Consider the following 57,265-nt stretch of genomic DNA (forward strand, 5'->3'; position numbering starts at 1 on the left):
GTGGTGGCCCCGCTGGTGAGGGCGGGGGCCGAGACGGAACAGCGGTTACCCTGACCTCCCCCTCCGTCTGGCAAGAGCCAGCCACCTCCCCCTGGCGGGGGAGGATCGTCAGGCTAGGGCCGCCCGCTTGGCGAAATTCCACTGCCACAGCATCAGCAACGGCACGACCACCGTTTCCATCACCAGCCCGAGCACATGCCCCTGCGACGGCACCCCCACCGCCAGCAGAGAAATCCCGCGTGATACGCCGCCGACGAAGATCAGCCCGCCCAGCAGCCGAAACCGCGGCCCCTTCCGCTCGATAGCCGGAATGCAGCTCAGAAACCCGAGGCCGGTCGCGAAGAATATCCCCGAGATATACCGGAAATGGCTATCCAGATCGCGCGGCACCTCGGCGAGATGCCCGAACGGCGCGGGCCCGTGCAGCACGCCTTGGCCGCCGACGATCAGCGGCAACAGGCACGCGACGGCGATGACGGCTTGCAGCAGGCGCTTCTCGATCATGGCAGGTCCCGCAGCAATTCCGGCCGGATCCGGAAGGCCCGCAACGACATCCTGACTTCGAAGATAAACGAGACAAGCGCTGCGATCAGCAGGATCATCGCGAGGATGAAGCACAGCGCCACCGCCGTGCCGAAATGCAGCTTGGCAAGCTCGGCGATGAAGAGGAGCGCGATCAGCACGCAGGTCATGATCGCGCTCGACACCGCCAGGAACAGCGCGGCGTTGATGATCGTCATCCGCCGGTCGAGCAACCGCAGCTCCCAGCCATAGCGGGTCCGCTCGGCCGCAGAGAAATTGGGGTGCAACTGCTCCAGCTTCCGCGCCCGGTCGATCACCCGCGACAGGCGTCCCGCGAGCACGTTCAGCAACTGGCCGATCCCGGCAAGCATGAACACCGGCGCGAGCGAGAGCTGGATCGTCTGGGCGATGGTCGAGATGGCGGGAATGGTCGGCATGCCGCCACCATGATGGGGAATGCCGGATTGCAAAAGGGGGCGATTGCAAAACAGCATGCAATCGTAACCTTCTGCGCGGTATCTAGCGGGCAATGTCCAAGCCGATGCTCCTGGCCGACTTCGTCCGGCTGCCGCCCAACGTCCGCGGCGACGTGGTCGAGGGGCTTGCCGCCGCGATCGACATCGTCGCGGAACGGGGCGCGCACAGCCACCGCTTCCTGCGCTTCGGCTGGTACGCCGCCGCGCTCGCCGCCTATGGCGGACAGGCGCGGACGCTGGTGGTCGAGCAGGACGACGCGCCGGTCCTGACGCTGCCGTTCGTGCCGCTGGGTCCGCGTATGCTCGGGATGGCGGCGATCCCCGGCTGCTACTGGCCGTTCCGCAGCTTCGGCCTCGCGCTCGAAGCCGGCGAGCCCGCGCTGAAGACCGCCTTGTCGACGCTTGCCGCTCACGTGAACGGTCTCAGGATCGGCCCGGTCTACGACAGCGATCCCGCCGCGACCGCGCTGGTTGCCGCCGCTCGCGCGCAAGGCTGGACCGCGATCGACCGCACCATCGGCGACAACTGGTCGCTCGACCTGCCACCGGCGAGAGAAGGCCAGCCCTGGCCGCGCACCTCGACGCTGCGCAAGAACCGCTTCCACGAAAAGCACCTTGCCGAACACGGCGTACCCTATTGGCGCTTCCTGTCGGGTGCGGACTGGCCCGCCGCGTTCGCCGATCTCGGCGCGATCGAGCAGACGAGCTGGATCGCGCACGACACCGATCGCACCGGCATGAAGTTCACCGCCGACGGTCATCTTGCCTTCTGGCAGGCTGCGGTCGCCGATCCGGTGCTTGCCGCGATGTTCCGCGCCGCGCTGCTGACGGTCGACGATAGGCCCGCCGCCTTCTCGTTCGATATCGACACTGGCGAACTGCTGTACGCGGTCGCCAACAGCTACGACCCACGCTTCGCCAAGCATTCGCCGGGCAAACTGCTCTACTGGCGCAACCTGGTCGCGGCGCGCGATCGCGGTATCGGCCGGGTCGACTGGGGCGCGGGCGACAGCGGCTATAAGCAGGTCATAGGCGCCACGATCGACGCGCCGATCCGCGACTGGCTGCTGCTACGCCCCGGCCTGCCAGCGCTCGCCGGTCGCCTGTTCGGCTGGGTCTGGCGGCGCAGCGCTACATCCTGAGCGCGCGGTCGTAGCCGGTAAGCTCCAGATAGCCGCGCCCGCCGCGCGTTCGTACCGCGCCCTCCCAATAGACCGGCATCCCGCTACGTCGCGTATCGAGTTCCTGCGCGGCGAACATCGGCACCAGTCGCCAGCGCTGGAGGCGACCCTCGGCGCGGACGCTCAGTTCCTGCGATACCGGGTACACCGCGCCGGTCGCCTTGCTCCGCCACGTCGCCAGCGTGCGGAACGCGACGTCGCCGGGCGCGAACACCGTCATCCTGCCGTCGGGACGGCGCAGCGATCCGCCTGCCCACACCGTCCCGCCGCCCTTGCGCCGGATCCGGAACGCCATCAGCGCGGAGCCGTCGTCGAAGTTGAGCCCGGTCCAGTCCCACCCTTGCGCAGCCGGTGCGAGATAATCCGACGACCATTCGCGATCGAGCCATGCCTCGCCGGTTACCGGGACCGTCTTGCCGGCCCGCGTCACCTGGCCGCGCACTCGCAGATGCGGCATCGAGTAATAATAACTCGCCTCGTCGGGACGCGCGCCCTTGCGACTATAGCCGCCGCGGCCCTGTGGCAGCGGCGGCTGGGTCGGCTGGAACGACAGGTCGAGCCCGAAATCCTGCGCGGTCACGCGGGTCGCCCAGCGCCCGTCGCCCGCGCGCCGCAACCGCCAGTCGCGGATCGACACATCGGCATCCCCCGTCCGCGCCTCGGCCAGTCCGAAGCCGGCGCGTGCCGCCCGCTCGCTATGCGACAATTTGCCTGTCCTAGGGTCGGACAACGCCGCATGCGCGAACAGCACCTGCCTGGCCGCGAACCTGCTGGGATTGCGCGTATCGATCGGCGGGCGGGTCCGGAAGAACGTCACCTGGAAGCCCAGATCCTTGCCGTCCGTGGTGCGCAACCACCCGGTAAAATACCACCATTCGGTGCGAAACGCCGGATGCGCCCCGTGATCGGCAGGAAAGCGCAGCGTGATGCCGGGCGCCACGACTGGATAGGAAACGGCCGGGGTGGCGGCAGGCGCGATCGCCGCGATCGCTGCGATCCAGCCAAGCGGGATCCAGGAACGTGCCATCACCAATCCTCCCGCACCGATTGCACCGCGCTCTTGGCGTTTGCACGCCGCCCGGCAAGGACTGCGGTCGCCGCCGCCGCACCGGTCAGCGCGGCCGCTACGCCGATCAGCGTGCCGACCGGCACCCGCGTGGTCATCGTCCAGTTGAACGACTGCGGGTTGATCACGTGGATCAGCACCTGCGACAGCAGCAATCCGAGTCCGATCCCGGCCAGCGCCCCGGTCAGTCCGACGATCGCGCCCTCGGTCGCCAGCATCGTCGTCAATTGCCGCCGGGTCAGCCCGAAATGCCGCAACATCCCGAACTCGCGTTCGCGCGCGATCGTCTGCGCCGATATCGTCGCCGCGACGCCGGCAAGCCCGACCAGGATCGCGACCGCCTCCAGCAGATAGGTCACCGCGAAACTGCGATCGAAGATCGTCAGCGCGAGCCGTCGTAGCGTCGCCGGCTGGCTCACTTCGACCTGATCGCGCAACGCTGGCGGCAGCTTGGCGGTCATCGCGCGCGCAACCTGTGCCAAATCCCGGCCGGGTGCGATCGTCGCGGAAATCTCGTCGCGCGCCTCATCGCCGGTCAGTCGCTGGTAATCGCCCTCGTCGATCAGCACCGCCCCCGCTTGGCGCCCGTAATCGCGCCACACGCCGGCGACCACGAACTGCGTCCGTCCGGCGATCGGCAGCGTGATGCGCTCGCCGGGATCCCAACCGTACAGCCGTTGCGCCGGTTCGGAGACCCACACCGGCAGCGCAGTCCTGGGGAGCGGCGGCGCGGTCTCGATCAGCACGAGCAACGGATCCTGGCCATCCCGTTCGGGTCGCGCGATCAGGCTTACCGGCGGTCGGTCGGCGGCGATGGTCAGAGGAATCTGCCGACTGAAAGCGAGCCGCTCGATTCCCGACGTCGTCGCTAGTCGGGTGCGCGTCGCCGGATCGAACGTGGCACCCGCCGTCGTGCGGAAATACAGGTCCGCGCCGAGCACCTGGTTCAGCCACTCGTCGACCGCGCCGCGAAAGCTGGTCACCATCGTCGCCATCGCGATCATCAGCGCAGTCGAGGCGACGATCCCGCACAGCGCGGTCGCAGCCTCGCCGGGCGCGCCGTGCAGATGGCGGATCGCCAGCAGCCCCGGCACGCTCCCGCGCATCCGCTTTGCCAGCGGGGTCAGCAGCGTGCGCGCGAACCACGGTACACCCGCGACGCCGCCCGCGAGCATCAACGCCATCCCCGCAAAGCCGAACAGCGGCAGGCCACCGACCGCAGGCAGCAACGCCGCCGCGCCGCCCGCGATGAGCAACGCGACCGCGGGGCACCACGCCACGCGCCGCCGCGGATCGAGCACGTCGCCGGCATTCTTCAGCGCGGCGGCAGGGGCCGCGCGTGCCGCCACGCGTGCCGGCAGCGCACTTCCCAATATCGACGCAAGCAGGCCGAGCGAGAAGAAGCCGAGCGCCGCGACCGGCTGGATCACGACGTGCGCGGTGGCGCCACCGAAATACCCCGCGCCGAGATCGCCGCCGAACCAGTGCAGCGCGCCCCATGCCAGCGCATAGCCGATGACCAAGCCCGCCGACGCGCCGACCAGCCCGATCGCGAGCCCCTCGACGACGACCGCCGCGATGATTCCGCCGCGCGGCATGCCGAGCGTCCGCAGCAAGGCGAAGGCGCGCTGGCGTCGCACCACCGACAGCGACTGCGCCGAATAGACGAGGAACCCGCCGGTCAGCAGCGCGACCAGCGCCAGCATGTCGAGATTGACCCGGTAGGCGCGCGACAGCGAGTCGCCCTGTGCGTTCTGAGTCTCGGCGGTTGACAGGATCGCGTCCGCCGGCAGCGTGGCCCGCAACGCGGTTTCGGCTGCGCGTCGGTCCGACAGCGCCAGGTCGAGCCGATCGATTCGGTCGAGCCGACCGAAGCGCCACTGTGCCGCGGCGATGTCCATGACGCCGACTGCGACCGCGGCATCGGTCGCCGGCAGGGTACCCGCGACGCGAAGCGGTACCGCCCGCCCGTTGGCGACGACCGTGACCCGGCTGCCGACCTTCGCGCCGACCTGCGTGAGCGCGGCGCGCGACAGGAACAGCGTGTCTTCGTCGAACACGGCGTCTTTGCCGGTGTCCGCCCCCTGCGGTCGCGCGCCGATCAACGAGGGCGTCACGACGGCTGCGCGAACGACATCGACGCCGAGCAACGTCAGGCGCTTCGTGCCGATCCGCGCGTCGAGGCGGACGACCGGGCTCGTATCGGCGACACCGTCGGTTCGTGCGACGCGGGGATAAAGACGTTCGTCGAAGCCGAGCGGACTGGTCGCGCGGACCGACAGTTCGGCCGCACCGCTGACGCCGCGCATCGCACCGTCGAACGACGCGAGCGCGGATCCGTTGACGAGATGGACGGCGAACCCCAGCGCGACTCCGACCGCGATCGCCACGGCGGTCATGACGAAGCGGGCAGGGTGGAACCCCCATTCGCCAGCGATCAGCCAGCCCAGCGCGACGCGCGCCGACCAGAGCCGGGGCTCCGGAGGGCGAGGAGCAGCGGGGCGCGGCTCAGCGATCACGGCGCTCCACCAATCCGTCGCGACCGAGCGTCAGAACGCGATCGGCGATCGCCGCGCTGGCGTCCGAATGCGTCACCATCACGCCCGCCGCCCTGTTATCGCGCACCGCTCCGGCGAACAGCGACAGCACGCGCGCGGCGGTTTCGGGATCGAGATTGCCGGTCGGCTCGTCCGCCAGGATCAGCGCAGGCCGGTGGACCAGCGCGCGGGCGATCGCGACGCGCTGCAACTCGCCGCCTGACAGGTCGCGCGCATACCCATCGCCGCGCCCACCCAGCCCGACCGCCTCGAGCATGGCCTCCGCCCGTGTGCCGGCCGCGGCGGCGTCGGGCGAGACCAGCGTCAACGGCAGCGCGACATTCTGTTGCAGCGTCAGATAGGGCAGGATGTGGAAGGCCTGGAACACGAAGCCGATCCGCTCGCGCCGCAGCCGCGTACGCGCGGTCTCGTCGAGCGCCCCCAGCACCGTCCCGTCGATCGCGACGCTGCCCTCGTCCGCCTCGTCCAGCCCGGCGAGGATGTTGAGCAGCGTCGATTTCCCAACGCCCGATTCGCCGATGATCGCGACGAGTTCGCCCGCGCCGACGTCGAGTTCGAGGTGTTGGAACAGCAGCCGGGGCCCCGGCACCGACTTGCCCAGCGCGCGTACCGCCAGAAGGGTTCGATCGTCCTGCATTCTCGAATCCCCCGCGGTCATCCCTGGTTCGAACGCGTCCGCAACCGGCTCGATCGACGTCCCTCATGTGTGTCGCGAGGAGCTCGACATCAATGCGTGTACGCGAACAGTCAGGTGTCGGCTTCGCAAACGATTGCTGACGAACTTTGTAAGGAACAAGTTTCCTTAACACCTTCATGCGACGAGATAAAAAACTGTCGAAGCGAACGTCGTGCCTATTCTCTTCAATCTGCATTTTCAGCATTCCGGGTCCCTGGTGGCGGTTGCGGTCGGCATCTGCCTGACCGCGGGGTGGTCGGTGGCGCTGCTCACCACCGATCTCGCCGATCCGACGGCGCGCGAGGCCATGGGCTGGCGGCACGTCGCCCTCGCGCTGGCCGCGGGGCTTGGCGTCTGGACCACGCATTTCATCGCGATCCTCGCCTATCGTCCCGACCTGCTGCTTCGCTACGACGCGTTCATGACAATGCTGTCGGCGTTCGTGGGAATCGCCGCGGTCGGGCTGCCGATGGTGGCGATCACCCAAGCACGGACGCGGAGCCAGCGCAGCCTGGCGGGCGCCGTCGCGGGTGGCGGAATCTGGTGCATGCATGCGGTCGGCATCACCGGCATGATGGACTGCGCGCATTTCTTCTCCTGGCCGACCAACATGATCGGCCTGCTGCTCGGGGCGGCGATCGTGGCGGCGTGGCAGTTCAACGCACGCTGGTCGCGCTCGCGCCCGACCGGGTGCCTGTTGTTCGCGCTCGCGGTGTGCGTGACGCATTTCGTCTCGCTGTCCGGCGACATCGTCATCGGCAGCATCGACGAACGGCAGGGTGGCCTGTTGTCGCCCGGGCTGGTCGCCGCCTGCATGGCGTTCGCCGTCTCGGTGACCTGCCTCGGCAGCCTGTTGACGTTCACCCGGATAAAGGTCGCGCGTGAGCAGGAGTCGCGGACGCTCAAGGCGGTGCTGGAGAGCATGACCGACGGGCTCGTGTTCATCGACAGGGACGGGCGGCTACGTCACTTCAACCACCGCTTCCTCGACCTGTTCGATACGCCGGCGGAGGCGATCGCGCCGGGTCTGACGATCGACGCCTTTCTCGATGCGATCGCGCGGTATCGCGACTGGCCTGCCGAAAAGCGCGCGCTGGTCGGCGGCGCGATGAAGCAATGGGTCGAGGCGGACACCGGCTTCGACCGCGAATGCGAGATGGAGGACGGCCGGACCTATCAGATGCAGTGCCGTCCGGTGCCGCGCCAGGGCATCGTCCTGACCTTCACCGACGTCAGCGCGGAGCGGACCGCGCTCGGCGACCTCAAGCATCTCGCCTATCACGATCCGCTGACGGGGCTGGGCAATCGTCGGTCGTTGCGCGAGACGAAGGAGGCGCTCATCGCGCAGGGCGCGCCGTTCTCGCTGCTGTTGATCGATCTCGACGAGTTCAAGCGGATCAACGACGCGTTCGGGCACGGCGTCGGCGACAAGCTGCTGGTGCATGTCGCGACGCAGCTCACCGGGCTGGTCCCGCGCGACAGCTTCATCGCGCGGATGGGCGGGGACGAGATCGCGATCATCGTGCGCGAGATGGGCGAGGCGGCGACCGCGCTGGCGGAGGCGATCGTCGTGCGGTTGAGCGCCCCGGTAGTGGTCGAGGGACGCCGGCTGCTGCCGAGCTGCAGCATCGGCATCTCGGGTTTCGCCGGCGATCTCTCTCCCGAGGACCTGATGAAGCGCGCGGACATGGCGCTGTACGAGGCCAAGCGGCTCGGTCGCCGGCGCGCCCAGGCCTATGTCCCGGGTCTCGCCGAACGCCTCGCCGAGCGCCAGCACATCGTCGACGACCTGCACGAAGCCCTCCAGACCGCCGGCTTCACCCTCGCATTCCAGCCCGTCGTGCAACTGTCGACCGGGATCACCACCGGCTACGAGGCACTGATCCGCTGGAACCACCCGACGCGCGGCTGGGTGCCGCCAGCGCTGTTCATTCCGATCGCCGAGGAATGCGGCCTGATCGAGGATATCGGTCGCTGGGTGATCATGGACGCCTGTCGCCAGCTATCCGGCTGGTCTTCGCACCTGCACGTCGCGATCAACGTATCCGCCGCGCAGCTCAAGTCCGAGGCGCTGGTGCATCATCTGACCCAGGCGATCCTGGTGCACGGGATCGCCGCCGAGCGGGTCGAGATCGAAATCACCGAGACCGCGCTGATCGACGATGCGGACCGGACGGCGGCGACGATCGACCGGATCCGCAGGATCGGCGTGAAGGTGGCGCTCGACGATTTCGGTACCGGCCAGTCGTCGCTCTCGCATCTGCGCGATTTCAAGTTCGACCGGATCAAGATCGACCGGAGCTTCGTGGTTCGTGCGGGCTTCGATCCGCGATCGATGGCGGTGCTGCGCGGGATCGTCGGGGTCGGCAAGGAACTCGGCGTCCTCACTCACGCCGAGGGCGTCGAAACCAGGGACCAGCTCGACCTGCTGCGGATGATCGGTTGCGATGCCGTACAGGGCTATCTCGTCGGTCGACCGGTGACGCCCGGCAACGAGCAGATCGAGCGGTTCGAGCGCGTCCTTCAGAAGGCCACAGCGCACCGCGAACGTCGGGGGCCGCCCGAACTACCGGAGCAGCCCCAGCGGTTTGCCGCCTGACCCGGGGTCAGCGTTCGATCAGCCGACGTCGACGGGATGCGTCACGATGATCGTCGGACGGGCCGCGGCGAGATCGCGCGCGGCGAGGCCGAACGCCTTGAAGTGATCCGACGCCATGTGCTGCTGTACGGCTGCGTCATCGACATAGAGTTCGTTGAACACGAAGCGGCGCTCGCCTTCGGCTTCCTGCCATAGCTCGTAGTGCAGCACGCCCGGCTCGGCCCGCGATGCCGCGACGCAGATCTTCGCCGCGGCAACGAACGCCTCGTCCTGGCCGGGCTTGACGGTAACCAACGCAACTACCTTGACGGCCATGACTTCGAATCCTCGAAAATTAGATGGTGCGGCCAACCTATCCCAAACATCAGCCCGTGGCGATCAATCCGGTTGCGGCCTGGAGATCGACCGACACCAGCCGGCTGACGCCGCGTTCGATCATCGTGACACCGAACAGGCGGTGCATGCGGCTCATCGTGACGGCGTTGTGCGTGACGACGAGGTAGCGCGTGTCGGTGTCGCGCGACATACGGTCGAGCAGATCGCAGAAGCGCTCGATATTGGCGTCGTCGAGCGGCGCGTCGACCTCGTCGAGGACGCAGATCGGCGCGGGGTTGGTCAGGAACAGGCCGAAGATCAGCGCGACCGCGGTGAGCGCTTGCTCACCGCCGGATAGGAGAGTGAGCGACTGGAGGCGTTTGCCGGGCGGTTGCGCCATGATCTCGAGTCCGGCTTCGAGCGGGTCGTCGGAGTCGATCAGTTCGAGATGCGCGGCGCCGCCGTCGAAGAGGGTGGTGAAGAGGCGCTGGAAATGGCCGTTCACCGCCTCGAACGCGGCGAGCAGGCGCTGGCGGCCTTCGCGGTTGAGCGTGCCGATCGAGCCGCGCAGGCGGTTGACGGCTTGCCCTAGTTCTTCGCGTTCGACCGCGTTGCCGCGCGCGGAATCTTCGAGTTCGGCGAGTTCGGTCTCGGCGACGAGGTTGACCGGGCCGATCCGCTCCCGATCGGTGGCGAGGCGGTCGTGCGTGGCGGACTCTTCGGTTGGCGCGCGGACGTCGGCGACCGCGAAGCCGAGGCGTTCGGGGAGGACGGGGGCGGGGCATTGGAAGCGTTCGCCCGAGAGGCGGCCGAGATCGAGGCGGCGCGCTTCGTGGTTTTCGACGCGGGCGATCGCCCCGGCGCGCGCTTCGCGGGCGACGGCGAGCGCTTCGGTGGCGGCGCGGTGAGCGTCGTCGACGGTGCGGGCAGCGGTTTCAGCGGTGCGTTCGGTGGCGAGGAGCGCGTCGGCGGTTGTGCGCGCGTCTTGGTGTTCGGCGTCGAGCGTCTCGATTTCAGCGTCGAGGGCGGCGGGGCGAGCGGCGATCGCGGCGAGGTCGGTGCCGAGCGTGGTTTCGCGCGCGTCCATGGCGGCGATGCGTTTGGCGGCTTCACCGGCGCGCGCGCGCCAGCTTCGGGTGTCGGCTTGCGCTGCGGACAGGCGTTCGCGGTTGGTGGCAATGCTGCGGTTGAGCGTGGTGCGATCGGCGCGGGTCTGCGCGACGGCGGCGCGGGCACGTTCGGCGTCGTATTGGAGCGTGGTGACCTGGCGCGCGTTGGCGGTGCCGTCGGGGACGGCGGCCATCGCGGCTTCAGCGCGGGTGTGGTCGGCGTGCGCGTCGGCGACGTCGTCGGCGATGCGGTGCGCGCGGATGTCGAGGTCTGCGCGTTGGGTGGCGAGGCGTTCGAGCGCGGCGGCGGCGCGGTCCTCCTGGCGGATGGCGTCGCGCGCGGCGGTTTCGGCGCGTTGTAGGGCGGCGCGGGCGGTTTGCGACTGGCCTCTAGCCTGGGCGATGCGCTCGTCGATCGCGGCGCGGGTTCGTTCGGCGTCGTCCAGCGCTTTGGCCGCAGCGGGGCGGGCGGCCTGGAGCGCGGCGAGGCGGTTGCGGCGGACGAGGCGTTCGGCGGCGGCCGCGCCGGTGCCGGTTGCGGTGAAGCCGTCCCAGCGGCGGAATTTGCCGTCCCGGGTGACGATTCGCTGGCCGACGGCGAGGTGTTGCTGGCGGTCGGTGTCGACGACGAAGATTTGCGCGAGCCTGCGGGCGAGGGCGGGGGGCGCGTCGACATGCTTTGCCAGCGGTTCGGTGTCGGCGGGCGCGGCGGGGTCGTCTTCGCGGGGCTTGGCGCCGGCCCATGCGTCTAGGTTGGTGTCTAGATCGTCGCCGAGCGCGGCGGCGAGCGCGCGTTCGTAGCCCGTGCTGGCCGAGACATGGTCGAGCAGCCGGTCGCGGCCGCTGCGCTGCGTTGCCTTGGTGAGCGCCGTCACTTCGCTGTCGATCGCGGCGAGGTCTGCGCGAGCGGTGGCGCGGGCGGTTTCGGCGGCGTCGCGCGCGCTGGTCGCGGCGGCTTCGTCGGTGTCTGCGCGGGTTAAGGCCTGGCGGGCGGACTCTGCGGCTGCGGTTGCAGTGCGTCGAGCTTCGGCAGCGGTTTCGCGCTCTGCCGCTAGCGGGACGGGGTCGCCGAGCGCGCGGAGGGCGGCGGCGATCTGCGCGGCGTCGCGATCGGCGCGGTCGGCGCGGGTGCGAGCGGCGGCGAGGGCGGCGCTGGCGACGCGGACTTCGGCGGCGTCGCGGGCTTGGGTGGCGAGCGCCTGGGCGAGCGCGACTTCGGCGTCGCGGGCGCGACGTTCGGATTCGGCGAGTGCGGCGTCGAGATCGGGGATCGCGGCGGTGGCATCGGCGATCGCGGTGTCGAGCGTCTTGGCCTCGTCGGCGAGGCGGGCGAGCGCGGCGGCGGCGTCGCTGGCGAGCGATCCTTCGCGGGCGCGGTCGTCGGCGATCCGGGCGCGGGCGTCGGTGAGGTCGGTGATCCTGCGCTCGACGCTGGCCTTTTCGGTTTTCAGCGCGGCGAGGCGGTGGGCGAGATCGCCGACGCGGTCGCGGGCGGCGAGGGCGGCGGCGCGGGCGGTGGAGACGGCTTCGACGGCGCGGTGCTGATCTGCGGCGGCTGCGCGTTCGGCGTCGGTGCCGGCGCGGACGTGGGCTTCGGCGGCGGTGGCTTCGGCCTTGGCGGCGTCGGATGCGGCGGCGGCTTCGCGCCAGCGGGCGAAGAGCGTGCGGGCTTCGGCGACGCGGATCTGGGCGGAGATCAGGCGATAGCGTTCGGCGGCGCGGGCCTGGCGTTTCAGCGTGGCGGCGCGCGCGTCCTGGTCGGAGATGATCTCGTCGAGCTTGGCGAGATTGGCTTCGGTGGCGCGGAGTTTCCCCTCGGCGTCTTTCCGCCGGACGTGGAGTCCGGCGATCCCGGCGGCTTCCTCCAGCATCGCGCGGCGGTCGGCGGGCTTGGCGGCGATGACCGCGCCGATCTTGCCTTGGCTGACGAGCGCGGGCGAGTGCGCGCCGGTGGCGGCGTCGGCAAAGAGGAGGCCGACGTCCTTCGCGCGGACGTCGCGGCCGTCGATCCGGTAGGCGGAGCCGGCGCCGCGTTCGATCCGGCGGACGATTTCGCGCTCGTTGCCCGCGATTTCGGCAAGGATCGAGACTTCGGCGAAGTCGCGCGGCGGGCGGGTCGCGGTGCCGGCGAAGATGACGTCTTCCATGCCGGCGCCGCGCAGGGATTTGGCGCTGGCCTCGCCCATCGTCCAGCGGAGCGCTTCGAGGAGGTTGGACTTGCCGCAGCCATTGGGGCCGACGACGCCGGTCAGGCCGGGTTCGATGCGGAGGTCGGCGGGGTCGACGAAGCTCTTGAAGCCGGTGATGCGGAGGCGCTTGATCTGCATTCTTGCGCCCCCCGACGACTGGTGTTGATCTTACCCCGGACCGTTGCGCTGTTGTTTCCCCGCGAAGGCGGGACCCAGACTGGGCTCCCGCCTTCGCGGGAGAACAAGGAAGAGTCGGCTACCCTGGCACGTGCTTGCCGCGGTCGGCCTCCCCCCGGCGAAGGCCGGGGCCCAATTGGGGGACGTCGCTAACGAAGGTTGCGCTCCGTTATTGCAACCTTTCCAATTGGGCCCCGGCCTTCGCCGGGGTGGTACGTGTGGGTGGAGACGACGTGCGTCTTACGCCCCAGCCGCCTTCAGCGCCTTCTCCATCTGGTCCCAGCTCACGACCTGGTCGAGCTTCTTGTCGTTGATCAGGAACGTCGGCGTGCCCGTCACCGTCCCCGCCTGCATCGCATTCTCGGTCGGCTTGGCCATCACTTCGAGCTGCTTCTGATCGGCGAGGCACGCGCGCGCCTTCGCTTCCGGGATCCCGCGCTGCTTCACGAAATCGATCGCGCCCATCTGTTCGGCGAGCTTGGTCGCGACGACCGTCGGCGGCTGATTGGCCAGCCCCTGCTGCTGCGCAGGCGTCATCGCCTGGAGCTTGTCGAGGAACGCGATCTGGTTGCCGTACATCTGCTCGAGGATCGGGAAGAACGGCGCGACGCCACCGCACTGGCCGAGCAGCGTCAGCGCCACGTCGGGCGCACCGTGGACGAGGAAGTCGCGGAATTCGAAGCTGACTTTGCCTGTCGAGACGTACTTTTCCGTCAGCGGCTTGTACGCCTCGCGGGCGAATGCGCCGCAGGTCGGGCACGAGCGCGCGCCATATTCGACGAGCTTGATCGGCGCGTTCGGGTTGCCCATCAGGTAACCCTCGGGGGTCTTCACGACGGTCTCGGTCCAGTTCTGGCCGGCGGGGGCTGCGGCGGCTGCTACCGGCGCGGCGGCGGGCTGGTCGACGTTACCGGTCGAATCGTTCTTCGAGCAGGCGGCGAGCGCGAGCGGCAGGACGGCGAGCGTGGTCAGGAACTTCATCGGGTTACTCCAGTGGATCACGAGAATTAATGGGCGCCGGCCTTGCGGAGCGCGGGTTCGAGCTGTTCCCAGCCGACATGCGGGACGAGTCTGCCGTTGAGGTAGAAGGTCGGCGTCGAGTCGATCTCCTTCGGCGCGTCGGCGGTCAGTTTGACGATGCGGTCGATCTCGGGCTGGTTGGCGAAGCACGCGTTGATCGCGGCGTCCGAGAGCCCGCGTGCCTTGATCATCGCGGTCAGGCCGGAGCCGTCGGCGTTGGCGCGAATCTGGGCCGCCGCCGGGTACATGTTCAGGCGCGCGGCGTTGCCTTGCTGGTATTCGATCCCGCGCTCGAGCCATTGCGGCTGTGCGGCGAAGATCGCGGACGAGGTGGCGGAGAAGCCCTTCGGGCCGGTGCAGCGGGCGAGGATCGCGGCCGACAGATCGAGCCGGTCGCGGATGAAGTGGCGGAATTCGAGGCTGGTCGAGCCCGATGCGATCATCTGGCGCTTGAGCACGGGTTCGGATTTCACCGAGAAATCGGCGCAGTGCGAGCAGGTGTAGCTGGCATATTCGACCAGCTTTACGCGGGCCGCGGGGTTGCCGATCAGGTAGGCGCCCGAGGGGAGGATGCGCGCGGTCTGTGACCAGTCGCGCTTGGGCGCAGCGCCGGTCAGCAGGAAGAGGGCGAAGACGGCAAAGAGGACGCGCATCAGGTGATCCTGGGAAGGCCGTGCGTCGAGGCGACGCCGGCGGCGAGGGATTCGAGGACGGCGCGCAGTTCCGGATCGGCGATGCCCTTCAGGCTCATACCGAGATCGACGGGGACCGGGCGGATCGATGGCGGTGCTTTGCGCGGGACGGGGGCGGCGACCTCACCCTGGCGGATCGCGACCTTCACGATCGCGGCGTAGCCGAAGAAGCGGTTCACGCGCTCGATGATCTCGGGCGCGATGTGCTGCATCATCGGTGCATGCGCGCCGCGGACGGTAAGCGTGAGGACGCCGTCCTGTTTCTTGCCGACCGGGAAGCGGATCGATTCGGGAATGCTCGCGCCCGCCAGTTTCGCGCCGACGATCTCGGGCCAGCGGCTGACGATCGACGACTGGACGAAGCCGAATCGGCGGAACGCCGCGCCGCCGATCGCGGGCAACAGTTCGGCGACCGCGCGCGAACGGTTCTCACGCGGGGCGTCGGGATCGGTCCTGCCTTTGATGCGCTTCGTCGCCGGCTTGGGCGTCGCAGATTTAGGCACAGAAACGGGCGGCTTGCTCATCTGCGAACCCATGCCATAGGCGACGCGTGAACGCCAAGCGCTCTTCGGTCTCCGGGGCCCTGCTCGACTGGTATGACGCGCATCGTCGCGACCTGCCGTGGCGCGCGAAGCCGGGCGAGGCGGTCGATCCGTACCGGGTGTGGCTGTCCGAGGTGATGTTGCAGCAGACGACGGTGGCCGCGGTGACGCCGCGGTTCCTCGCGTGGACCGCGCGGTGGCCGGATTTCGCGAGTCTGGCGGCGGCGGATGACGCCGATGTGATGGCCGCGTGGGCGGGGCTTGGGTACTACGCACGGGCGCGGAACCTGGTGAAGGCGGCGAAGGCTGTGGTTTCGGATCACGGCGGCGTGTTTCCGCGGACCGAGGCCGAGTTGCGTGCGCTGCCAGGGCTGGGAGCGTACACCGCGGCGGCGGTGGCGGCGATCGCGTTCGGCGAGCGCGCAGTGGTGGTCGATGCGAATGTCGAGCGGGTGGTCGCGCGGCTGTTTGCGATCGATACGCCTTTGCCGGCGGCGCGGCCTGCGATTCGGGTGGCGGCGGACTCGATCACGCCCGACCTCCGCGCGGGAGACTTTGCGCAGGCGATGATGGATCTGGGGTCGGGGACCTGCACTTCGCGCGCGCCGAAGTGCCTGCTGTGTCCGATCCGCGAGCTTTGCGAGGGGTTTGCGCAAGGCGCGCCCGAGCGGTTGCCGGTGAAGGCGAAGAAGGCAGCTAAGCCTCAGCGCTACGGGACGATCTTCTGGCTGGAACGCGACGGACAGGTGTTGCTCGTGCGGCGGCCGGATACGGGTTTGCTGGGCGGAATGCGGGCGTTTCCGACCGGGCCTTGGGGCGAGACGGCGCCCGGTTTCGAAGACGCGCCGGCGCAGGCGGAGTGGCGGATGCTGGACGAGACCGTCGCGCACGGATTTACGCATTTCGATCTGCAGCTGACGCTTGCGGTGGCGACGGTCGAGGCGCATCAACCGCGCGTTCCGACGGCAAGCGAATGGTGGCCGATCGACGACCTGGATACCGCCGGGCTGCCGACCGTTTTCGCCAAGGCCGGGAAAGCCATTCGGAACTGGGCCATACGGAGATCTGCATGAAACTGGTGCACTGGATTTCGACGGGGGGCCTCGTCGCGCTGGCCGCCGCTACGGCCTATGCCCAGCAGGCGCAGCTCCGACCTCAGATACGCCCGCAGGCTCGGCCGGCGCCGCGGATGACGATCCCGGTCAAGGCGCTGCTGCCTGCGACGACCGCGCTGTTCGACGGCTATGTCGCGCAGGACAAGATGCCGGGGATCGTCGGGGCGTTCGGTGTCGGCGACGGCCCGACGCTGTTCCCGGCGGCAGGCAAGATCAGCGACGATCCGAATGCACCGGCGGCGGGCCCCGACTCGCTGTGGCGCGTCTATTCCATGAGCAAGCCGATCACGGGTATGTCGGCGATGATGCTGGTCGAGGACGGCAAGCTCAACCTCGACGATCCGGTCAGCAAATATATCCCGGCGTTCAAGGACATGAAGGTCGCGACCAGCCCCGACACGTCGCTCGCCACGCGGCCGGCGACGCGGCCGATCACGATCCGCAACCTGCTGACGCATACCGCCGGGCTCGGCTACACGATCGTCACCAAGGGGCCGCTGCTTAAGGAATATGAGCGGCTCGGCATCCTGCCGCTGTCGGTCAGCGCGGCGATGGAAGAGAAGATGCGGCCCGTTCGGCCGAAGTCGCTCGAAGAGTTCGCGAACCGCGTCGCGACGCTGCCGCTGATCGCCGATCCGGGGACAAAGTGGAGTTATTCGATCGGGCTCGACGTGATGGGGCGGGTGATCGAGGTCGCCAGCGGCATGAGCTTCGAACGGTTCGTGCAGACGCGGCTGTTCGATCCGCTCAAGATGAAGTCGAGCTTCTGGCAGGTGCCGCAGAGCGAGGTCGGGCGGCTGGCGACCAACTACGCGTTCGTCGGCGATACGCGGACACCGCTCGATCCGGCGGCGAACTCGGTGTTCCTGCAGAAGCCTAGCTTTCCGTATGGCGGCGCGGGCCTCGTGATGTCGGCGCGCGATTACGACCGGTTCCTGCACATGATCCAGGACGGCGGGACGCTCGACGGCGTCCGCGTGATGAAGCCCGAGACGATCGCGCTCGCGACGTCGAACCTGCTGCCGCCGGGCGTGACCTATGGTGGCGTGAGCGGTGGGACCGGCGGCACGAAGGGGAGCAACATGGGCTTCGGCGCGGGCGGTTCCGTTGTGCTCGCGACGACGCCGAACGGGCCGGGCAAGGGGACCTATGCCTGGGGCGGTGCGGCGGGGACGATTGCGTGGGTCGATCCGCTGAAGCATTCGCGCGGCAGCGTGATGGTCAATTACTTCCCGGCGGATCGCATTCCGCTGCGCGAGCAGGTGGTCGCGGCGCTGATGCAGGACGCGGCGAGGTTGCGCCGATGAGCGTGATGGAAGCACCTGGGTTTACGGGTGGGACGCTCGACCGGTCCGATGCGCTGCGCCACGATCCGGAAGGGCTGGCGGCGGCGCAGCGTGATTGGCGCGCGCGGTTGCTAGTGCTCGACGGGCTGCTGCCGGGCACGACCGACGACGGGCGTCTCGCCTGGACGTCGATGGCGGACATGTCCGACGATGCCGAGCCGATCCTGCTGGGGCTCGACGAGAGCAGCCGGCCGCATTTCGCGGCGCTGCTCGCGGGGATGCAGGTCGACAATGCGCCGGCGATGCGGTCGCCTGCGCTGATGGCAGTGCTGGCCGCGCTCGAACCGGGTGAGGCGGCGACGTACGCTGGTGCGCGCAGCGTCATCGATTGGCATGTCCGACATGGCTTCTGCGCGAAATGTGGATCTCCGACCGAGGTTTTCAGAGCCGGTTGGGCGCGCAAATGTCCGAACTGCGGGACCGAGCATTTCCCGCGCGTCGACCCGGTGGTGATCATGATCGCCGAGCATGACGGGCGCGCGTTGCTCGGACGCGGCAAGGGGTGGCCGCCGGGGCGGTATTCGGCGCTGGCGGGGTTCCTGGAGCCGGGCGAGTCGATCGAGGAGGCGGTCGCGCGCGAGATTCTCGAGGAGTCTGGGGTTCGCGTCGGCAAGGTGCGCTATGTCGCGAGCCAGCCCTGGCCGTTTCCGTCTTCGCTGATGGTCGCGTGCGTGGCGGAGGCCGAGGACGACGCGATCACGCTCGATGTGAACGAGCTGGAGGATGCGATGTGGGTGCCGCGCGAGATGGTGCGGGCTGTGTTGCGCGGGGAAGAGGGGCCGTTCGTGGCGCCGCCGTCCTATGCGATTGCGTATACGTTGTTGAAGGAATGGGCGGGGGAATAGGCGCGTCGCTAGCCAAGAGGGTAAGCAGGCTCCCCTCCCTGAAAGGGAGGGGTTGGGGGTGGGTTGGTCAGCTTTGGCCGCAACCGCCCGGATATGCGGAAACCGACCCACCCCCGTCCCCTCCCTTGCAGGGAGGGGGGAAGATGACGTTCCTTACGCCGCGATCTTCAAATCCTGCATCACGTCCGCCGTGATCGACAAACTCCGCTTGCGCGCGTCATGGTCGTAGATCGCGCTCGTCACCATGACCTCGTCGACCCCGGTCCGCTCGATGAACGCGGCGATCCCGCGGGCGACCTTGGCCGGGCTGCCGACCGCCGAGCATTGCAGCACATGGTCGAGGATCTGGTTGCCCTGCGCGCCAAGCGACTCGCGGTAGCCGGCGAGGGGCGGCTTCATCTTGCCGGGGTTGCCGGTGCGAAGCGCCACGAACGACTGCTGCTGCGAACTGGCGAGCAGTTCGGCCTCGGCGTCCGTGTCCGCCGCGAACACGTTGAAGCCGGCCATCGCGTGCGGCTTGGCAAGGCGCGCCGACGGACGGAAATCGCGGCGGTAGATCGCCAGCGCGGCATCGAGCGCGTCGGGCGCGAAATGCGAGGCGAAGGCGTAGGGCAGGCCAAGCGCGGCGGCGAGTTGCGCACCGAACGTGCTGGAGCCGAGAATCCACATATCGACATCCGCACCCGCACCCGGCGTGGCGACGATCCCGGTCTGGCCGTCGTTCGCGAAATAGCTCTGCAGCTCCATCACGTCCTGCGGGAAGGCGTTGGCGTCGGTCTCCAGCGTGCGGCGCATCGCGCGCGCGACGCGCTGGTCCGAGCCGGGCGCGCGGCCGAGACCCAGGTCGATGCGGCCGGGGAACAGCGCATCGAGCGTGCCGAACTGCTCGGCGATCACCAGCGGCGCATGGTTGGGGAGCATGATGCCGCCCGACCCGACGCGGATGGTGGAGGTCGCGGCGGCGACGTGCGCGATCACGACCGCGGTCGCGGCGGAGGCGATCCCGGTCATGCCGTGATGTTCGGCGACCCAATAGCGCTGGAATCCGACGCTCTCGGCATGGCGCGCGAGATCGGCCGCGTTGGCGAGCGATTGGGAGATGGTGCCGCCTTCGACGACGGGGACCAGATCGAGCAGGGAATAGCGTGTCATGCACCAGAGATAGGTACCGAACGGTAGCTTATCCACCCTTGATGTGGATTGCGGTACTTTCGTCTGCTTGGGCAAGCGTCAGCCGGCTTGTCGCCACGCCTCGCGCTCCCTAGAGGTTCCGGCCGATGCTTGCCCGCCTAAATCACGTCCGCAACTGGATCTTCGATCTCGACAACACGCTGTACCCGGCGAGCGCGGACCTGTTCGCGCAGGTCGATCAGCGGATGACCGGGTTCATCCAGGATCTGCTCGGCCTCGACCATGACGAGGCGCGGCGCGTGCAGAAGGGGTATTTCCACAACCACGGCACGACGCTGTCGGGGTTGATGACCGAGCATCATGTCGACCCGCACGCGTTCCTGGAGCATGTCCACGATATCGAGATGGACGTGCTGGAGCATGACGCGCCGCTGGTCGCGGCGATCGCCAAGCTGCCGGGGCGCAAGCTGGTCTTTACCAACGGCGACAAGCCCTATGCGCTGAAGATCCTCGATCGGCTCGGGCTGGGCGAGAGTTTCGAGGCGATCCACGACATCCACGCGATGGACCTGATGCCGAAGCCGCATGCGTCGGCCTATGCAGGCTTCTGCGCGGCGTTCGATATCGATCCGCGGGAGTCGCTGTTCGTCGACGACATGACGCGCAATCTCGCGCCGGCCAAGGCGATCGGGATGACGACCGTGTGGGTCGACAACGGCTCCGAGCAGTCCCCCGGCGGCGCGCGCGACCACATCGATTTTACCGTGCCGGTGCTTGCGCCGTGGCTCGAAACCATCCTGGAGACATCATGACCTTGCAGACCATCATCGACGCCGCCTGGGATGACCGCGCGAACCTCGGCCTCGATACCAGGGGTGAGATCCGCGATGCCGTCGAGTCCGCGCTGGCGATGCTGGACGCGGGAACGGCCCGCGTTGCCGAGCCGACGGATGGCGGCTGGCAGGTCAATCAGTGGCTGAAGAAAGCCGTGCTGCTTTCGTTCCGGCTCAACGACAATGTCGTGATCGACGGCGGTTCGGCCGGTGCGCCGGCGTTCGACAAGGTGCCGTCGAAGTTCGCGGGCTGGGGCGATGCGGAGTTCCGTGCGGCGGGTATCCGCGTCGTGCCGGGTGCGGTCGCGCGGCGCGGGAGCTTCATCGCCAAGGGCGCGATCCTGATGCCGAGCTTTGTCAACATCGGCGCCTATGTCGGCGAGGGCACGATGGTCGACGCGTGGGCGACCGTCGGCAGTTGCGCGCAGATCGGCAAGAACGTCCATCTGTCGGGCGGAGCCGGCATCGGCGGCGTGCTCGAGCCGTTGCAGGCCGATCCTGTCATCATCGGCGACGGCGCGTTCATCGGCGCGCGCGCGGAAGTGGCCGAGGGCGTTCGCGTCGGCGAGGGCGCGGTGCTGTCGATGGGCGTGTACCTCGGCGCCTCGACCAAGATCATCGACCGCAAGACTGGCGAGGTGTTCAAAGGCGAAGTGCCGCCATACGCCGTCGTTGTGCCAGGCACGATAGGTGGGGTCGGTAACGTGACGCCCGCTTTGTATTGCGCCGTGATTGTCAAACGGGTCGACGCGCAAACCCGCTCGAAGACCAGCATCAACGACCTGCTAAGGGACTGATCGGGTCGACAATGCTGCGACTGCTGCCTATCCCCGACGAAACAGTCCGAGGAGAAATATTTTGACCGCTGCCGCCAGCCAGGTTCTCGACCGCGTCCTCGTCCTCGAAATGGTCCGCGTGACCGAGGCCGCAGCGATCGCCGCGTCCACGCTCGTCGGGCGTGGTGACGAGAAGGCCGCGGATGCGGCTGCGGTCGAGGCGATGCGCGAGGCGCTCAACTCGCTGTACATGGACGGCACCGTCGTGATCGGCGAGGGCGAGCGCGACGAGGCGCCGATGCTGTTCATCGGCGAGAAGGTCGGCTCCGCGATCGGCAAGGGCCCGAAGATCGACATCGCGCTCGACCCGCTCGAAGGCACGACGATCTGCGCCACCGCAGGGCCGAACAGCCTCGCCGTGCTGGCGATCGCCGAAGAGGGCGGGCTGCTCAACGCGCCCGACGTCTACATGGACAAGATCGCGGTCGGGCCAGGCTATCCCGAGGGCATCATCGATCTCGACAAGACGCCGACCGAGAACATCAACGCCGTCGCCGCCGCCAAGGGCGTGCCGGCGCGCGACCTGATCGTGTGCGTGCTCGATCGTCCGCGTCACGAAAAGCTGATCGCCGAGCTGCGGAAAGTCGGCTGCGGGATCATGCTGATCGGTGACGGCGACGTCGCCGGCGTGATCGCGACGTCCGATCCCGAGACCACGGTCGACGTGTATATGGGTTCGGGCGGCGCGCCCGAGGGTGTGCTGGCGTGCGCTGCGCTGCGCTGCGTCGGCGGTCAGTTCAAGGGTCGGCTGCTGTTCCGCAACGACGACGAGCGCGGCCGTGCGGCGAAGTGGGGGATCACCGATCTCGACAAGCAGTACGACCTGTCCGAGCTGGCGAAGGGCGACTGCATCTTTGCGGCGACCGGCGTGACGGACGGCTCGCTGCTGGCCGGCGTGAAGCGGAAGAAGGGCAAGATGACCACCGAGAGCGTCGTGATGCGCGCGTCTTCGGGGACGGTGCGCTGGGTCAAGGGCGAGCATCGGACGGATTGAACGAGCGACCCGAGTGGGGAGCACCACCCCGGCGAAGGCCGGGGCCCAAGTGGAACGTCCAGAGTAATGAAGCGGATCGCGCCGTTAGCGACGTTTCCCAATTGGGCCCCGGCCTCCGCCGGGGTGGAGCGCTTGGCTAAGGCAAGGGACTGACCAGGTATTGTTTCCCCGCGAAGGCGGGGACCCAGGCTGGGCTCCCGCCTTCGCGGGAGAACAAGGACGAGCGGTGGAACGCATGAGGGGCGAAGTGACCGCATGATCCTTCCCAACGGCCTCCTCCTCGCGACCCTCATGAGCCTCGTCTGGTTCCTCAAGGGCGACCTCCTCGGTTATCGCCGCATCAAGCGCCTCCCCGACACCGCCTCGCGCCAGAAAACCTACCGCCTGTGGATCGCCAAGGCCGCGATCGCCTTCGTCCTGCCGGCCATCATCGGCCTCGCGCTACTGGATCGCCTCGACGCCATCGTCACCGTCCCCCCTGAGTTCGACGTCCTCCGCAGCCTTCTGCCAAGCCTCGCCGGCGACAGCCGCGCGGAACTGCTCGGCATGATCGGTGGAAGCGCGCTCGGCGGCCTGGTCATCGGCGCGGTCCTCGCGACGCGGCGCAACTGGCGCATCCTCAAGACGATCGGCAATGTCGGGTCGCTCCTGCCGCGCAACCGGCCCGAGATCATGCACGCCGCCGCCATGTCGATCGCGGCGGGTATATCCGAAGAACTCGCCTTCCGCCTGTTCCTGCCGCTGCTGGGCGCGCTCGTGACCGGCAACGCGTTCGTCGCGTTCGCCGTCGCGATCGCGGCGTTCGGTGCGATGCACCTCTATCAGGGGCGAGCCGGCGTGATCGCGACCACGCTCGTCGGCGCGCTGATGGCAGCGATCTATCTGATGACCGGCGAGTTGTGGCTGGCGATGCTCCTGCATGCGCTGATCGATCTCAATTCGCTGGCATTGCGACCGGCGCTGACCGGAGCGTGGCGCGCGGCTTGACTTCGCCTTCGCGGGTTCGTCCAATCGCGGCACGGTTCACGAAGGGAAATTCCATGTCGCGCCACGCTCTCCTGCTCGCGCTCGCAGTCACCGCCGCGGTGCCCGGCGCAACCATCGCGCAGACGGGTATGCAGGCGACGACCCAATCCCCCTTCACCTTCGAGGAGGTGATGGTGCCGATGCGCGACGGGGCGAAGCTGCAGACCGTCATCATGCGACCGCGCGGGATGACCGGGCCGCTCCCGATCCTGCTCCAGCGGACCCCCTACGGCGTGCCGGACGCGCCGTTCTCCAGCGCCAGCCGGTTCGGTCCGCTGATGAAGGACGGCTACATCTTCGTGTTCCAGTCGATGCGCGGGCGGTTCAAGTCGGACGGCGTTTTCACATTGTCGACTGCGGTGCATGCCAAGGGCAACGGGGCCGGCGATCCGAAAGCGGTCGACGAGGCCACGGACGCCTACGACACCGTCGGATGGCTGGTGAAGAACGTCCCCGCGAACATCGGCAAGGTCGGCATGTGGGGCGTGTCCTATCCCGGTTTCGCCGCGGCCGTCGCGCTGGCGAACCCGCATCCGGCGCTGAAGGCGGTCTCCCCGCAGGCGGCCTGGATCGATTACTGGCAGTCGGACGACCTGCACCGCAACGGCGCGCTGCGGTTGAGCTATGCGACCGACTGGGTGTCGTCGCTGCAACTCGACAAGACGAAGAATTCCGACTTTGCGTATCCGAGCGATACCTACGACTATTTCCTTAAGGCCGGCTCGGCGGAGGCGATCGACCGGACCGTGTTCAAGGGGCATGTGCCGATGTTCACGGCGTTGCTCGATCATCCCAATCACGACGCGTTCTATACCGCGCAGCGCTGGACCGATTCGCTCGGCAAGACGACGGTGCCGACGCTGAACGTCGCGGGGTTCTGGGATCAGGAGGATCCGTGGGGCTCGTGGCAGATCTACGCCCGGCAGAAGCGCAACGATCCGGATCACCTGGCGCAGATGGTGGCGGGGCCTTGGCGGCATGGCGGGTGGCAGGGGGTGGCGGATCACCTCGGGCCGATCCCGCTCGGCACGGCGAGCGGCACGCAGTTCCAGGAGCAGATCCAGGCGCCGTTCTTCGCCTATTGGCTGCACGGCAAGGGGCCGCGGCCGGACTTCGCGGCGAAGATGCTCCAGTCTGGGTCTAACGTGTGGAAGACCTATGCCGCCTGGCCTCCGACGGGTGCGAAGACGACCGAGCTTTACCTGCACGCGGACGGCAGCCTGTCGTTCACCGCGCCGGCCGCGGGTGAGGGGTGTCGCGATTACGTGTCCGATCCGGCGAACCCGGTGCCGTTCCGCCGGCGGCCGATGTCGGCGACCTATGCCAGCCCGGATTGGGCGTGGTGGGAGGCGGACGACCAGCGCTTCGTCGATCACCGGCCCGATGTGCTGGGGTATGTGTCGGAGCCTCTGACGGCGGACCTGACCGTGACGGGCGCGCTGGCGGCGACGTTGCAGGCGTCGACCAGCGGGACGGACAGCGATTTCGTCGTGAAGCTGATCGATGTGCTGCCCGACGATACCGAGTCGATGGCGGGGCGTAGCCTTCAGCCGGGCGACTATGCCCGGACGCTCAACGGGTATCAGTTGCCGATCGCGATGGAGGTGCGGCGCGGGCGCTTCCTGGCGAGCGATACGGCGCCGCAGCCTCTCGTGCCGGGCAAGGTGGTCGCGTGGGACGTGCCGCTGCGCGACCACGACCATGTGTTCAAGGCGGGGCACCGGATCATGGTGCAGGTGCAGTCGAGCTGGTTCCCGATGATCGACCGCAACCCGCAGTCTTTCGTGCCGAACATCGGGCGGGCGAAACCGGGCGATTACGTAAAGGCGACGCAGAAGGTCTGCGCGGGGTCGCGGATCACGTTGCCGGTCATGAGGTAAGAAGCTTGTTCTCCCGCGAAGGCGGGAGCCCAGTCTGGGTCCCCGCCTTCGCGGGGAAACATGGTTCTTCGGTTAGTTCTTCATTCGCCAGCCGGTTTTGAAGATCCAGGCGATCGCGATCAGGCACACCGCGAGGAAGCCGGCCGTTACCGCGAGGCTCACCCCGACCGCGACATCGCCAACCCCGAAGAAACTCCAGCGGAAGCCGCTCACCAGGTAGACGACCGGGTTGAACAGGCTGAACGTTCGCCAGGGCTGGGGCAGCATGTCGATCGAGTAGAACGCACCGCCGAGGAAGGTCAGCGGCGTGATCAGCAGCGCGGGGACGAAGTTCAGCTGCTCGAAGCCGTTGGCCCAGACGCCGATGATAAACCCGAACAGGCTGAACGCCACGGCCGTGAGGATCAGGAATGCGATCATCGCGAACGGGTGTTCGATCCGCAGCGGCACGAAGAACGAGGCGGTCGCGAGGATGATCAGCCCGAGGATCACCGACTTGGTGGTCGCCGCGCCGACATAGCCGATCACCATCTCCATCGCCGACACGGGCGCCGACAACAGCTCGTAGATCGTGCCGGTGAATTTGGGGAAGTAGATGCCGATCGATGCGTTCGAGATGCTCTGCGTGAGCAGCGACAGCATGATCAGGCCGGGGACGATGAAGCTGCCGTAACCGACGCCGCCGACCTGCTGCATGCGGCTGCCGATCGCGCCGCCGAAGACGATGAAATACAGCGAGGTGGTCAGGACGGGCGTGACGAGGCTCTGCCACAGGGTGCGCAGCGCGCGCGCCATTTCGAAGCGATAGATCGCCCAGATACCGTGAGTGTTCATGCGCGTTCTCCGACGAGATCGACGAAGATGTCTTCGAGGCTCGATTTGCTGGTTTCGAGATCCTTGAAGCCGATGCCGAGTTCGCTGAGTTTGCGCAGCAACGACGGGATGCCGGTGTGGTCGGCCTGTGCGTCGAACACGTAGCGCAGCCGCTTGCCGTCGTCTTCCAGCGACAGGTCCCAGTCGGCGAGTTCCGGGGGAAGCGCCGTCATCGGGTCCTGGAGCGCGATGTCGAGTTCGCGCTTGCCGAGCTTCTTCATCAGCGACGCCTTGTCGTCGACGAGGAGCAGCTTGCCCTTGTTGATGACGCCGACGCGGTCGGCCATTTCCTCGGCTTCCTCGATGTAATGCGTCGTCAGGATGATCGTCGTGCCGCCTTCGCGCAGGCGGTGGACGAGCTTCCACATGTCGCGGCGCAATGCCACGTCGACGCCCGCGGTGGGTTCGTCGAGGAACAGGATTTCGGGTTCGTGCGCGAGTGCCTTGGCGATCAGCACGCGGCGTTTCATGCCGCCGGAGAGTTCGCGGATCTTCGCGTCGCGCTTGTCCCAGAGCGAGAGGTCGCGGAGCACCTGTTCGATGTAATCGCTGTGCCCCGAGCGGCCGAAGAGGCGGCGGCTGAAGGTGACGGTGGCGAGCACCGTCTCGAACATGTCGACGTTGAGTTCCTGGGGCACGAGGCCGATGCGGCTGCGCGCCTGCTTATAGTCGCGGATCGCGTCGTAGCCGGCGACCTTGATCGTGCCCGCGGACGGCGTGACGATGCCGCAGATGATGCTGATCAACGTCGTCTTGCCCGCGCCGTTGGGGCCGAGGAGGGCGAAGATCTCGCCTTTCCGGATGTCGAGGTCGACGGGGTGGAGGGCTGTCGTGCCGCTCTTGTAGGTCTTGGTGACGCCCGCGATGGACAGGATCGGTTCGGTCATTGGCACCCCTTTTTGTGAGGGGAAGATGGGGGTGGGGAGGGGGGAATGATAGGGGCTCCCGCCTTGTTCTGCTGCGAACGCAGGAGCCCAGGATACCGGGCGTTGCGCTTTGTAACCCTGGGCTCCTGCGTTCGCAGGAGAACGGTTAGCCGGCGCGCGCTGCCGCGACCGCTTTCTGCAGATCCTCAAGCGGCAGTGCGCCCGACAACACCCGGTCGCCTACTACCCAGCTAGGCGTGCCGGTCATGCCGAGTTTGGCGGCGGTTTCCATGTTTTTGGCTATTTCGGCGTCGGCGGTCTTGGTGAAGCTCGCCTGCGTCGTGTCTACCCCGGCCTTGCTCGCAGCCGCCGCGATCGAAGCGTCGCTGACGGGGCCGCCGGCGTAGAGCGCGTCGTGGAAGGTGGCGAACTTGCCTTGTTGCGCGGCGGCGAGGCTGGCGCGGGCGGCGATGCGGCTTTCGGCGCTGAGGATCGGGAGTTCGCGGAAGACGACGCGGACCTTGGGGTCGGCCGCAATCAGCTTGGCGATCATCGGCAGGCTCGCGCGGCAGTATCCGCAATTGTAATCGAAATACTCGACGAGCGTGACGTCGCCCTTGGGGTTGCCAGCCCAGGCGCTGGCGAACGGCGTGACGATCGCGTCGCGGTTGGCGGTGACGGTCTTGCCGGATTCGCGGTCGCGCAGTTTCTCCATCGCCTCGGGGAGGATCTCGGGGTGTGCCAAGACGTAATCGTGGACGATCGACTCGACCTGCGCGCGCTCGACGCCGCCGCCCTGGCGGTCATAGCCCCAGACCGCGAGGCCTCCGATGACGGCGCTCGCGACGGCGATCGCGGGGAATGTGAATTTGCTCATTTGCGGCGCTTATACTGCTTGGGATTGTCGTCCATCTCGTTCTGCGCGGCCATCGCGATATCCTGCGCGCGGATCCAGTCGGTCGTGTTCGCCGGGATGTTCGCGAGGGCATATTGCGCGCTCGCCGAGGCGGTCCGCATGTCGCCGCCCATGCTGGCGCGCTCGGCGGTGGCGAGCGCGGCGCGCGCGGTATCGCCGGTCAGTTCGTAGACGGTGCCGAGCTGCATCCAGGCGAACGGGTTCTGGTCGTCGCGGCCGACTGCGGTGCGCAGGACCCTGGTCGCCTCGGGATAGTTCGCCTTGTTCTCGGTCGCGATCAGCGCGTGGCCGAAGGTCGTGGCGATCAGCGGGTTGTTGCGCGAACCTTCTGTGGCCTCGCGCAGGGGGACGAGCGACTCGACCGGCTTGCCCGCTTCGAGCAAAATCTGGCCCTTGATCTCGAGGAAATACGGGTCGGTGGGTTCGGCCTTCACCAGCGCGTTGGCTTCGGCGTCGGCTTTGTCGGGGTAGCCGGCTTTGTGATACGCATAGGCGCGGGCGTAGTGCGCGTAGATCGACTGGTCGCTCGGCGGATAGGCCTGGAGCGTCTGGTCGGCGGGCATGACGTAGCCGGCGAGCTTCGCTTTCACGCGGCGGAAGCGTTCCTCGAGCGCGGCGTCGGGCTTGTTGGCCCAGGCGGGCGAGGCTTGCAGATCGGCGGTCAGCGTCGCGACGCGCTCGCCCGAGAGCGGGTGCGACTGCATGAACGGGTCGATGTTGGCGGTGCCGTAGCGATATTCCTGCTGCTGCAATTTCTTGAAGAAGCTCAGCATGCCGCGGCCGGAGATGTTCGATTGGCGGAGGAATTTCGCGGCGGTCGCGTCGGCGGTGGATTCCTGGACGCGGCTGAACGAGAGGTAGCTGCCCATCGCCGCCTGCTGGCCCGCGGCCATGATGCCGGCGCCCGCTTCGCCGCTGCCGGCGGCCATTGCGGCGAGGCCAAGGACCATCGAGAGCAGGTACATGCCCATCGCCGGCTTGGTGCCGCGATCGGCGAGGACGACGTGGCCGTCGGCGATGTGGCCGAGTTCGTGCGCGATGACGCCCTGGACTTCGTTGGCGTTGTCGGCGGCCTGGATGAGGCCTGAGTGGACGTAGACGGTCTGCCCGCCGGCGACGAACGCGTTGATCGACTCGTCGTTGATGAGGACGACCTTCACGTCGCGCGTCGAGAGCCCGGCCGCTTTGATCAGCGGGTTGGACATCTCCGCGAACATGGTTTCGGTCTCGGCGTCGCGGAGGATCGACTGGGCCTGGAGGGGCGTCGTCCAGAGGAGGAGGGCGGTGGCTGCGGCGGCTACGAAGCGCTTCATATTACGGGGTATCGTCGATTGGGGGCGGGGGGGCAATGGTCGTGCGGTCGGGCGTGCGGTGGAGTGAAGTATAGGAAGTGCAGACGCTGGGAGCGGTTTTGCGGTTGGTGGGAGTGTGGGTGGCATTGGGGGAGGGGAGCAGGGTTTGGGTGTGTAGGACAGGGGTTTGAGGGGGGGCTTAAGAGGTTGCTGCGCCGGCTGTCGGCCACTTCCCCGGCTATTGGTTTCCTCCCTGGCTAGCAGGCCACCGCCCCGGCGGAGGCCGGGGTCCAATTGGGGGACCGGGCTAACTGAGGGTGGCGCTTCGTTATTGGCACCTTTCCAATTGGGCCCCGGCCTTCGCCGGGGTGGTGGTGGGTGGGGGGAGCTCGGCGTGCATCATCAGAGGAGCTAGAACACAAACCTCGCATCTCCCCCTGGTCTTGTTCACCCGCGAAGGCGGGTGCCCAGTCTGGGTCCCCGCCTTCGCGGGGATACAAGCTTTTCTCGTTCGCCACGTGAGGCATTGGGCGCTCACGGATATCGTGCTGCCGGAGGATCGCTCCCCACAAACGAAAACGGGCGCGGCCTTTCGGTCGCGCCCGTTCTTTGGTCACGGCGTCCGGGGTTAGCCGAAGGTGCGCTGCCACCAGCCGCGGCGGGGGGCGCCGTCGGGGTCGTCGTTGGCGCCGTCAGTGGAGTCCGAGGTCGCGGCGTCCTGGGGCTGGACTTCGGCCTTGGGCGGGGTCGTTGCGATCGGCTCGGCAAGCGGTTCGCTGGTCGGAGCGGCATCGCCTGCGTCGACTACGGCTGCTTTCCGCGGACGACCGCGGGGCTTGGCGACCTTGGCGGGCGCTTCCTCGACTACCGGGGCTTCGATCACCGCGTCCGACGCCTTGCGACGGGCACGCTTGGGCTTGGGCGCCGAGGCTTCGATGGTCTCGGCGGGCGTTGCGCTCACCTCTTCCATCGTTGCTTCTGCAACCGCTTCGCGACGACGACGACCGGGCTTCGGTGCAGCCGGCTCGGCCGCGACGGGCTCTGGAGCGATCGGCGCCGGAACCACTGGCTCCGGTGCAACCGTCTCGGCTTCCGCCTCGACCGCGCGTGGCTTGCGACCACGGCGTGCCTTGGGGGCTGCATCGGCGACCGCCTCGGCGATGTTCGCCGCTGCGGCTGCCGCACGGGCACGTGGACGACGGCGCATCTTCGGACCCTCGGCGACTTCCGCGACCGGGACTTCCTCGACGGCGGGTTCGAACGCCGGCTCGTAAGGCGGCTCGGCGTAGGTCGATTCGACCGGCTCGTACGCTTCCGGCTCAGGGGCCTCGGCGATCAGCTGGGCGTCGTCGATGCTGCTGACGGCGACCGACTGGCCGTTCTCGGCGCCCTGCTCGTTGCGGCGACCGCCACGACGTCCCCGACGACCGCGACGACGACGGCCTTCGCCCTCTGCGCCATTCGCCTGCTCGGCAGGTGCGCCGGCCTCGACCGCTTCGCCACCGCCGACTTCGACGATGTCGCCCTCGACCTCGTCGATTTCCTCGACGTTGGTGTCGGTGTCCTCGAACGTACCGTCCTCGTTGACGCCTTCTGCCGCACCTTCTTCACCGGGACGTGCACGACCGCGACGACCGCGACGACGACGACGCTTCTTGCCGCCTTCACCATCCGCATCGCGAGCCTCACGCGGCGCACGCTGCTCGCCGTTACCTTCGCGACCGCCCTCACGACGACGCGGCTGCTCGGCCTCGGCCTCCTCGACCTCTTCTTCCTCGATCTCGTCCTCGATCTCCTCGGGGAGGTCGTCCTCGTCTTCCTCGATGATCTGGACGAACTTCGGCGCGTGCGCGGGCGGCGGGCCGCTGGCCTCGACCGTCATGTGCGCGCCTTCCTCGTCCTGGCCGGGGATGATCTCGACGATCACGCCGTAGCGATCCTCGATCTCGGCGATGTCGGCGCGCTTGCGGTTGAGGATGTAGACCGCGGCTTCCTGGCTCGCGCGCAGGGTGAGCAGCGAACCGCGACCGCGTGCGGCCTCGTCCTCGATCAGGCGGAGTGCGGAGATGCCCGACGACGATGCGGTGCGAACGAGGCCAGTGCCCTCGCAATGCGGGCAGGCGCGCGTCGATGCTTCGAGCACGCCGGTGCGCAGGCGCTGGCGGCTCATTTCCATGAGGCCGAACGACGAGATGCGGCCGATCTGGATGCGCGCGCGATCGTTCTTGAGCGCCTCCTTCATCGCCTTCTCGACCTTACGGACGTTGGAATTGTTATCCATGTCGATGAAGTCGATGACGACGAGCCCGGCCATGTCGCGCAGGCGGAGCTGGCGACCGATTTCCTGCGCGGCTTCGAGATTGGTCGCGGTCGCGGTCTGCTCGATCGAATGCTCGCGCGTCGAACGGCCCGAGTTGATGTCGATCGAGACGAGCGCCTCGGTCGGGTTGATGACGAGGTACCCGCCCGACTTCAGCTGGACGACGGGGTGGTACATCGCGGCAAGCTGATCCTCGACGCCGGCGCGCTGGAACAGCGGCACGGGATCGGCATAATGCTTGATGCGCCGGGCGTGCGTCGGCATCAGCAGGCGCATGAACTCGCGCGCCTGGCGATAACCGTCCTCGCCCTCGACGATGACCTCTTCGATTTCCTTGTTGTAGATGTCGCGGATCGCGCGCTTGATCAGGTCGCTGTCGCCGTAGACGAGCGCGGGGGCCGACGCCTTCAGCGTGGCTTCGCGGATGCCGTCCCAGAGGCGGGCGAGGTAATCGAAGTCGCGCTTGATCTCGACCTTCGAGCGCTGGAGGCCCGCGGTGCGGACGATGCAGCCCATCGACGGCGGCAGCTGCATGTCGGCCATGATCGTCTTGAGACGCTTGCGATCGCCCGCGTTCGAGATCTTCCGCGAGATGCCGCCGCCGTGCGACGTGTTCGGCATCAGCACGCAGTAGCGACCGGCGAGGCTGAGGTACGTGGTCAGCGCCGCGCCCTTGTTGCCGCGCTCCTCCTTGACGACCTGGACGAGCAGCACTTGGCGGCGATGGATCACGTCCTGGATCTTGTAGCGGCGGCGCAGGTTCATGCGACGCTCGCGCAGGTCCTCGACCGCGGCATCGTCGGCACTCGGCTTGCGCTTGCGACGGGGGGCTTCGCCCGCTTCGCCGCCTTCGAGTTCCTCGGCAACGTCGGGATCTACCCCGCCATCGTCCTCGAAGCGCTCGATGTCGTCCTCGTCGTCACCCTCGTCTTCGTCCGAGTCGTAGTCGGCGCGCAGGGCGGCTTCCTCGGCAGCGTGCTCTGCTTCTTCACGGAGCAGTGCGTCGCGATCTTCCTTGGGGATCTGGTAGTAATCGGGGTGGATCTCGCTGAACGCGAGGAAGCCGTGGCGATTGCCGCCGTAATCGATGAACGCCGCCTGGAGCGACGGCTCGACCCGCGTGACCTTGGCGAGGTAGATATTGCCCTTGAGCTGCTTGCGTTCGGCACTCTCGAAATCGAATTCCTCGATCCGGTTACCCTTGACGACTGCGATCCGGGTCTCTTCCCGGTGGCGTGCGTCGATCAGCATGCGCGTTGTCATTATAGATTCTCCGCGCGCGCGCCGGGCCTGTCGGCAGCCGTCGCGCGCTTAATGGTGGTGCGGTCGGGCACGGACGCCCGGACTCGCGGATGGTATGCGAAACTGCCTCTGCGCGAAGTGCATGCCGCGGGAACTCTCCCTGCGGCGCCCGCACGACCGCGAGTCCGTCGGCGAAGGCCGGTCGGAGTGCGGGGCGGGGGGAATGCGTCATTCGAGCGTCAACCTGAATTGCCGCGCCGGCGAGAATCCGCTGGCGGGCGTCGAGACCGGCGCGTCGCTGGTAAAATCCAGGCGACACACGGCTGTACGACAGGACTAGCACTGCATACCCGATCTCGCAACTAGCCCCGGAAAGGCTGGTTTCGCGGGCGTTTCGGCTCGAAATAGGGGCAGCGAGGCGCAGACTTGCCGGGGCGGCAGAGCCTTGCCGGCAAATACATGGCAAACGGCAAATTAACCGCACTGCGCAACCGCGTCTTGTGATGCGAGGCGCTATCGCTCGCTCACAGAGATCGGATGTATCGATCAAAGGGGTGTAGCATGGGTTTTCGCTGGACCGGCGGCAGGGCCGCACGGCAAGGACGCGGGGTGTTGACGGTCATCGCCCTCATCGCCGGCTGGCTGGCGAGCGTCCCCGCCTGGGCGGCGACCGTGCAGAGCGTCGCGATCAGGGATGGGCGGATCGTCATCCGCTTCGACGAGGCGGTCGGCGATGCCGCCAGCCGCGTGCTGACCGGCCCGCGCCAGATCGCGGTCGACGTGTCGGGTGCGTCTCCGGGGCGGGAGATCGCGGGGCGCGGATTGGTGACCGGCGTCACGCAGATGCGCAGCGGGCGATCGGGCATGCGGATGGTGTTCGATCTGGCAGAGCCGGCGATCGTCACCGACGGCGGGTTCGATTCCGACGGCCGCGAGCTGACGCTGGCGTTGCGCACGGTCGATTACGACCAGTTCGCGGAAGCCGGGATCGCCGGGCCGCTGAACTTCTTCCCGTTCAATTTTGGGGCTGCGTCGCGGCCCAAGTACAAGGTGTCGGTGCCGGTGCCGCCCAAGGCGCGGGGCATGAAACTGCCGCGCGTGCAGGGCGACGATACGCGGCCGCTGGTGGTGATCGACGCGGGGCATGGCGGTGTCGATCCCGGCGCGATCGGGCCGAACGGTCTGCGCGAGAAGGACGTGACGCTGAAGGTCGCCAAGGCGATCCGCGACGAGTTGCTGGCGTCGGGGCGTGTGCGCGTGGCGCTGACGCGGAATGACGACCGCTACCTGATCTTGCGCGAGCGGTATGGGGTTGCTCGGCGGCTGAAGGGTGACCTGTTCATCTCGATCCACTGCGACAGCACGGGGTCGGAGAACGCTACCGGGGCGACGGCGTACACGTTGTCCGAGGTGGCGTCGGACAAGGAAGCGGCGCGGTTGGCGGCGCGCGAGAACAAGGCGGACGTGATCTCCGGGGTGAACCTCGGCGAGGCGCCCGCGGACGTGTCGTCGATCCTGATCGACCTGACGCAGCGCGAGACGATGAACGCGTCGGCCACCTTCGCGCGGTTGCTCGGGCGTGAAGCCAGGCCGTTGATGCCGTTGAAGGCGAACTTCCACCGGATGGCGTCGCTGATGGTGCTGAAGGCGCCGGACATGCCGTCGATCCTGTTCGAGACGGGGTATATCTCGAACCCGCAGGACGCGGCGTTCCTGGATAGCGAAGAGGGGCGCCACCGGATCGCGGAGAGCGTCACGCGGGCGGTCGAGGTGCATTTCGCGCGGCGGATGGCGACGCGGTAGAGCCGGACATAAGTCGAGGTAACTAGCCCCGCCCCTTCAGGGGAGGGGTTGGGGTGGGGCCTCACCAGCAGCGAGGCGTTCGCGGAAGAGCCCCACCCCCGGCCCCTCCCCTGAAGAGGAGGGGAGTCGATCGCTGCGACACCAGCGCTCGTGCGCGGGATAGTTCGCCTCCCGTGCCGGTGATGCGTAGGGCGGTTTCCTCCCGCCGCGCATCATGCCACAAGTCGCCCAAATTGCTTTGAGGCTGACCAGATGACCGACGCGACGCGGGGCGTATCCGACACGGGCCCCGAGACCAGCATGCGCGAGCTTACGTTTCGCGGGATCGTGCTCGGCGGAATCATCACGCTGCTGTTCACGGCGGCCAACGTCTATCTCGGGCTCAAGATCGGACTGACGTTCGCGACGTCGATCCCGGCTGCGGTCATATCCATGGCGGTGCTGCGGTTGTTCAAGGATTCGACGATCCTCGAGAACAACATCGTCCAGACGATCGCGTCCGCCGCGGGGACACTCGCGGCGATCATCTTCGTGCTGCCCGGCCTGGTGATGATCGGCTGGTGGCAGGGCTTTCCGTTCTTCACGACTGCGGCGATCACGATGTTCGGCGGTGTGCTCGGCGTATTGTTCTCGGTGCCGCTGCGCCGTGCGCTCGTCGTCGACACCGTGTTGCCATATCCGGAAGGCCGCGCGGCCGCCGAGGTTCTGAAGGTCGGTGCGGGCAGTCGCGAGGGCGGCGAAGAAAGCGCGCGCGGGCTCGGCATCATCGTCGCCAACGCGGTCGTTTCGGCCGGGTTCGCGATCCTGACGCAGACCAAGCTCGCTGCCGCCGAGGCTGCGACGTGGTTCCGCGTCGGCGCAGGCGCGACCGGAATCTCGGGCGGGCTGTCGTTCGCGTTGCTCGGCGCGGGGCATCTGGTCGGTATCTCGGTCGGCATGGCGATGTTCGCGGGCGTGTTGATCGGCTGGTGGGTCCTGCTGCCGATCCTGACCTCGGGCGGCAGCGTCACCGGCACCGCCGAGGTGATCGCCAACACTGTGTTCCGCTCGGATGTGCGCTTTTTCGGCGCAGGCGTGATCGGCGTCGCGGCGATCTGGACATTGTTGAAGATCGCGGGGCCCGTCGTGGGTGGCGTCCGTTCGGCGTTGGCGGCTTCGGCGGCCAAGCGTGGCGGCGAAGTGCTGGCTCTCGAAGAGCGCGACATTCCGATCGGGATCGTCGGGATCGGTTCGCTGGCGATGCTGGTGCCGATCGGCATTCTGCTCTGGACCGTGTTGCAGGGCGGGCCGCTGGAGGCGTCGGCGATCGGGCTGATCGCGGGGAGCCTCGTGTTCATCCTCGTCATCGGCCTCGTGATCGCGGCGGTCTGCGGGTATATGGCGGGGCTGATCGGTGCGTCGAATTCGCCGGTGTCGGGGATCGGCATCCTTGCGATCCTCGCCGCGTCGATCCTGTTGGTGTCGTGGTTCGGGCGTGCGGTCGAGCCGGGGACGACGCAGGCGCTGGTCGCCTACGGGCTGATCGTGACCGGCATCGTGTTCGGGATCGCGACCATCTCGAACGACAATCTGCAGGATCTGAAGACGGGCCAGCTGGTCGGCGCGACGCCTTGGAAGCAGCAGGTCGCGTTGCTGATCGGCGTGGTGTTCGGGTCGATCGTGGTCCCGCCGGTGCTGAACTTGCTGGGGAGCACGCTCGGGTTTGCGGGGGCGCCGGGGGCGGGGCCGAATGCGCTGGCGGCGCCTCAGGCGGCGTTGATCTCGGCGCTGGCGAAGGGCGTGCTGGGGGGCAATCTGAACTGGGCGATGATCGGGTATGGGGCGCTGACCGGCGTTTTCGTAATCCTGGCCGACGAGTTGCTGGGCAAGGCGGGCAAGCTACGGTTGCCGCCACTTGGCGTCGGACTCGGCGTGTATCTGCCGATGTCGGTCACGTTGCCGGTGACGATCGGGGCTGTCGTCGGGTTTGCGTATGATCGCTGGGCGGATCGCGCGCGGGATCCTGAACTCGCCAAGCGGATGGGCGTGCTGACCGCGACGGGGATGATCGTCGGGGAATCGTTGTGGGGCGTTGGCTTTGCGGGGATCGTGTACCTGACCAACAAAGAGACGCCGTTGGCGCTCGTTGGGGACGGGTTTGCGAGCGTGGCGCTGGTTGGCGGGACGGTGTTGTTCGCAGTGCTGACTTGGGTGATGTACCGGCGGACGATGGCGGCTTCGCGGTAACCCTTGTTTCCCCGCGAAGGCGGGGATCCAGACTAGGCTCCCGCCTTCGCGGGAGAACAAGAAGCGGGAGATTCGCTCGGTTCTAGTGCACCACCCCGGCGGAGGCCGGGGCCCAGTTGGGGGGCGTTGCTAACTGAGCAATGCGCTTCGTCACTACACCCTTGCCAACTGGGCCCCGGCCTCCGCCGGGGTGGCGGCTTAGTGCCGGGGTGGTGCTAACGCGTGGGAAAAGGATGGCGTCCGTGGAGACGCCCCCCTCACTTCATCGCAGCGAGCATGTCCTTGATCGGCACGAACGCGAAGCCCACCGAGCTGTCGGCGATCCCGTACGGCATGAAGATCGTATCGCCGTGCTTCAGCGCGCCGCAGCTGTAGACGACGTTGGGCACATACCCCTCGCGGTCCTGGTCCTTCGCCGCGAGAATCGGCTGCTTGGTGCGCCCGATCACCTTCGACGGGTCGTCCTTGTCGAGCAGCACCGCGCCGATCGAATATTTCCGCATCGCGCCGACGCCGTGCGTCAGCAGCAGCCAGCCCTCGTCGAGTTCGATCGGCGGGCCGCAATTGCCGATCTGCACCAGCTCCCACGGGTATTCGGGCGTCAGGATCTTCTCGCCGTCGTCCCAGTCGGTCAGCGTGTCCGACTTGAGCAGGAACAAATTCTCACCGTCCTGCCGACCGATCATCATATACTGGCCGTTCACCTTGCGCGGGAACAGCGCCATGCCCTTGTTGCGCGCGGCCGGGCCGGTCATCGGCACGAGGTCGAACGCGCGGAAGTCGCGGGTGCGCATCAGTTCGGACTGGATCACCGAGCCGTTATACGCGGTGTAGGTGCCGATCCATTCGTATTCGCCGTTCTCGTGCTGGAAGCGGACGATGCGGAGATCCTCAAGCCCCTTCGACTGCGCCTGCGTGATCGGGAAGATCACCGTGCCGCTCAGCGTGCTGTCGCGGTGGCGATAGACGGTGACGGGGCCCTCGGGCATCTCGTCCTCGCCGCTGCCGACCGCGTCGGTCGCGGTTGCGAACGGCGGCTCGGGGGCGAGCTTCATCTGGTTTTCGCAGGTGATGATGCCCTCGCGGAACGCCACCGACGAGATGTGGCCCTCGCCGACCGCGCGCAGCGACATAAGAATCCGCATCGAGCCCGGCGGCATGCCCGACTGGTCGAAATGCGGCACCGCGCTGGGGTTCATCAGCGCGGCGGCGGCATAGCTGTATTCGTGGCAGAAATACGCGCCGATCAGCTGGCGCTTCTCGTCGCCGATCTCCGCACCGTTCAGCCCGAGCATGTCCTCGATCTGGTCATAGCGCGTCATGAACACGCGCCGCGTCTGCCAGTGGCGTGCCTCGAAATCCTTCAGCACGACCTCGAGCTGCGAGCGCGCCTGTGCGGGCGACATTTCCAGCACTTCGCCGACCAGCCGCTCGGTGCGGCTCGGTGCGCCGCCATGACCGCCCCAGGCGATATGGAACGGCCGCACGACGACACGCGAAGGGTCCGCGTGCAGCCGCAGCTGGTGGTTGAACAGATCCATCGTAGCAGTGCCCCGCGTCGTTCCACTCAGCGCACCGTCGCCTGCAAGGCTGTCGCTAGCGAACTAGGCGACGACGCGGGTCGCTCCTGCCACGCTTTGCGCTGCTTTTGATACCCCCGAAATGGCACAACTTGCGAGTTGCAGCGCCAAAATCGACTCCGCGCCCTGATTTCGGTTCAACCCGGTCGGCATCAGGCCGTCGTAACAGCCGCCATCGGCGACGCTGGCAAGCGGAAGATCGAGATCGTTCGCCCCCAGGAACCAGCCGTAAGCGCGCTGCGCTTCGTCATGCCAGCGCATGTCGCCGGTCGCTTCGAACGCCGCCGCGCACGCATCGACGGTGGCCTGAGCCTCCAGCGGCTGCTGGTCGAACTGCAACGGATCGGCATAGGGCCGGTTGAAGCTCTCCGACCCGACCGCACGGAAGCGGCCCTCTGGCGAGGTCTGCTTGGCAACGATCCAGTCGAGCGTGGCGAGGCCGCAATCGATCAGGTCCTGCCGACCGAGCGCTTGGCCCGCGCGGATCAGCGCCTGGGGAAGGCGCGTATTGTCGTAGGCGAGCACGATCTCGAACCACTGCCACTCGGGACGCCGTGCTTTCGCAAGCAGGTCCAGGTGAACCTTCGGGAACGCCTCCAGGATCGACAGTGACAACTGGTGGCCGGGCTTGGCCTCCAGCATCGCCGCCGCGCCGAGCATCGCGAACGCCTGCGCGCGCAAGCTGCCGAGTTCGAGCGCCATCGACGCGGTCGAATCGAACATCGCCGTCGCCCAGTCACGGTGCTTGGCGGCCTGCGCATCGCGCGCGGTGACGCCCAGCGACCAGAGCGTGCGGCCGTTCGAATCTTCCGAGCCCGAATCCTCGCACCAGGTGCGATCGAAGTTCATGAAGTTGCGGAAGCGGCGCGTGTCCGGGTTCCAGGCGTACTGCACGAACGACGCGTAAATCGTCATCCACTTGTCGCGGGTGACGTCGTCGAGATCGGGCATCGCGCTCATCAGCATCAGCGCGCGGCAATTGTCGTCGATGCAGTAACCATGGCGACGATCGGGGATCGAGTAGATCGAATGCTGGAGCATCCCCGTCGAATCGCTCATACGCTCGACCGCGGCGAAATCAGGGATCAACGGCTTGAGCGGCGCCGGCACCTTGGCAAGGCGAAAAGGGCGCGCCGCCACGATCGCACGGATCTCCGCCATCATCGCCTCGGCGAGCTTCGGCCAGATCATCGTGCGGCCACGCGCGTAGGCACGCTCTGCCAGACGATTGCGATCGCGGTCGTTAGACATCAGCGCGTCGATCTCGCGCGCGAACGCATCGACATCGCCGAACGGCACGAGCACGCCGTGGCCATCCGCGAGGATCTCGGTCGCGTGCACGTACGGCGTCGAGATGACGGGCTTGCCGACGCCGATCGCGTAGCTGAGCGTGCCCGACGTGATCTGCGCGGGGTTGGTGTAGGGCGTCACATAGACGTCCGCGGCCTGGAGATAGTCGAGCAGTTCGCCATGTTCGAGGAATGCATCGACGAACGCGATGTTGCCGGCGACGCCCTTCTCGGTGGCGAGCGCCTTCAGCTTGTCGCGATACTTCTCGCCCTCGTACGCGACGAGGTTCGGATGCGTCGCGCCGAGCACCACGTACAGCAGGTCGGGATGCTTCGCGATCACCGCGGGCAGCGCGTTGATGACCGTCTCGATCCCCTTGTTGGGGGCGAGCAGGCCGAACGTCAGCATGACCTTGCGGCCTTCCCAGCCGAACTTGTCCTTGAGCAGGGCGGGATCGAGCAAATCGCGATCGGGCACGCCGTGCGGGATCATGACGATCTGGCGCGAATTGGCGCCGTAGACGCGCTGGAGAATGTCGCGGCCACGCTCGGCCATCACCACCACGCGGGCGGCGCGACGCAGAAGGCCTTCGAGCACGCGGCGCTCATCGGCATTGGGCTTTTCGAGGATCGTGTGCAGCGTGACGATCACCGGCAGCGTGGTGCGATCGAGCAGCGCGAGGATATGCTCGCCGGCGGGGCCGCCGAAGATGCCATATTCATGCTGGAGCCAGATCGCCTGCGCACCGCTGGCCTCGATCTTACGCGCCGTATTGATGTACGCGGACAGCTCGTGCTCCGGGATCGTGCCGGTAACCTCGGGCGGGTAATCATATTTACCCGGATGATCGTCCATCGCGTAGACGTCGACGGCGATTCCGGGAAAGCGCGCGCGCATGGCCGTGAAAACGTCGGTCGTGAAAGTGGCGAGCCCGCACTGCCTCGGCAAGAAATTACCGATCAGCGCCAGTCGCGCGATATTCCCACCGTCCGCCGGTTTCACCATACCCTGTCCCTCGTTTGAGCGCGCACTTCTGGGAAAACCCGGTCGCGCATCCATTTGAACGGTTCAGGTAGCATAAAGTTTCATTGCATACTGCAGTGCAGCACGGGAAAAATATCAATTTAAATCAATTCGATATTTCGGGTCCCTGATCCCGAGCCTTCATCCACGCCCGCGATAGGAGGCGACTCCCTGGTCGGGCAGCCACAGATCCTGCGGCGGTGCACTCGATTGCCAGAACACGTCGATCGGGATTCCGCCGCGCGGATACCAATACCCGCCGATCCGCAGCCACACCGGCTTCATCTCGTCGAACAGGCGCTCGCCGATGCCGACGGTGCAATCCTCGTGGAACCCGGCATGGTTTCGGAAGCTGCTCAGGAACAGCTTCAGTGACTTCGACTCGACGATCGTCTCGCCCGGCACATAGTCGATGACGAGATGCGCGAAGTCGGGCTGGCCGGTGACCGGGCACAGCGACGTGAACTCGGGCGCCGCGAACCGCACCAGATACGTCCGCCCCGGTCGCGGGTTGGGAACGTAATCGAGCACGGCCTCTTCAGGAGAGGCGGGAAGGGCGCTGTTCTGGCCCAGATGCAATGGGTTGGCGGGTGCGGTCATAGTGCGCCATGTAGGACGCGATTCGGATGACGCAAAGTGGGTGATCCTTCTTCCCGTCATGCCGGGCTCGTTCCGGCATCCACCCGTCCGCGAACTCCACGGGCGGCGAGTGTGCGGAACGGTGGACCCCGGAACAGGTCCGGGGTGACGGAGAGGTTTGGGCAATGACGATCACAACACTCGTGCCGATTCTCGGCGACCAGCTCACGATCGGCCTCGCCTCGCTGCGGGACTGCGATCCGAAAACCACGATCGTGCTGATGATGGAGGTCGCCGAGGAGACGACCTACGTCCGCCATCACAAACGCAAGATCGCCTATATCCTGTCGGCGATGCGGCATCATGCCGAGGCTTTGCGCGAGGCCGGGTGGACGGTCGAATATACGAAGCTCGACGACCCCAACAACGCGGGCAGCTTCACCGGCGAGATCGCGCGCGCGGTCGAGCGGCATGACCCCGAGCGGATTGTCGTCACCGAGGGTGGCGAGTGGCGCGTGATGGCGATGCTCGAAAGCTGGGAGACGCTGTTCGGCATCCCGGTCGAGATCCGCAGCGACGACCGCTTCCTTGCCAGCCATGCCGATTTCGAAACCTGGGCGGCCGAGCGGAAGTCGCTGACGATGGAGTGGTTCTATCGCCAGATGCGGACGCGCACCGGGCTGTTGATGACCGCCGGCAAGCCCGAGGGCGACCGCTGGAACTTCGACAAGGAAAACCGCAAGCCCGCCAAGAACGACCTGCTGATGCCGCGTCCGCTGGTGTTCGAGCCGGATGCGATCACGAAGGACGTGCTGGCGATGGTGGCGGAGCGGTTCGCCGAGCATCCGGGGAGCCTCGACGGATTCGAGTACGCCGTGACCGCGGAGGATGCCGAGCGGCAGGCGGTGAACTTCTTCAAACACGCCCTCACGCAGTTCGGCGATTACGAGGATGCGATGCTCATCGGCGAGCCGCATCTGTGGCACTCGATCCTGTCGCCCTACATCAATTCGGGGCTGCTCGATCCGCTCGATCTGTGCCGGCGCGCCGAGGCGGAATATCGTGCCGGCCGTGCGCCGATCAACGCGGTCGAGGGCTATATCCGCCAGATCATCGGCTGGCGCGAATATATGCGCGGAATCTACTGGCGCGAGGGGCCTGAGTATGTCGAGCGCAACTTCCTCGACCACCACCGCGAACTACCCGGCTGGTACTGGACCGGCGAGACCGACATGCATTGCCTGCGCGAGGCGATCGGGCAGACGCTGGAGACCGCGCATGCGCATCATATCCAGCGGCTGATGGTGACGGGCAATTTCGCGCTGCTGATCGGCGCGGACCCGGCCAAGGTCCACCAATGGTATCTGGAGGTCTATGTCGACGCGTATGAATGGGTCGAGTTGCCCAACACGCTGGGGATGAGCCAGTTCGGCGATGGCGGCTTGTTGGGGTCCAAGCCGTATATTTCGTCGGGCGCGTATATCGATCGGATGTCCGATTACTGCGGGACGTGCCGCTACAAGGTGAAGCAGCGGATCGGGCCGGATGCGTGCCCGTTCAACGCGCTCTACTGGGATTTCCTCGACCGGCACGAGGACAAGCTCGGGCGCAACAACCGGCTGGCGATGCCGTATCGCAACTGGGCGAAACAGTCGGAGGCCGACCGCGAGGCGACGCGCGCGCAGGCGGCGGGGTTCCTCGCCTCCCTCGACGCGAGCGGCCCTGCTGGCTACTGACATCACGAGCACAAGGAGCCGCATATGGACGCGTTGGTAAGCACCGAATGGCTGGCGAACGAACTGGGCGCGAGCGATCTGCGAATCGTCGACGCGACCTATGCCGAGGGCCGAGACGCGGCGGCGGAGTATGAAGCGGCGCATATCCCCGGCGCGGTGTTCATGAACCTCGCCGAACTGCGCGATACCGACAGCGATCTGCCCAACATGCTGCCGTCGGCGGAGAAATTCGCGAGCCGGATGCAGACGCTGGGTCTCGGCGATGGCAGCCGGATCGTCCTGTACGACAGCTCGCCCTGGCACACGGCGGCGCGCGCATGGTGGATGCTCAGGCTGTTCGGCGCGCGCAACGTGGCGATCCTCGATGGCGGGCTGGCCAAGTGGCAGGCCGAGGGGCGTGAGATCGCGTCGGGAAAGGAAACGCCGCGGCATCGTCACTTCACGACCTGGGCGGACCTGAAGGGCGTGCGTGACCTCGACCAGATGAAGGCGAACGTCGAGAGCGGCGCGGAGCAGGTGCTCGACGCGCGCTCGGCGGCGCGCTTCACCGGTGCGGAGGAAGACCCACGACCGGGCACCGCGCCGGGGCATATTCCGGGCTCGAAGAACCTGCCGCAGGGCGCGGTGTTCAACGCGGATGGCACGTGGAAGACCGGCGACGCGCTGAAGGCCGAATTTGATAAGGCCGGCGTCGACCTCACGAAGCCGCTGGTGATGACCTGCGGCTCGGGCATCACTGCATCGGTGCTCGCATTCGGCGCGCATCTGCTCGGCAATGACGCGGCGTTGTACGACGGCAGCTGGTCCGAATGGGGCGGCAACCCCACGACTCCCAAGGCGACAGGCACCGCATGAGCGACACGAACAAGCCGGTCGGCGATGCGACCAAGGTCGTCCTCGCCGGTCGTCGCCCGGAGTGGACTCAAGGCATCGTCAGCCCGCCGGTCTGGCGCGCGTCGACGATCCTCTACGACTCGGTCGGCCACCTCCGCGAAAGCGCCACCAAAGACACGCATCACCGCCTATTCTACGGGCGGAAGGGCACACCCACCCAGTGGAGCCTCGCCGACGCACTCACCTCGCTCGAGCCCGGCGCGGAGGGAACTTTCCTGTATTGTTCGGGTGTAGCGGCAATCGCCGCAGCGCTGCTGTCGGTACTGTCGCCGGGCGACGAACTGCTGCTGGTCGACAGCGCCTACGACCCGACCCGCGGCATGGCGGGCGGGCTGCTCAAGCGGTTCGGGATCACCACGCGCTATTACGACCCGATGATCGGCGCGGGCATCGCCGACCTGATCGGCGACAAGACGCGGGCGATCTTCATGGAAAGCCCCGGATCGCTCAGCTTCGAGGTGCAGGACGTCCCCGCGATCGTCGCCGCGGCCAAGGCACGCGGCGTGACGACATTGCTCGACAACACCTGGGCCACGCCGCTGTTCTTCCCCGCGATCGAGCGCGGCGTCGACCTGACGATCCTCGCCGGCACCAAATACGTCGTCGGCCATTCCGACGTCATGCTCGGCTCGGTCACCGCGGCACCCGGTCATTTCAAGAAACTGCGCGAGACGAGTTTTCAACTCGGCCAGGTCGCCAGCCCCGACGATTGCTGGCTCGGCAGCCGGGGCCTGCGGACGATGGCGGTGCGCCTCGCACAGCATCAGTCGAGCGCGCTGACCATCGCGAAGTGGCTCCAAGGCCGGCCCGAAGTCGCACAGGTCCTTCACCCCGCTCTTCCAGATTGCCCCGGCCACGACCTGTTCGTCCGCGACTTCAAGGGCTCCAGCGGCCTGTTCTCGTTCGTCCTCAACGGCGGTGACGAGGCATCGCGCGCCGCGCTGATCGATACACTCCAGTTGTTCGGCATAGGCTATAGCTGGGGCGGTTTCGAAAGCCTCGCGATCCCCGCCGACCCGCAGCGCTACCGCAGCGTCACAAAGCGCGACGCCGCAGGCCCGATGGTCCGCCTCCAGATCGGTCTCGAAGACCCCGCCGACCTGATCGCCGATCTCGAAGCGGGACTGGACGCTTTTCGGCAAGCGCGCGGCTAACGGTTCATCCGCAGTTTTCATCGCCGCGTCATCAGCACGATAGGTCCGCGTCACTACCCTATTCGCAGGCCAGCCGACGGGATGAGCGATGACGGAGACTCAAGGCGATCTGTTGGGCAGCCTCATTGTCCTGGTAAGTACGGGACTGCTGCTCACTGCGGTGCACCGCGCCAGTTCGTCGCGCGACGCGCCGGAGGTCCGCTCGCTCGTGATAGCGAGCGTCATCCTGTCGGTCATGGGCGTCGCCGTCGTGATCCTGACATGATCGCGTCGTCTCGTCGGCTCCGGTGCCCTTTCGGCGATGTCGTTTCGCTCCGGTGGTTGCCCTTAGGATACAATCGGTGTGGCCGCCGCGCAACATGTGTGGCGTCAAACCCCGATTGTACGCAAGATTCGCTTGTGCGTCGCACCATGGGCTGTCACACATTCGTCACCGCAGGAAAGACCGCACTCGGAGGCTGACGCCTCGATAGATGCGGCGTCCGCGGTGGCAGGCGGGGACATCGACTTTCCAGTATCGAAAGGGAAACGATGCGCTTCACCACTATTCTTCTCGGCGGCATCGCATTGGCTGCCGCTACCCCCGCGTTCGCTCAGGACGAGGCTACCGCACCGCCCAAGGAGATCACGGTCTCCGGCTCGGTCGGGCTCGTCAGCGATTACCGCTTCCGGGGCGTGTCGCAGTCGGACGAGAACCTCGCCGTCCAGGGCGGCATCACCATCGCGCACAAGAGCGGCCTGTACATCGGCACCTGGGGGTCCAACCTCGCGGGCTGGGGCACGTTCGGCGGCGCCAACATGGAGCTCGATCTGATCGCGGGCTACAAGGTCCCGGTCGGCGGCGGTACGCTCGACGTCGGCGCGACCTGGTATATGTACCCGAGCGGCTTCGACAACACCGACTTCATCGAGCCCTATGCCAAGCTGTCGGGCACCGCCGGCCCCGTCGCACTGACCGCCGGCGTCGCCTATGCACCCAAGCAGCAGGCGCTGGGGCCATGGTATTCGAACGGCGCGTCGGCGGCGGCCGGCGTCTACGACCGCGTCAACGCCAAGGACAGCAACTTGTATCTCTGGGGCGATGTCAGCAGCGGCGTTCCCAATACCGGGCTGACGGTGAAGGCGCATGTCGGCTATTCGAACGGCAACAAGGGCCTCGGGCCGTTTGCGACCAGCGTGTCGCCGACCGGCGAATATTGGGACTGGCTGTTCGGCGCGGACTACGTGATCCCCAGCACCCCGCTGACGCTGGGCGTGGCGTATGTCGACACCGACATCACGAAGGGCGAATCGGCCTATCTCCAGCCCAGCTTCAGCCGCGGCCAGGACGGCAACGGCTCGATCGCCAACGGCAAGGTGCTGGTGTCGCTGACTGCGGCGTTCTGAGGGGCTGAGGGAAGGGCGCGGCGAGCGTTCCGCACCCCATCTCAGACCCCAAGCTTGCGTCCCCGCGAAGGTGGGGACCCAGGCTGGGCTCTCGCCTTCGCGGGAGAACAAGCAGGCGGGTGCCGAGGCTATTCCGATCTCCGTTTTCAAGCTGCATTCCATCACCCGAGCGAAATCTGGGGTATCTCTCGAGCCTAGCGACGTTCGCCACACGGTGAGATCTCAGCTTTCGCTGGGATGACGGATTCAGGGGTGGGGGCCGGCGCGGGTCTGGTTCCGGGTGCGGTCACGTATCGTAAGATCATGGGATCATGGCCCGCTTCCGACGATGCCGCGCCAGCAACCAGCCACGAAAAAAAGGGCGGCCCCGCGAGGAGCCGCCCTTTTTCGTCCACCGGTAAAACCCCGATTAGTTCGCGGTCGTGCGCGCGTCCTGGCCGTCGCCTTCCGGGGCCGCGACGATGTCCCGCGTGGTCGAGCCCTTGTCGACCACCGTCGTACCGGGATCGCCGACGCTGGAGCGGATACCGGGATCGTCGCTATCCGCACCCGCGTCGTTGATCACGCCGGTCTCGGCCGCACTGCGTGCCGCGGTGCCGCCGAACAGCGCATCGAGCGTCTGCGCGTTGGCGGCGGTATCCTGCGGGCGGGCGGCACCAGGCTGTGGCGGGACCAGCGCGAAGTCGGGCGGGATCACGAGCGGCGCCTGGCGCGCGACGGCGAACTCGTCCGGGCGTGCACGATCGAGGCTTCGGCCTGCCCCACACCCCGAAAGGAGGGCGACGCTCGCCAGACCGGCAGCCAGGGGTACGAACTTACGCATGGGAATTCTCCACAGGGGGCTTCTCGCGCACGAGGAGCGCCCGAACAAGCAGGACGAGCACGCCGACAGTAATCGCTGCATCGGCGACATTGAAGACCAAAAACGGACGCCACTCGCCGATGTGCAGGTCGGCGAAGTCGACGACGTAACCGAGCCGGATCCGGTCGAGGATATTGCCGACCGCGCCGCCGAGCACGAAGCCGAGCGCGACCTGATCGGCCGGGTTCTTCTCGCGCGTCATCCACACCGCGACGCCGATCGCGATCGCGCCGGTCAGCAGCACCAGCGCCCAGCGGGTCAGGTGCCCGTCGGCAGGGAGCAGCCCGAGCGAGATGCCGATGTTTGGCACGAAGCGCAGGTCGAAGAACGAGGTGATCGTCTGCGAATCGCCGAGCGAATCGATCCCGAGCGGGTTGGTCACCGCCCATTTGCTGAGCTGGTCGGCGAGGAAGAGCGCGATCGCCGCGCCGAACCCGGCTTTCGGGAGGTTACGCATGCGCCACGACCTTCTCGCAGCGGTCGCAGAGATCGCCATCGACTGTCACCTCGGGGAGGTGACGCCAGCAGCGGCCGCATTTCTTATTAGTGGTGGGCTGAACAGAAATCTCACGCTCGGAAACGTCGATAGCTGTTTGTGTACCTTCGACCGCTTCCAGAATGGTGGCATTGGAAACGATAAACACTTCCGCTAAATTTGCGTTCGCATGGCCGGGGCCATAGATCAAAAGATCGTCTAGCGTCGTGCCGGCAGGCAACATTATCGTTACATCGGCCTGTAAACTAGACCCGACTACTTTCTCGCGCCGAAGTGGCTCGATGGTCTCCGACACGGTTTTACGCAGTGCGCGTAGTTTTTCCCATTTAGACCAAAACGGCCGGTCGACTTCGATTGCCGGCAGCGTCGGCCATTCGAGGTAGTGCACCGAGCTGTCGTCGCTCGGGAAGCGCGACTGCCACACTTCCTCGGCAGTGAAGCACAACACCGGCGCGGCGTAGCGGACGAGCGCGTGGAACAGCACGTCGAGTACGGTGCGGTACGACCGACGCTTGATGTCGCTCGGCGCGTCGCAATAGAGCGAGTCCTTGCGGATATCGAAGAAGAACGCGGACAGGTCCTCGTTCGCGAAGTCGGTCAGCAGGCGCGTGTAGCGGTTGAACTCATACGCTTCGGCCGCTTGGCGCAGCTCGGTGTCGATCATCCGCAAGCGGTGGAGGACGTAGCGCTCCAGCTCGGGCATGTCGGACACCGCGACGCGCTCGGAGTCGTCGAAGCCTTCGAGCGCGCCGAGCATGTAACGGAACGTGTTGCGCAGTTTCCGATACGAGTCGGAGGCGGTGGCGAGCACCTCCTTGCCGATCTTCACGTCGTCGAAATAGTCGGTCGAGGCGACCCACATGCGCAGGATGTCCGCGCCGGACTCGCCGATGATCTTGAGCGGATCGACGACGTTGCCGAGCGACTTCGACATCTTCCGGCCCTGGCCGTCGAGCGCGAAGCCGTGCGTGAGGACTGCGTCATACGGTGCGCGACCACGGGTGCCGCAGCTTTCGAGCAGCGACGACTGGAACCAGCCGCGATGCTGGTCCGAGCCTTCGAGATACAGGTTCGCGCGCGTGCCTTCGCCATAGCGCGCTTCGACGGTGAAGACGTGCGTGCAGCCGGAGTCGAACCAGACGTCGAGGATGTCCTTCACGACCTCATAGTCGGCGAGGTCGTAGTCGGGGCCGAGCAGCGCCTGGTGGCCGTCGGCGTACCATGCGTCCGCGCCGTTCTCGCGGAAGGCTTCGACGATGCGTGCGTTGACGGCGGGGTCGTTGAGGTACTGGCCGGTGGCGCGGTCGACGAACAGCGCGATCGGCACGCCCCAGGCGCGCTGGCGCGAGATGACCCAGTCGGGGCGGCCCTGCACCATCGACGTGATCCGGTTTTCTGAGCGCGCGGGGATCCAGGTGGTGGCCGCGATCGCGTCGAGCGCGATTTCGCGAAGGGTGGCGCCGTTGCCAGCTTCTGCTCCCCCGCCCGCTTGCGGGAGGGGGCTGGGGGGTGGGCTCGCGCCATCCTCGTCGCGCGACGCCGAAGCCGGGGGGGGGGGGGGGGGGGGGGCCGCCCCCCCCCCCCCCCCCCCCCCCCCCTTCCAGGGAGGGGAGTGCGTTGCCCTAGCGGCGGTCGAACGCGGCTAGTTCATAGGCGATCGAGGCTTCGACCAGCCTCTCCCAGAGGTCCGCGATTACCGTGTCGGGCAGGCCGAGCTTGACCGCCTCGGCGCGCGCATTGTCGATCACTTGCGTTTTCCGCGCCTCATCCCGCACATGCCCGCGCTCCGGCTTTATCCGCGCGGCGGCGTCCATATACGCAAAACGCCTGGCGAGGAGCGCAACAAGCTCGCGGTCGAGCGCGTCGACGCCGGCGCGAACCTCGGTCATGGTGGTGCAATCGGGGCCGGGGAGAATGGTCATGCGTCGCCTCTTGCCGACCCTCCAGCACCCTGTCCAGCATGACCGCCGAGCTTGACTCTCACGCCCCCCCCGTCTAGGCGCCCGCCTTCGCAATGGCCCTGCACCCCGGTGAAGCGGTGGCCCTGCCTTGTCTCGACCTTTGGGTCTAACGGCGACCAGCAGAGCGATACCGGGACCAACGTTGTTTGCATTTGCAAAGGTTATACTATGTCGAAGCGTCAAAGCGCGAAGTACAAACTCGATCGCCGTATGGGCGAGAACATCTGGGGTCGTCCCAAGTCGCCGGTCAACAAGCGCGAATACGGCCCGGGCCAGCACGGCCAGCGCCGCAAGGGCAAGGTCAGCGATTTCGGCATCCAGCTGCGTGCCAAGCAGAAGCTCAAGGGCTATTATGGCGACGTGACCGAGAAGCAGTTCCGTGCGTGCTACCACGAGGCTGCGCGTCTGAAGGGCGATACCTCGCAGAACCTGATCGGCCTGCTCGAGCAGCGCCTCGACATGATCGTCTACCGCGCCAAGTTCGCACCGACGATCTTCGCGGCACGCCAGATCGTTTCGCACGGCCACATCCGCGTCAACGGCGTGAAGTGCAACATCGCCTCGCGTCGCTGCTTCGTCGGTGACGAGATCACGCTGGGTTCGAAGGCGCAGGAAATGGCGCTGGTCATGGAAGCGCAGAGCCTCGCTGAGCGTGAGATTCCCGACTATGTCGCCACCGACGGCGCGGCCAAGGTCACCTTCACGCGCGTCCCGACGCTCGACGAAGTGCCTTACCCGGTGAAGATGGAGCCTAACCTCGTCGTCGAATTTTACTCGCGTTAAGCCGAGTAAATTCGTCGACCGGCCGGCGTCGCTCAAGCGACGTCCGACGACGTGGCTTTGCCACGGCGCGGTTTGGAACGGAAAAGGGCGGTCCTGCGGGGCCGCCCTTTTTCGTTGCCCCGTGTCGATTCGTGGACATGCGCTCTGGGCTTTGCCAGAACGCGCGCAACCAAATGGGGATATGACCATGCGCGCTGCCATCCTGCCTCTCCTGCTGCTCGGGACTGCCGCGTCCGCGCAGACGTCTCCGGCGATTTCGGTCGAGACGTTAAAGACCGTCACGCAGGTGCTGTCGTCGGACGCGTATGAAGGCCGTGCGCCGACCACCCCCGCCGAGGCGAAGACGGTCGCGTATATCGTCGAGAGGATGAAGGCGGCAGGTCTCAAGCCCGGCAACAAGGGCGCGTGGACTCAGGACGTGCCGATGGTCGAGATCACCGCCACGAACGTGCAGCCCTATGTCTTCACCGGCGGCAAGGCGCCCATCAGCCTCGCCTATCGCACCGACATGGTCGCGGGCACCTACCGCGTCGCACCGAAATCGAGCGTCGCGAACAGCGACGTGGTGTTCGTCGGCTACGGCATTACCGCACCCGAAAAGGGCTGGGACGATTATGCCGGCGTCGACGTGAAGGGGAAGACGGTCGTCATCCTCATCAACGATGCCGACTGGCAGACGATGTCGCGTGAGGGGCCCTTCGAAGGGCGTGCGATGACGTGGTACGGGCGCTGGCCGTACAAGTTCGAGAATGCGGCTAAGCACGGCGCGGCGGCGGCGATCATCGTCCACGATACCGAGCCGGCGGCGTATCCCTGGGCGGTGGTGCAGTCGTCCTGGACCGGGCCGCAGCTCGAACTGGACGAGAAGGGCGATCATCTCGACCAGTCGCAGATCGTCGGCTGGATGCAGCGCGCGGCGGCCGAGCGCGTGTTCGCGAGCGCGGGCAAGGATTACGCGACGCTGGCGGCGGCGGCCAAGGTGAAGGGGTTCAAGGCGGTTCCGCTCGGGCTAAAGCTGTCGGGCGGGTTCGACAACACGATCAAGCGGCAGGCGTCGAAGAACGTGATCGGCGTGCTGCCGGGCACGTCCGCTCCGAACGACTATGTGATGTATTCGGCGCATTGGGATCATCTCGGCCGGTGCGATCCGGTCGATGGCGACGATATCTGCAATGGTGCTGCGGATAATGCGACCGGTGTCGCCGGGCTGATCGCGCTGGCCGAGGCGCAGGCCAAGGCGGGGCCGGCCAAGCGCTCGATCGCATTCCTGGCGGTGACGGCGGAGGAGTCGGGACTGCTCGGGTCGCGCTATTATGCCGAGCATCCGATCTATCCGCTCGCGCAGACCGCCGGCGGGGTGAACATGGACGTCCTCAACACCGATGGCCGTGCCAAGGACTTCGTCCTGGTCGGCGCAGGGAAATCCGAGATCGAGGATCTGGTGAAGCCGTTCGTCGCTGCCGAGGGCCGCGTGATCGGCGTCGAGGCGAACCCGGAACGCGGCGGCTATTACCGGTCGGATCACTTCAGTTTCGCCAAATTGGGCGTACCGATGCTCGATGGCGGCAGCGGCGAGGACCTCGTCGTCGGCGGGACAGCCGCGGGACATGCCAAGCGCGAGGATTATGTCGCGAATCGCTATCACAAGCCCGCGGACGAATATGACGCGAAGTGGGACTGGTCGGGCGCGGTCGACGACCTGACGATCTATTACGGCCTCGGGCGCAAGCTCGCGGACGATACCAGTCTGTGGCCGAACTGGTATAAGACCGCCGAATTCCGCGGCATCCGTGACCGCGATCGCGCAGGAGCCAAGTGAAGTGACGACGACCACCCCCGCCGAATGGGCGCACCACAAGGCCGTCTGGATCGGTTTCCCGAGCCATGCCGACCTTTGGCTGGAGGATCTGGAGCCGGCGCGGGACGAGGTCGTCGCGTTTGCCAAGGCGGTGCATGCCGAGGGCCGGGGCGAGACGGTGATCCTGGTTGCAGCGGACGTCGGCTCGGCGACCACCGCCAAGAAGCTAGCGCCGTTCGCGCAGGTGGTGGTCGAGCCGTTCGGCGATATCTGGCTGCGCGATACCGCGCCGATCATCGTCGGCGACGGCAGTGCGCGCGATTTCCGGTTCAATGGCTGGGGCGGCAAGTATGACCTGCCGGGCGACGACACGATCGGGCAGCGGCTGGCGGCGAGCCGGCACAAGCGCGTCGAGGCGTGCGACTGGGTCCTCGAAGGTGGCGCGATCGATGGCGACGGCACCGGGACGGTCGTCACGACGCAGCAGTGCCTGCTCAATCGCAACCGTAACCCGTCGCTGAGCAAGGCGGATATCGAGGCTCGGCTTGCGTCGGACCTCGGCTATACCCGCGTGGTGTGGCTGGGTGACGGATTGGTCAACGATCATACCGACGGCCATGTCGACAACCTCGCGCGGTTCGTCGGTGAGGGGCGCGTGGCGATCCCTAAGGCGACCGACAACGATCCGAACTGGCAGGTGTACCAGAACGCCGCGCGCGATGCCGCCGCGGCCGGGCTGGAGGTCGTGACGATCCCGTCGCCGGGCCGCGTGCTGCGTGACGAGGAGGTCGTGCCGGCGAGCTATATGAACTTCTATATCGGCAATGCCGCGGTGGTGGTGCCGTTATATGGGGCTGAGAACGATGCGGCGGCGGTCGTGGCGATCCAGGCGCTGTTCCCGAACCGCGAGGTGGTGGGGCAGCGTGCGGACCATATCCTGACAGGCGGCGGAAGCTTCCACTGCATCTCGCAGCAGATTCCGGGGTGATTCCTATTCTTGTTCCCCCGCGAAGGCGGGGGCCCAGGGTCACAAGCGATTTCGTTCCTGGCTCCTGGACCCCGGCCTGCGCGGGGGAGCGGCCTTCGAGGTGCACTGAGCTCTTGAATTAAAAGCACCACCCCGGCGAAGGCCGGGGCCCAATTGGGGGGCGTAGCCAACGGAGGACCGTCCTTCGTTACGTCAACCGTTCCAATTGGGCCCCGGCCTTCGCCGGGGTGGTGGCTAAGCGGGTGGGCTTAGCGGCTCCAGCGGGCCCAGATTGCCGTCGGCAATACCAGGCCGCGGGCCTCTTCGCGAACGCCGAGTTCGCCCACTTCGACCTTGCCGGGCAGATCGGCGAAGACCTGGTTCAGCAGTTCGCCGATCGCCAGCGCGGACATCCGGACGGCGTAGACCGTGAGGAACAGGAAGCGCGAGTTCTCGTCGAGGAGCTTGCGGCAGTCGGCGATCAGCTTGGGCAGGTCCTCCTCCAGCCGCCAGACCTCGCCCTCCGGACCACGCCCATATTTCGGCGGATCGAGCAAAATCCCATCATACCGCCGCCCGCGCCGCACCTCCCGCGCGACGAACTTCGCCGCATCATCCGTCATCCAGCGGATCGGCGCGTCGGCCATGCCCGACAGTTTCGCGTTGGCCTTGGCCGCCTCGACAGACTTCTTCGACGCATCAACGTGGACCATGCGGACGCCCTTGGTCGCCATCGCCAGCGTGCCGACGCCGGTGTAGCCGAACAGGTTCATGCATTCGGGGCTCTCGAGCCCCGCGACGCGCTCGCGCATCCAGCTCCACACCGGCGCCATGTCGGGGAAGAAGCCGAGGTGGCGGAACGGGGTGGTCTGCGCGGTGTACGACACCTCGTTCCACTTGAGCGTCCAGCCTTCGCGCGGGACAGGCTCGGAGAATTCCCAGCGACCGCCGCCGTCTTCGTCCGAGCCGGGGACGAATTCGCCCTGTGCCTGCCAGTCGGTCGAGGCGGGGGCCCACATCGCCTGCGGTTCGGGGCGGATGAAGCGGAAGCGGCCATAGCGTTCGAGTTTCTTGCCGTGGCCGGAGTCGATCAGGCCGTAATCCGCCCAGGGCTCGCCGATGAGGGTGTGCAGCTTCATGCCGACGGCTTCGCGCGCTCGGTGATGTAGGCGGTGATCGCCTCGAAGGTCGCGGGCAGCGTGGCGTAGCGCTCCTCGCGGTCGAACAGGTCGCCAACGCGGGTCGGCAGCGAGGGGCGGACGCCGGTGGCGCGCTCGACCGCGTCGCCGAACTTGGCGGGGTGCGCGGTGGCGAGCGTTACGATCGGTACGCCGGCGGGGACGTCGGTACGCAGCGCGGCGGCGAGGCCGATCGCGGTATGCGGGTCGATCACTTGGCCAGCGTGCTCGTGCGCCCAGCGCATCGCCAACGTCATGTCATCTAGGTCGATGCGTTCGCTCTGGAACAGCGCCAAGGCACCCTGCGACTGTGCGTTGGTGAGACGCATGGCCCCCGTTGACTCGAAGCCGGCCATCTGTGCGGCGAGTGCGGCACCGTCACGGTCGCCGAGGTCGAACAACAGGCGTTCGAAGTTCGAACTCACCTGGATGTCCATCGACGGGGTCGGGGTCTGCTGGACGCCGCCCTTCGAATAATCGCCGGTGCTGAGCGCGCGGTGGAGGATGTCGTTGACGTTGGTCGCGACCACCAGCTTGGCCACCGGCAGCCCCATCTTCGCTGCGACATAGCCGGCGAAGACGTCGCCGAAATTGCCGGTCGGGACAGCAAACGCGACCTCGCGATCGGGCGCGCCGAGGCGGACCGCGGCGTAGAAGAAATAGACCACCTGCGCCATCAGGCGGGCCCAGTTGATCGAGTTCACCGCGGACAGCGCGAACTTGGTCGAGAAGGCGCGGTCGTTGAACATCGCCTTTACGAGGGCCTGCGCGTCGTCGAAGCTGCCTTCGATCGCGATGTTGTAGACGTTGGGGCTGAGCACCGTGGTCATCTGGCGGCGCTGCACGTCGGAGATGCGGCCGACCGGGTGGAGCATGAAGATGTCGATGCCCTCGCGCCCCGCCACCGCGTCGATCGCCGCCGAGCCGGTGTCGCCGCTGGTCGCACCGACGATCGTCAGGCGCTTGTCCGTGCCGGCGAGGAAGCGCTCGAAGAACAGGCCTAGCAGCTGGAGCGCGACGTCCTTGAATGCGAGCGTCGGGCCGTGGAAGAGTTCGAGCAGCCACTGATCGTGGTCGAGCTGGACCAGCGGTACGACTGCGGCGTGCGAGAAGCGACCGTATGCCTGTTCGCAGAGCGCCTTCAGTTCCTCGCGAGTCATCGCGTCGCCGACGAATGGGGTCATCACGGCGACCGCGGTGTCGACATACGAGAGCCCGGCGAGCGCGGCGATCTCGTCGCGGGGCATCGTCGGCCATGCCTCGGGGAGGTAGAGGCCGCCATCGGACGCGAGCCCGGCGAGCGTCGCCGCTTCGAAATCGAGGATCGGCGCCGAGCCGCGGGTGCTGATGTAACGCATGGCCAAGCGGTTAGCGAATGGGCGGGGAGGCGACAAGCTGCGCGCGCTGTCCGTTTTCCTGCGAACGCAGGAATCCAGGGTTATCCAACGCTACGGAGCGAGGCGCGCGGTACCCTGGGCTCCTGCCTCCGCAGGAGAACGGCTAGCGCGGGCGGCGGCGGAGCGCGAGGGTGTAGATGATCGCGGCGATGGCGGCGAAAAAGAACCATTGGCCCGCATAAGCAAGGTGGTTGTTGGGGACCGACGCGATGTCGGGCTTGCCGTTGGGGTTGAGCCCCGCCTGCGGCGTGTCGGCGATCAGCATCAGGCGTTGCGGCGTGTGATCGAACAGCGATCCGATCAGCGAGCGGCCGTCGGGGGCGTGGCTGATGTAGCCGGAGACTTCGCCGCCGGGCCAGTTCACCTTCGCCATCGGATCGCGCGTCGTGCCGAGCTGGACCACCATGCCGGGGCCCTCCGCGCCGGTCCTGCATTCGGCGATCGCGCGGAAGCCGGATTTACCGGCGCCGGCGAGTTTGATCTCGGTCGGCTGGAGGCAGAGAGCCGAGGCGCGGCGGAACAGGAGCGTTTCGTCGGGAAAGCGCGGGAAGGCCATGGTCGGCTTGGCGGGGTTGGCGGCGAGCTGGGCGAGGAACGCTTCCTTTTTCGGGAGGCGGTCGAGCAGCTGCCACAGGCCGAGGCCGATCATCGCCGCGATCGCGAGCGTGACGAGGATGGTGGGGATGACGGGTACGCGCTTCGTCACGGGTCGATTCGGCCTTCGCGGGCTGCGTTGCGGTATTCGGCGGACATGAGGGCGCCTTTCGCTGCTCTTAAGGACAGCACGACTCCGCCGGCGGTGAAGGGGATCCATATCAGCATGTGCAGCCAGAGCGGCGGGTGGACCTTGAGTTCCAAAGTGATCGCCAGGGTCACGACGAGGGCGCCGAGGATGAGGGTGAGGAACGCCGCGGGGCCGTCGCCGACGTTGAATTTGCTGAAGTCGAGGCCGCAGTTCGGGCAGCGGTCGGCGAAGTTGGACCATTTGGCGAAGAGGGTCGGCTTGCCGCAGCGGGGGCAGAGGCCTTTGAGCGCGACCTGGGCGATCGTGGGGGCGGTGGCGAGGGGGTAGGGGTCTTCGGTCATGCGGTCAGCGCTCCCCTTGTTTCCCCGCAAAGGCGGGGATCCAGACTGGGCTCCCGCCTTCGCGGGAGAAAAAGGGGAGGGCGGGAGGGTCGGCTTGCGGCAGTGCCTCACCACCAAACGCCGGTACCCCGGCGAAGGCCGGGGCCCAGTTGGGGGACGTCGCTAACGGAGGACGGCGCTTCGTTACTGCGACCTTGCCAACTGTGCCCCGGCCTTCGCCGGGGTGGTTGCCGAGGTCGGGGTGGCGGCCAAAGATGGGGTGGTAAAAGCTCAACCCCCGTGGACGGGTGCGCCCCAGCCGCCCCAGACATAGACGGTGACGAACAGGAACAGCCAAACGACGTCGACGAAATGCCAGTACCAGGCCGCCGCCTCGAAGCCGAAATGCTGCTTCGGGGTGAAGTCGCCGCGATACGCGCGGACCAGGCA

At 67.1% G+C, this 57,265-nt stretch carries 47 protein-coding genes and 1 pseudogene (1 of these 48 cut by a window edge); 20 read left to right on the forward strand and 28 right to left on the reverse strand.

The genetic code is table 11. The features are described 5' to 3' along the window. Window positions 1-108 precede the first annotated feature (108 nt). Both H8S47_RS10730 and H8S47_RS10735 read right to left on the reverse strand, forming a co-directional pair. Window positions 109-504: a DUF4345 domain-containing protein gene (locus tag H8S47_RS10730; protein WP_187503864.1), complete on the reverse strand. Its 396-nt coding sequence runs from the start codon at window positions 502-504 to the stop codon at window positions 109-111. Continuing rightward, window positions 501-959: a DUF2721 domain-containing protein gene (locus H8S47_RS10735; protein ID WP_187503865.1), complete on the reverse strand. Its 459-nt coding sequence runs from the start codon at window positions 957-959 to the stop codon at window positions 501-503. The genes H8S47_RS10730 and H8S47_RS10735 overlap by 4 nt, the downstream gene beginning before the upstream one ends. 92 nt (window positions 960-1,051) lie before the next feature. Here H8S47_RS10735 and H8S47_RS10740 point away from each other — a divergent pair, with 92 nt between their 5' ends. Next, window positions 1,052-2,140: a GNAT family N-acetyltransferase gene (locus H8S47_RS10740; RefSeq protein WP_187503866.1), complete on the forward strand. Its 1,089-nt coding sequence runs from the start codon at window positions 1,052-1,054 to the stop codon at window positions 2,138-2,140. Here the strand turns inward: H8S47_RS10740 and H8S47_RS10745 are convergent. From H8S47_RS10745 to H8S47_RS10755, 3 genes are read right to left on the reverse strand one after another with little or no spacing between them, the layout of a single operon-like run. Continuing rightward, window positions 2,130-3,206, reverse strand: coding sequence for a lipocalin-like domain-containing protein (locus H8S47_RS10745; protein WP_187503867.1), 1,077 nt, complete (start codon window positions 3,204-3,206; stop codon window positions 2,130-2,132). The genes H8S47_RS10740 and H8S47_RS10745 overlap by 11 nt on opposite strands. After that, window positions 3,206-5,764, reverse strand: coding sequence for an FtsX-like permease family protein (locus H8S47_RS10750; RefSeq protein ID WP_328805499.1), 2,559 nt, complete (start codon window positions 5,762-5,764; stop codon window positions 3,206-3,208). The genes H8S47_RS10745 and H8S47_RS10750 overlap by 1 nt, the downstream gene beginning before the upstream one ends. Then, window positions 5,754-6,440, reverse strand: coding sequence for an ABC transporter ATP-binding protein (locus H8S47_RS10755; RefSeq protein ID WP_187503868.1), 687 nt, complete (start codon window positions 6,438-6,440; stop codon window positions 5,754-5,756). The genes H8S47_RS10750 and H8S47_RS10755 overlap by 11 nt, the downstream gene beginning before the upstream one ends. 256 nt (window positions 6,441-6,696) lie before the next feature. Here H8S47_RS10755 and H8S47_RS10760 point away from each other — a divergent pair, with 256 nt between their 5' ends. Then, the gene (locus H8S47_RS10760; RefSeq protein ID WP_187503869.1) at window positions 6,697-9,078 is read left to right on the forward strand and encodes a bifunctional diguanylate cyclase/phosphodiesterase; all 2,382 of its coding nucleotides are present in this window, start codon (window positions 6,697-6,699) and stop codon (window positions 9,076-9,078) included. Between the two features lie 18 nt (window positions 9,079-9,096). Here H8S47_RS10760 and H8S47_RS10765 read toward each other — a convergent pair whose 3' ends face one another. From H8S47_RS10765 to H8S47_RS10785, 5 genes are all read right to left on the reverse strand, one after another. Beyond that, window positions 9,097-9,393 carry a putative quinol monooxygenase gene (locus H8S47_RS10765; protein ID WP_187503870.1) on the reverse strand — a complete coding sequence of 99 codons (297 nt, stop codon included), beginning with the start codon at window positions 9,391-9,393 and terminating at the stop codon, window positions 9,097-9,099. 49 nt (window positions 9,394-9,442) lie between these two features. Then, window positions 9,443-12,829, reverse strand: coding sequence for a chromosome segregation SMC family protein (locus H8S47_RS10770; protein WP_187503871.1), 3,387 nt, complete (start codon window positions 12,827-12,829; stop codon window positions 9,443-9,445). Window positions 12,830-13,108: 279 nt separating this feature from the next. Further along, entirely contained in the window at window positions 13,109-13,849 is a 741-nt protein-coding gene (locus H8S47_RS10775) for a thioredoxin domain-containing protein (RefSeq protein ID WP_187503872.1), read from the reverse strand. Window positions 13,850-13,875: 26 nt separating this feature from the next. After that, window positions 13,876-14,541, reverse strand: a complete 666-nt coding sequence (locus H8S47_RS10780; protein ID WP_187503873.1) for a thioredoxin domain-containing protein — start codon at window positions 14,539-14,541, stop codon at window positions 13,876-13,878. Next, window positions 14,541-15,104: a DUF721 domain-containing protein gene (locus H8S47_RS10785; protein ID WP_133030250.1), complete on the reverse strand. Its 564-nt coding sequence runs from the start codon at window positions 15,102-15,104 to the stop codon at window positions 14,541-14,543. Before H8S47_RS10785 ends, H8S47_RS10780 begins: the two co-directional genes overlap by 1 nt. Window positions 15,105-15,130: 26 nt before the next feature. Here H8S47_RS10785 and H8S47_RS10790 point away from each other — a divergent pair, with 26 nt between their 5' ends. From H8S47_RS10790 to nudC, 3 genes are read left to right on the forward strand one after another with little or no spacing between them, the layout of a single operon-like run. Then, on the forward strand, window positions 15,131-16,195 hold the full coding sequence (locus tag H8S47_RS10790) for an A/G-specific adenine glycosylase (protein ID WP_398456302.1): 1,065 nt from the start codon (window positions 15,131-15,133) through the stop codon (window positions 16,193-16,195). Further along, the gene (locus tag H8S47_RS10795; RefSeq protein ID WP_187503874.1) at window positions 16,192-17,544 is read left to right on the forward strand and encodes a serine hydrolase domain-containing protein; all 1,353 of its coding nucleotides are present in this window, start codon (window positions 16,192-16,194) and stop codon (window positions 17,542-17,544) included. The genes H8S47_RS10790 and H8S47_RS10795 overlap by 4 nt, the downstream gene beginning before the upstream one ends. Window positions 17,545-17,549: 5 nt before the next feature. Further along, window positions 17,550-18,428 carry an NAD(+) diphosphatase gene (nudC, locus tag H8S47_RS10800; RefSeq protein WP_187503914.1) on the forward strand — a complete coding sequence of 293 codons (879 nt, stop codon included), beginning with the start codon at window positions 17,550-17,552 and terminating at the stop codon, window positions 18,426-18,428. Window positions 18,429-18,581: 153 nt separating this feature from the next. Here nudC and H8S47_RS10805 read toward each other — a convergent pair whose 3' ends face one another. After that, entirely contained in the window at window positions 18,582-19,580 is a 999-nt protein-coding gene (locus H8S47_RS10805; RefSeq protein ID WP_187503875.1) for an LLM class flavin-dependent oxidoreductase, read from the reverse strand. Between the two features lie 125 nt (window positions 19,581-19,705). On the opposite strand from H8S47_RS10805, the gene H8S47_RS10810 reads away from it, so the two are divergent. From H8S47_RS10810 to H8S47_RS10830, 5 genes are all read left to right on the forward strand, one after another. Beyond that, window positions 19,706-20,371, forward strand: a complete 666-nt coding sequence (locus H8S47_RS10810; RefSeq protein WP_187503876.1) for a pyrimidine 5'-nucleotidase — start codon at window positions 19,706-19,708, stop codon at window positions 20,369-20,371. Beyond that, complete coding sequence (dapD, locus tag H8S47_RS10815) at window positions 20,368-21,189, forward strand: 2,3,4,5-tetrahydropyridine-2,6-dicarboxylate N-succinyltransferase (RefSeq protein WP_187503877.1); 822 nt, start codon at window positions 20,368-20,370, stop codon at window positions 21,187-21,189. Before H8S47_RS10810 ends, dapD begins: the two co-directional genes overlap by 4 nt. A 61-nt stretch (window positions 21,190-21,250) precedes the next feature. Then, window positions 21,251-22,222, forward strand: a complete 972-nt coding sequence (gene glpX / locus H8S47_RS10820; protein WP_187503878.1) for a class II fructose-bisphosphatase — start codon at window positions 21,251-21,253, stop codon at window positions 22,220-22,222. Window positions 22,223-22,513: 291 nt separating this feature from the next. Further along, the gene (locus H8S47_RS10825; protein ID WP_187503879.1) at window positions 22,514-23,209 is read left to right on the forward strand and encodes a CPBP family intramembrane glutamic endopeptidase; all 696 of its coding nucleotides are present in this window, start codon (window positions 22,514-22,516) and stop codon (window positions 23,207-23,209) included. A 53-nt stretch (window positions 23,210-23,262) separates the two neighbouring features. After that, entirely contained in the window at window positions 23,263-25,128 is a 1,866-nt protein-coding gene (locus tag H8S47_RS10830) for a CocE/NonD family hydrolase (RefSeq protein ID WP_187503880.1), read from the forward strand. A gap of 72 nt (window positions 25,129-25,200) precedes the next feature. On the opposite strand, the gene H8S47_RS10835 is transcribed toward H8S47_RS10830, so the two are convergent. The 5 genes from H8S47_RS10835 to H8S47_RS10855 form a co-directional block, all read right to left on the reverse strand. After that, a complete protein-coding gene (locus tag H8S47_RS10835) occupies window positions 25,201-25,962 on the reverse strand; it encodes an ABC transporter permease (protein ID WP_056065813.1) in 762 nt (253 codons plus the stop codon). Then, a complete protein-coding gene (locus tag H8S47_RS10840) occupies window positions 25,959-26,888 on the reverse strand; it encodes an ABC transporter ATP-binding protein (protein ID WP_187503881.1) in 930 nt (309 codons plus the stop codon). The genes H8S47_RS10835 and H8S47_RS10840 overlap by 4 nt, the downstream gene beginning before the upstream one ends. A gap of 145 nt (window positions 26,889-27,033) precedes the next feature. Continuing rightward, window positions 27,034-27,744 carry a DsbA family protein gene (locus H8S47_RS10845; RefSeq protein ID WP_187503882.1) on the reverse strand — a complete coding sequence of 237 codons (711 nt, stop codon included), beginning with the start codon at window positions 27,742-27,744 and terminating at the stop codon, window positions 27,034-27,036. After that, window positions 27,741-29,096: a M48 family metalloprotease gene (locus H8S47_RS10850; RefSeq protein WP_187503883.1), complete on the reverse strand. Its 1,356-nt coding sequence runs from the start codon at window positions 29,094-29,096 to the stop codon at window positions 27,741-27,743. The genes H8S47_RS10845 and H8S47_RS10850 overlap by 4 nt, the downstream gene beginning before the upstream one ends. A 607-nt stretch (window positions 29,097-29,703) precedes the next feature. Continuing rightward, on the reverse strand, window positions 29,704-32,646 hold the full coding sequence (locus H8S47_RS10855) for an Rne/Rng family ribonuclease (RefSeq protein ID WP_187503915.1): 2,943 nt from the start codon (window positions 32,644-32,646) through the stop codon (window positions 29,704-29,706). Between the two features lie 552 nt (window positions 32,647-33,198). On the opposite strand from H8S47_RS10855, the gene H8S47_RS10860 reads away from it, so the two are divergent. Next, window positions 33,199-34,440 (forward strand): N-acetylmuramoyl-L-alanine amidase, encoded by a 1,242-nt coding sequence (locus H8S47_RS10860; RefSeq protein ID WP_187503884.1) that lies wholly within the window; start codon window positions 33,199-33,201, stop codon window positions 34,438-34,440. A 252-nt stretch (window positions 34,441-34,692) separates the two neighbouring features. After that, complete coding sequence (locus H8S47_RS10865; protein ID WP_235982786.1) at window positions 34,693-36,666, forward strand: OPT family oligopeptide transporter; 1,974 nt, start codon at window positions 34,693-34,695, stop codon at window positions 36,664-36,666. 257 nt (window positions 36,667-36,923) lie between these two features. Here the strand turns inward: H8S47_RS10865 and H8S47_RS10870 are convergent, their stop codons facing one another. The 3 genes from H8S47_RS10870 to queF form a co-directional block, all read right to left on the reverse strand. Then, a complete protein-coding gene (locus H8S47_RS10870; RefSeq protein ID WP_187503885.1) occupies window positions 36,924-38,207 on the reverse strand; it encodes a glycoside hydrolase family 130 protein in 1,284 nt (427 codons plus the stop codon). 63 nt (window positions 38,208-38,270) lie between these two features. Continuing rightward, window positions 38,271-40,541, reverse strand: a complete 2,271-nt coding sequence (locus tag H8S47_RS10875; RefSeq protein WP_187503886.1) for a glycosyltransferase family 4 protein — start codon at window positions 40,539-40,541, stop codon at window positions 38,271-38,273. A gap of 159 nt (window positions 40,542-40,700) precedes the next feature. Beyond that, entirely contained in the window at window positions 40,701-41,159 is a 459-nt protein-coding gene (gene queF / locus H8S47_RS10880; RefSeq protein WP_133030263.1) for a preQ(1) synthase, read from the reverse strand. Window positions 41,160-41,323: 164 nt separating this feature from the next. Between queF and H8S47_RS10885 the strand changes: the two genes are divergently transcribed. From H8S47_RS10885 to H8S47_RS10905, 5 genes are all read left to right on the forward strand, one after another. Continuing rightward, window positions 41,324-42,874 carry a cryptochrome/photolyase family protein gene (locus H8S47_RS10885; RefSeq protein WP_187503887.1) on the forward strand — a complete coding sequence of 517 codons (1,551 nt, stop codon included), beginning with the start codon at window positions 41,324-41,326 and terminating at the stop codon, window positions 42,872-42,874. A gap of 24 nt (window positions 42,875-42,898) precedes the next feature. Beyond that, window positions 42,899-43,729 carry a 3-mercaptopyruvate sulfurtransferase gene (gene sseA, locus H8S47_RS10890; RefSeq protein ID WP_187503888.1) on the forward strand — a complete coding sequence of 277 codons (831 nt, stop codon included), beginning with the start codon at window positions 42,899-42,901 and terminating at the stop codon, window positions 43,727-43,729. Next, window positions 43,726-44,922 carry a cystathionine beta-lyase gene (gene metC, locus H8S47_RS10895; RefSeq protein ID WP_187503889.1) on the forward strand — a complete coding sequence of 399 codons (1,197 nt, stop codon included), beginning with the start codon at window positions 43,726-43,728 and terminating at the stop codon, window positions 44,920-44,922. Before sseA ends, metC begins: the two co-directional genes overlap by 4 nt. 88 nt (window positions 44,923-45,010) lie before the next feature. Continuing rightward, on the forward strand, window positions 45,011-45,187 hold the full coding sequence (locus tag H8S47_RS10900) for a hypothetical protein (protein ID WP_187503890.1): 177 nt from the start codon (window positions 45,011-45,013) through the stop codon (window positions 45,185-45,187). 266 nt (window positions 45,188-45,453) lie between these two features. Then, the gene (locus tag H8S47_RS10905; protein ID WP_187503891.1) at window positions 45,454-46,308 is read left to right on the forward strand and encodes a TorF family putative porin; all 855 of its coding nucleotides are present in this window, start codon (window positions 45,454-45,456) and stop codon (window positions 46,306-46,308) included. Between the two features lie 409 nt (window positions 46,309-46,717). On the opposite strand, the gene H8S47_RS10910 is transcribed toward H8S47_RS10905, so the two are convergent. From H8S47_RS10910 to H8S47_RS10925, 4 genes and pseudogenes are all read right to left on the reverse strand, one after another. Further along, entirely contained in the window at window positions 46,718-47,131 is a 414-nt protein-coding gene (locus H8S47_RS10910) for a DUF3035 domain-containing protein (RefSeq protein WP_187503892.1), read from the reverse strand. Then, window positions 47,124-47,627, reverse strand: coding sequence for a signal peptidase II (gene lspA, locus H8S47_RS10915; protein ID WP_187503893.1), 504 nt, complete (start codon window positions 47,625-47,627; stop codon window positions 47,124-47,126). Before lspA ends, H8S47_RS10910 begins: the two co-directional genes overlap by 8 nt. Continuing rightward, window positions 47,620-49,179: pseudogene (locus H8S47_RS10920) on the reverse strand (class I tRNA ligase family protein); the annotation flags it as partial. The pseudogene H8S47_RS10920 and the gene lspA, both read right to left, overlap by 8 nt. A 109-nt stretch (window positions 49,180-49,288) precedes the next feature. Beyond that, window positions 49,289-49,588, reverse strand: a complete 300-nt coding sequence (locus tag H8S47_RS10925; RefSeq protein ID WP_187503894.1) for a chorismate mutase — start codon at window positions 49,586-49,588, stop codon at window positions 49,289-49,291. A gap of 207 nt (window positions 49,589-49,795) precedes the next feature. On the opposite strand from H8S47_RS10925, the gene rpsD reads away from it, so the two are divergent. The 3 genes from rpsD (at window position 49,796) to H8S47_RS10940 (ending at window position 53,196) form a co-directional block, all read left to right on the forward strand. Continuing rightward, window positions 49,796-50,410, forward strand: a complete 615-nt coding sequence (rpsD, locus tag H8S47_RS10930) for a 30S ribosomal protein S4 (RefSeq protein ID WP_056053294.1) — start codon at window positions 49,796-49,798, stop codon at window positions 50,408-50,410. Between the two features lie 187 nt (window positions 50,411-50,597). Then, window positions 50,598-52,229 (forward strand): M20/M25/M40 family metallo-hydrolase, encoded by a 1,632-nt coding sequence (locus H8S47_RS10935; RefSeq protein WP_187503895.1) that lies wholly within the window; start codon window positions 50,598-50,600, stop codon window positions 52,227-52,229. Window position 52,230: 1 nt separating this feature from the next. Next, the gene (locus tag H8S47_RS10940) at window positions 52,231-53,196 is read left to right on the forward strand and encodes an agmatine deiminase family protein (RefSeq protein ID WP_187503896.1); all 966 of its coding nucleotides are present in this window, start codon (window positions 52,231-52,233) and stop codon (window positions 53,194-53,196) included. 248 nt (window positions 53,197-53,444) lie between these two features. Here H8S47_RS10940 and H8S47_RS10945 read toward each other — a convergent pair whose 3' ends face one another. The 5 genes from H8S47_RS10945 to H8S47_RS10965 form a co-directional block, all read right to left on the reverse strand. Then, window positions 53,445-54,314: a class I SAM-dependent methyltransferase gene (locus H8S47_RS10945; protein ID WP_187503897.1), complete on the reverse strand. Its 870-nt coding sequence runs from the start codon at window positions 54,312-54,314 to the stop codon at window positions 53,445-53,447. Continuing rightward, window positions 54,311-55,711 carry a threonine synthase gene (gene thrC / locus H8S47_RS10950; protein WP_187503898.1) on the reverse strand — a complete coding sequence of 467 codons (1,401 nt, stop codon included), beginning with the start codon at window positions 55,709-55,711 and terminating at the stop codon, window positions 54,311-54,313. Before thrC ends, H8S47_RS10945 begins: the two co-directional genes overlap by 4 nt. Before the next feature lie 142 nt (window positions 55,712-55,853). Then, window positions 55,854-56,456 (reverse strand): SURF1 family cytochrome oxidase biogenesis protein, encoded by a 603-nt coding sequence (locus tag H8S47_RS10955; protein ID WP_328805501.1) that lies wholly within the window; start codon window positions 56,454-56,456, stop codon window positions 55,854-55,856. Then, window positions 56,453-56,836: a DUF983 domain-containing protein gene (locus tag H8S47_RS10960; protein ID WP_187503900.1), complete on the reverse strand. Its 384-nt coding sequence runs from the start codon at window positions 56,834-56,836 to the stop codon at window positions 56,453-56,455. The genes H8S47_RS10955 and H8S47_RS10960 overlap by 4 nt, the downstream gene beginning before the upstream one ends. 270 nt (window positions 56,837-57,106) lie before the next feature. Beyond that, on the reverse strand, window positions 57,107-57,265 hold the final stretch of the coding sequence (locus tag H8S47_RS10965) for a cytochrome c oxidase subunit 3 (protein WP_187503901.1). 768 nt of this gene lie beyond the right edge of the window; 159 of the gene's 927 nt are visible here — the last part of the coding sequence; its start codon lies off the right edge, out of view; the stop codon is at window positions 57,107-57,109.

This window comes from Sphingomonas albertensis, assembly GCF_014358075.1.
GTDB classification, from domain to species: domain Bacteria; phylum Pseudomonadota; class Alphaproteobacteria; order Sphingomonadales; family Sphingomonadaceae; genus Sphingomonas; species Sphingomonas albertensis.

Excerpts from the sequence above, each read along its gene's own strand:
- H8S47_RS10730 (WP_187503864.1), bottom strand. The coding sequence starts at position 504 with ATGATCGAGAAGCGCCTGCTGCAAGCCGTCATCGCCGTCGCGTGCCTG.
- H8S47_RS10735 (WP_187503865.1), bottom strand. The coding sequence starts at position 959 with ATGCCGACCATTCCCGCCATCTCGACCATCGCCCAGACGATCCAGCTC.
- H8S47_RS10740 (WP_187503866.1), top strand. The coding sequence starts at position 1,052 with ATGTCCAAGCCGATGCTCCTGGCCGACTTCGTCCGGCTGCCGCCCAAC.
- H8S47_RS10745 (WP_187503867.1), bottom strand. The coding sequence starts at position 3,206 with ATGGCACGTTCCTGGATCCCGCTTGGCTGGATCGCAGCGATCGCGGCG.
- H8S47_RS10755 (WP_187503868.1), bottom strand. The coding sequence starts at position 6,440 with ATGCAGGACGATCGAACCCTTCTGGCGGTACGCGCGCTGGGCAAGTCG.
- H8S47_RS10765 (WP_187503870.1), bottom strand. The coding sequence starts at position 9,393 with ATGGCCGTCAAGGTAGTTGCGTTGGTTACCGTCAAGCCCGGCCAGGAC.
- H8S47_RS10770 (WP_187503871.1), bottom strand. The coding sequence starts at position 12,829 with ATGCAGATCAAGCGCCTCCGCATCACCGGCTTCAAGAGCTTCGTCGAC.
- H8S47_RS10775 (WP_187503872.1), bottom strand. The coding sequence starts at position 13,849 with ATGAAGTTCCTGACCACGCTCGCCGTCCTGCCGCTCGCGCTCGCCGCC.
- H8S47_RS10780 (WP_187503873.1), bottom strand. The coding sequence starts at position 14,541 with ATGCGCGTCCTCTTTGCCGTCTTCGCCCTCTTCCTGCTGACCGGCGCT.
- H8S47_RS10785 (WP_133030250.1), bottom strand. The coding sequence starts at position 15,104 with ATGAGCAAGCCGCCCGTTTCTGTGCCTAAATCTGCGACGCCCAAGCCG.
- H8S47_RS10795 (WP_187503874.1), top strand. The coding sequence starts at position 16,192 with ATGAAACTGGTGCACTGGATTTCGACGGGGGGCCTCGTCGCGCTGGCC.
- nudC (WP_187503914.1), top strand. The coding sequence starts at position 17,550 with ATGGAAGCACCTGGGTTTACGGGTGGGACGCTCGACCGGTCCGATGCG.
- H8S47_RS10805 (WP_187503875.1), bottom strand. The coding sequence starts at position 19,580 with ATGACACGCTATTCCCTGCTCGATCTGGTCCCCGTCGTCGAAGGCGGC.
- H8S47_RS10810 (WP_187503876.1), top strand. The coding sequence starts at position 19,706 with ATGCTTGCCCGCCTAAATCACGTCCGCAACTGGATCTTCGATCTCGAC.
- dapD (WP_187503877.1), top strand. The coding sequence starts at position 20,368 with ATGACCTTGCAGACCATCATCGACGCCGCCTGGGATGACCGCGCGAAC.
- H8S47_RS10825 (WP_187503879.1), top strand. The coding sequence starts at position 22,514 with ATGAGCCTCGTCTGGTTCCTCAAGGGCGACCTCCTCGGTTATCGCCGC.
- H8S47_RS10830 (WP_187503880.1), top strand. The coding sequence starts at position 23,263 with ATGTCGCGCCACGCTCTCCTGCTCGCGCTCGCAGTCACCGCCGCGGTG.
- H8S47_RS10835 (WP_056065813.1), bottom strand. The coding sequence starts at position 25,962 with ATGAACACTCACGGTATCTGGGCGATCTATCGCTTCGAAATGGCGCGC.
- H8S47_RS10840 (WP_187503881.1), bottom strand. The coding sequence starts at position 26,888 with ATGACCGAACCGATCCTGTCCATCGCGGGCGTCACCAAGACCTACAAG.
- H8S47_RS10845 (WP_187503882.1), bottom strand. The coding sequence starts at position 27,744 with ATGAGCAAATTCACATTCCCCGCGATCGCCGTCGCGAGCGCCGTCATC.
- H8S47_RS10850 (WP_187503883.1), bottom strand. The coding sequence starts at position 29,096 with ATGAAGCGCTTCGTAGCCGCCGCAGCCACCGCCCTCCTCCTCTGGACG.
- H8S47_RS10855 (WP_187503915.1), bottom strand. The coding sequence starts at position 32,646 with ATGCTGATCGACGCACGCCACCGGGAAGAGACCCGGATCGCAGTCGTC.
- H8S47_RS10860 (WP_187503884.1), top strand. The coding sequence starts at position 33,199 with ATGGGTTTTCGCTGGACCGGCGGCAGGGCCGCACGGCAAGGACGCGGG.
- H8S47_RS10865 (WP_235982786.1), top strand. The coding sequence starts at position 34,693 with ATGACCGACGCGACGCGGGGCGTATCCGACACGGGCCCCGAGACCAGC.
- H8S47_RS10870 (WP_187503885.1), bottom strand. The coding sequence starts at position 38,207 with ATGGATCTGTTCAACCACCAGCTGCGGCTGCACGCGGACCCTTCGCGT.
- H8S47_RS10875 (WP_187503886.1), bottom strand. The coding sequence starts at position 40,541 with ATGGTGAAACCGGCGGACGGTGGGAATATCGCGCGACTGGCGCTGATC.
- queF (WP_133030263.1), bottom strand. The coding sequence starts at position 41,159 with ATGACCGCACCCGCCAACCCATTGCATCTGGGCCAGAACAGCGCCCTT.
- H8S47_RS10885 (WP_187503887.1), top strand. The coding sequence starts at position 41,324 with ATGACGATCACAACACTCGTGCCGATTCTCGGCGACCAGCTCACGATC.
- sseA (WP_187503888.1), top strand. The coding sequence starts at position 42,899 with ATGGACGCGTTGGTAAGCACCGAATGGCTGGCGAACGAACTGGGCGCG.
- metC (WP_187503889.1), top strand. The coding sequence starts at position 43,726 with ATGAGCGACACGAACAAGCCGGTCGGCGATGCGACCAAGGTCGTCCTC.
- H8S47_RS10900 (WP_187503890.1), top strand. The coding sequence starts at position 45,011 with ATGACGGAGACTCAAGGCGATCTGTTGGGCAGCCTCATTGTCCTGGTA.
- H8S47_RS10905 (WP_187503891.1), top strand. The coding sequence starts at position 45,454 with ATGCGCTTCACCACTATTCTTCTCGGCGGCATCGCATTGGCTGCCGCT.
- H8S47_RS10910 (WP_187503892.1), bottom strand. The coding sequence starts at position 47,131 with ATGCGTAAGTTCGTACCCCTGGCTGCCGGTCTGGCGAGCGTCGCCCTC.
- lspA (WP_187503893.1), bottom strand. The coding sequence starts at position 47,627 with ATGCGTAACCTCCCGAAAGCCGGGTTCGGCGCGGCGATCGCGCTCTTC.
- H8S47_RS10925 (WP_187503894.1), bottom strand. The coding sequence starts at position 49,588 with ATGACCATTCTCCCCGGCCCCGATTGCACCACCATGACCGAGGTTCGC.
- rpsD (WP_056053294.1), top strand. The coding sequence starts at position 49,796 with ATGTCGAAGCGTCAAAGCGCGAAGTACAAACTCGATCGCCGTATGGGC.
- H8S47_RS10935 (WP_187503895.1), top strand. The coding sequence starts at position 50,598 with ATGCGCGCTGCCATCCTGCCTCTCCTGCTGCTCGGGACTGCCGCGTCC.
- H8S47_RS10945 (WP_187503897.1), bottom strand. The coding sequence starts at position 54,314 with ATGAAGCTGCACACCCTCATCGGCGAGCCCTGGGCGGATTACGGCCTG.
- thrC (WP_187503898.1), bottom strand. The coding sequence starts at position 55,711 with ATGCGTTACATCAGCACCCGCGGCTCGGCGCCGATCCTCGATTTCGAA.
- H8S47_RS10960 (WP_187503900.1), bottom strand. The coding sequence starts at position 56,836 with ATGACCGAAGACCCCTACCCCCTCGCCACCGCCCCCACGATCGCCCAG.